A 42,509-nucleotide genomic window follows, 5' to 3' on the forward strand; every position below is an offset into this window, starting at 1 on the left:
TGCTTCGTTGAACCGCTCGCCTGATCCTCGATAACGGATTGGACCGACGGGCCCGCAAAGTAGAGGAACGCATATTCGTAGCGCAACCAGTCGGGCACGGTCCTGATGACCGTAACGTGGCTGTCGGCAACCGCCCACCCGTAAGGGTTTTGGTTCGAATCGTAGACGGCCATGCGGCCAAGGGTGCCCAGCCCCGTCGAGTTCCAGAGCAGGTCGCCGTCAACGAGCAGCCTCTCCTCGGCATACGATGCAACGCTGTTCGGGTCGACGAACTTCGCCCTCTCCAGCGAGAACCCTGACCATTGATTGCATTTCTGAGCGACAACGGGATATTTTTTTTCGAGTGAGTACTTTGGCGATTTGCCGCGCTGTATGTAGGTGGTAATGCCCTCCAGCCTTGCCCACTCCCAGCCTTCAGGGATATCGAACGGGATCTCGTCGTCGATGCAGACGGGCTCGCCCTTGCTGCGCTTCTCATAGCGGGACCCATCGGAACCGAGGTAGATCATTGACTCGCCGCCCTTGGGAGCCTTGATCTTCTTCTCCTTGATGAGTTGCGCCCGCTCTGTGCGGATTCGCTCCAGAAGCACGGAAGCAGGCTCATCTGAAGGATCCTGCGGCACGAGCTTGCCCTGCACCGCCATCTGCAGGATCGAGTTCTTAAGGTCTTTAGCCTTCATCGACGTCCTCAATTCCCAGAATATCGCAGATCTGTGCCAACTTGCGGTCAATCTCCGCATCAAGTGCAGCGCGACGCTGGCGGTAGTCGCGAATCAACTCGTCAGGAGGCAAAATCTCCTCTTCCTCATGCGGATAACCGCAAAGGTCGAAGTTATGGTCGGAGTTCAGTTCCTCCACGGAATAGAACTTAGCCTTGGGGCTGCCGTCCTCCTCGATCTCCTTGCGATCATTCCACCATTCGCGAACCTCATTGAAGTGTTCGGATTTGATGGGCTTGGTCTTCGAGAAGTGCTTGTACCCCTCAGGCATGCCCATGCGGTAGAACCAAACGCCTTCCGATTTGCCCGTGTTGTCAAAGAACAGGATGTTGGTGGTGATGGGTGTATAGGGGGCGAAGACGCTCTGCGGCATACGGACGACTGTATGAAGGTTCATGTCTTTCAGCAGTCGGCGTTTGATCTCGACCTTCGCGGCATCCTGGCCGAAAAGGAATCCGTCGGGGATGATGACCGCAACACGGCCGTTTTTCTTGAGGCGGTAGAGAATCAACGCTAGGAAAAGGTCGGCCGTCTCAGAGCTGCGCAGCGCGGTCGGGAAGTTGTTCTGTATCGAGGCCTTCTCGGAGCCGCCGTAGGGCGGGTTCATGAGCACCACGTCGAACTGGCCGCCCTCTTTGTGGCGGTAGTCGCGCACGTCGTGTTCAAGCGAGTTGTCGTGGAATACCTGCGGGTTATCAATATCGTGAAGCAGCATGTTGGTGATGCAGAGCAGGTACGGCAGCTGCTTCTTCTCGATGCCGTAGATCGACTTCGAATAGAGCTCCTGGTCGGAAGGTGTGTTCACCTGCTTCGCCAGCAGCTTCAGGGCGCTCGTGAGGAACCCGCCCGTGCCACATGCGAAATCGGCGACGGATTCTCCCAGCTTCGGTGCGAGCATCTCTGCCATGAAGTCGGTTACGGCGCGCGGCGTGTAGAACTCGCCCGCGTTGCCGGCTGACTGCAGGTCCTTGAGGATGATCTCGTAGATCTCGCCGAAGGCGTGGCGCTCCTTGTACTCAGTGAAATCAACCGACTCGTCGATGGCGTTGACCACTTGGCGGAGCAGGATGCCGTCCTTCATGTAGTTGTTGGCGTCGGTGAAGGCCGCCTGCACGACAACTTGGCGCAAAGGGGCGTTCTGGTCGAGCTCAAGGCCGGCGAGGGTTTTGAACAGGTCGTTGTTGACGAAGTCGAGCAGCTCGTCTCCAGTGAGAGCGCTTCCGTCTTTGGCGTCCGGCGCCCAGCTGTGCCAGCGAAGCCGGTCGGGGATTATGGATTCGTACGAATCGTCGTGGAACTCCCACTCCTCTTCCTTCGCATCGTAGATCTTCAAGAAGAACAGCCATGTCATCTGCTCGATACGCTGAGCATCGCCGTTGATGCCCGCGTCGTTGCGCATGATGTTCTGAAGGGTTTTCACCAAGGATCCCAGTGCCATGCTTCAAGCCTTTCTATGCCGAATAGAGCGCATTCTCAAGAGTTTGCACCGCGTAGATGAATTGCTTCTTGCCGCCGAATGCCTTGCATATCTTCATGGGGCTTCCGAACTGGCGGAACTCTTCGAGGTCGAGGACTCTCGTGTCGTCCAGGTCGACGAGGTTCGATGTAGCGTACTTGTCCAGCAGGGTTTCGAGCACATCGCGCGCCACGCCGGTGTACTCGTACAGGTAGCCCTTCTTCTTCACATTGTTTGCGCGCTCGCTTCGCGTGAGGGGCTTCTGGTCGTAGGCGATGTGGCAGATGAGGTCGAAATCGCTCATCTGGTCTTGCCCCGATTCCTTCCTGATCTCGTCGAGGAACACACCGCGCTCTTTGAGCTCGTCGATGATGACCTGCTTGCGGTCCTCAGCGTTCCACACAACGAGGAAATGGTCGAGAGTGTCGTATTCGCCCCGGATGTTCTTGCGGGTGTAGTCCTTCAGGCTTTCGGTCACCAGATCGCCCGAGACAGAATAGTACTCGACCCGCTCGGAAACAACCTCGACGGGAACGCCGTGAACGTAGTACTTGATATGGCCGCTCTGGTCATCGGCGCCATCCGGCCAATCGTCCGTATCAGGCGTGGGGGTGATGTCGGGCGGGCTGTCGGGCTCATCCTCGTCGGGAACCATGGGGCCATCAGGGGCCGGCTCGAAGATCTGAACCGGTTCGCCGTCGAACGCGGGGTCGGCAAACATTCGGGAGGCGTCGCGGAAGTCCAGGATGGTGAAGTACAGCTTTCCATACGGTTCGCATATGCGCGTGCCTCGGCCGACGATCTGTTTGAACTCGGTCATGCCCTGCTCGCCGTACACGTTGTCGAGCACGACGAGCTTGCAGGTCTTGCAGTTCACACCCGTGGTGAGGAGCTTCGACGTCGTGACGATAGTAGGGTACTTCTCGTCGGGGTCGATGAACTCGTCGAGCTTCGACTTGCCCTCCTTCGAATCGCCGGTGATGCGCATGATGTAGGTCGGGTGCTCTTTTACAATGTCGCTGTTCTCGTTGACCAGCGCCTGCCTCATGCGCTCGGCGTGGTCGATATCAACGCAGAAGACTATGGTCTTGGAATACCTATCGGTCTCCTTGAGGAACTGGGTTATCTTCTTGGCGACAACGTCGGTTCGCTCCTTTATCACCAGGTCGCGGTCGAAGTCCTGCTTCTCGTACACGCGATCGTCGATGAGCTCGCCGTTGTCGTCGACGGTTCCGGCTTCCGGACGCCAGCCGTAGACGTCGACGCTCGGCTTCACGCGCACGACCTGGTATGGGGCGAGAAATCCATCCTCGATTCCCTGTTTCAGCGAATAGGTGTACACCGGCTCTCCAAAGTAGTCGATGTTCGATACGTCTTTTGTTTCCTTCGGCGTGGCTGTCATGCCGATTTGGACGGCGGAGCTGAAGTATTCGAGAATCTTGCGCCATGCCGAATCGTCGGCAGCACTGCCGCGATGGCACTCGTCGACGATGATGAGGTCGAAGAACTCGGGGCTGAACTCCCTGAAGATCTCTTCGCCGTCGGTGCCGACGAGTTGCTGATAGAGGGCGAAGTAGATCTCGTAGGCCGGGTCGAGCTTGCGATGCTCAACCTTCGTGATCACCTTGCGCAGCGGCTTGAAGTCGCCGTCGATGGTTTGGTCGACGAGGATGTTCCTGTCGGCAAGGTAGAGCACCTTTCGAGCCAAGCCCGCCTCGCGCAGGCGATGGACTATCTGAAAGGCGGTGTACGTCTTACCCGTGCCGGTGGCCATGACGAGAAGGAGCCTGTCCTGGCCCTTGGCGATCGCTTCGACCGTTCGGTTGACCGCGTTGCGCTGATAGTAGCGGGGCGAGTTGCCGCCGCGCTCGTAATAAAAGGGCGACGAAACGATGCCCTCGGCCTTCTCCGTCGAAAGCCCCTTCGATTCACGATAGCGCTTCCAGAGCTCGTCCGGGGTCGGGAACTGGTCCATCCCAAGGCGACGAACCTTACCTGTGGTGAAGTCGTGCTCTGCGAATCCCTTGCCGTTGGAGCTGTAGGCAAAGGGGACGTCGAGCGCGATGGCGTAGTCCATCGCCTGCTGCAGGCCGGCCTCCACCGTGTGGTTCGAATCCTTCGCCTCGACTATGGCGATGGGCATCTCGCGCCTGTACATAAGCAGATAGTCGGCCTTCTTCGGTTTCTTCCTGATATGGAGGTTCTTTCGAACGATGATTTCGCCGTCGGTGAAATAGTATTCGGTGAAAATCTGATTATCGGCGTCCCAACTCTTTTTCAGCACGGGATCGATGAGCTTCAAACGCACGTCCGACTCGTTCACCGCATTTCCCTCCTGACCGCCTCTTCCGCAAGGATCGATGCGATGAAGGCGCTTGCCGACACGCAATCCTGCTTGGCCATGGCCATTACCGCCTGCTTGAGGTCGGGGGTGACGGCGAAGATGATCCGCTCGGTCTTCTTGCCGTTGAGGAGCGTCTGCTTGAGCTCGGTCTCGTCCATCGTCATTCCTTTGAACGTCCAGCCTGAGGTGCCGCATGGTCTGGCATCATTGTTATATAAGTTTACCATATGCTGCCGTCTACCTGACGTTATGGCGAACCGTAGTTGGTTTTGCGCCTTCGCAAAGACGGAGTAAACGGTTCGATTCGCCAACCATCAGGGCTCCCATCTGCCGAAACCCGTGGCAGGCTTGCCTGTCAGCGCCGCCGCCGTAGGCGGAACCCTTATCCTGCATCAGCACTCGAAGAGGGCCGAAACCCGCGGCAAGTCCGGCTGGCCCGGAAGTCGAAAAGGGATTCCCAAGGAGAATCCTTGGGCGTAGAAGAGCTCGAGAAGGCGGCGCCGCTTTCTCGGATTCCTGGCGCGAATCCGGCCGGAATCCATTATTGCTCCTGCGGTCGTCCATGCTGCAATCCGAGCATGCCTATTCATCCCGCGTCGATGCCTCCAATCAATCTTCGGACGATACACGAATGATAGCCCTTGCAGTCCCCTTTGCATGTCCCACAACGGGGACTCTGCGGATAAAAGGAAGATTTGCGCTAGAGACGTTTTACTACCAACAACGTCGCTACTTTGCACAGAATCGGATGTTCAACGCGTACCATGATGCCGTCCATTGCCCTTGCCTCATCGGCAAGCCTCCGGCAGCGCATCTGACAGAAACACAAATCACTACCGTACGTGGAAGCCGTCTCGCAACACTCCATCTATATGAGCTTCGCCATTGCGTGCGAGTAAACGATACGGCGTACCCCCCACCAGTACGTTCAGCTCATCATACCAACCTAAACTAAAGTGTCATCGAGCAAGCCGCAACACACCCACCAGATAGCAAAACATCGCGAATTCCCATGCACTGCTTCATGGTATCAGCTTCCATATCAGACTTCATCGTAAGGGGACACCATTCGCCAAACACCTCCGTTTCGTTCTTTTCTGAGACCGACGCTCTTGCCATCGCCCCAAGCTTAAGGGCGGTATCCACAGCAAGAATCGACTTCAAAGAATGGACTTTCGTGCCGTAATTCATCTGGCAACCATGACAGATCTTATTTCTCAGCGGATTATCTACGGCAAGTTCGTCAAAAGACTCGGCGTTCGTCAAAGTAATGTTCACCAAATAGTCTATAGCTGAATCGATTCGCATGAAGCCTTTATCTGCAATAGAAGCCATAGCAATAGCATGGTCTTTAACGTTGCGCGACACTTTTTCCCGATTGAGACCTGCACGCTTGGCGACGCAGAAATACACCTCATTATCCAAATACGCAAAGGCGTTAAAGCTATCGACACTCGAAGACAGCAATCCTTCGAGCTGAGTGATGCTGATCAGCGTTGAGGCTATATAGTCCCCGTCAAGATGACGACTCAAAGCCAGATCCAACAGTTTGCGCGCTTCCAAACTGATGAAACTATATTCTTCCCATTTGCCCCCAATAGACTCAACTCTTTCCCTATCGAACACAGATAAGGACCATTCAGTCAATGCAACCCGCAACTCATCGTCAGACATACCCATATCATATAAGTTTGCCACTTCTTCCTCTTCTGCACCGGAAAGAACGAGAGCCAAGGGCCAATCCGTTACCTTGTAGCACTTACAAGCCTTCTCAAAAACAACAATTGGATAAACTGAATTTGCAAGCCTTTCCTGCATCTCTTGCCAGCCAGGAATCAAATTCTGCATACGCTGACTAATAGTCTTCAAAGACTCCAGCGCAGGAAAAGAAGACTGAAAGATTCCTTGGAGCTTGTCCGCTACCTGTGCAAGGCTAGACATGGCGGGCGCAAAGCTCTTATATGACTCGCCCAAGTCCGTAGAGTTTTCCGAATCGCAGTGATACGTCCATTTTATACTGCTTTCGGCCTCGGACTTATCGGCCGCATCGTCAATATCGACAACATCCCTCTCTTCTGCCATCAACACCTCCTATGATACCGAGATAATTGTGTCTTCTTTGACTCGCTTGATAGCCATCACCAGCTGCATCTGCTGCTTCACCAAACAACTCGACAAACGAGAACCGCCTGCCGAACGATACCTCGTCAAGCTCGCCAAGCTCCATGATGCCATTCGACCCAATGTGATCCGCAACGCGCTGCGCGAAGCAGGCTGATCAGCGGTTAATACGCCGTCGCTCGCGAATGGTTCCCTTGCCACGCCGAGTCGAACGATCCTCGACCAGCTCCCAACGGCTCTTCAACCGCCCACGCCCCCGCCAATCCCCCCTAATTCTCCAAGTACGCCCTATCGAGCAGCGGCTTGACGCTATCCAACTCTTCCATGATACGAATGCTGCACTCCAGATCGCCCGTACCCCAGCGGCCCTTTTCGCGAGCGTCAATAACGATGTCGCCCAGCTTAACAGTATCTGGATCCAAATGTATATGCAGAATCACGCGCGTCCTGTTCACCTCGACGCAAACGATTGCAGACATTCTTGATAGCCAAGTACAGCTTGAGCTCGTTTTCGGATACGTTGTCGCCTTGCTCCACCATGTAACGACGCACCTCATCGACGATCTCGCGCAATTCGTCCGTCGTTCCGGCATACTGCTGAGCAAAGGTCTTGTCGCCCGATCTCGACTTCGCGAAGCCTCCACAGGTCGCAAAAGAAACCGGCGCAACAGTAGACGGCGAATTCAGATACTCGAACACACTACGTCACCGCCATTTGCGTAACGAATCAAACGAATATTGCGATTCATCTGCTTTATCGCGTGCAAATCGTACCTGCCGAATGCGTTTGCGATGCAGTATACGACGGGCGAACTCCAATCTATAGCGTCGGCAGCCCGCCTGCCAAGTTTTTCAATTACAAGCAGCTTGAAGTCCGCGCGGTGATCGATAAGCCAACGAGGTAGAATAACCCTTGGTTGATTACGTTCTCATTGACGTCGCGTTTGCAGTACCTCGCTTAGCAGGGCGGCTGCACGACTCCTGTTCGCCTCGCTGCCAGCCGGTTGCATCCCCCCCCCATTCGAACGTACACTCAATCTCAATTAACCTGCGACAACGACAGAAACGAGGCCTTTCATGAGCTTCTGGTCTTCAGCAAGCGGAGCTTCCATATGGCGAGGCTACGACTACTTCAAGGAAGGAAAAGTCGAGGCGTATGAGCAGCTGGCCGAAAACATCTTCGAGAGCCGCATACAAGGATCGGCGGAAGACCCCTACCATACCGTCATCGACATCGAGCATCCCAAGCGCTCTCATTGCGATTGCCCTTTCGCAAAAGACAGGCGAGTTGTCTGCAAGCACATGGTCGCATTGTGCTTCACCGCGTTTCCCAGCGAAGCCGACGCCTTCCTGCGCGAAGTCGAGGAATCGAAAAAGGAAGAAGAGCGCCGGCAGCAAGAGCATTACAAAGAGATCGAACGCTACGTCAAAAGCCTGAAAAAAGACGAGCTGCAAAAGCAGCTCTACAACGCGCTCCTTGAGCTTGAAGAGAGGAACAACCGGTATTGATAGCGCAACATATGCGCAAACACGCCCTCGAAAGCAGGCTCAAGACCCAGGCGTCTTGATTAGACACGTCAGAACCTTCGCCCCAATGACGATAGAGGCAAAAAGCAGTGCAAGAAAAACCCCGAGGCATCCCTGCTTTTCCATCCCTCCCTTCCAGCCAATCGTCTCCTGCAAAACTCAAGATAGCGCAATCGATGCGCACACCACGCACCGAGCATCGGCCAGCAAGCACTCCTGCGCTCGCCGACTCCCTCCCAACCTTAAAAACACCTGAAATCTCGTTTGACATGGTATAAAAGGCCGCAGCAACATAATGCCATTGGACGAACCCACCTCCCGGGCGAAACCCCGCAGCACCACGACACAACCAAGAACGCAGAGACAGACACCACATCCCCAACCGAAGCGAGGAGACGGCGATGAAAACCCGCCTGAAAATCATACTGCCCGCATCGATCATATTGATCGCCCTGGTCGGCGTTGCCATAGCGGCGTTCGCGCTTCCAAGATCGCTCGCGCCCGAACAGGAAGAGCGCATCTCCTACGACAAAGACCAACAGGTTGCGCTCATCGACTCGCAGCTTGCCGGGATAGACCTCGAAAAAGTCCGTGCGAAAAAAGACCTGATCATGGAGAAGTCCATCGAGGACCTGCACGCGGCGATCTCCAGGGACGACTTGACCTACGAAGAACTGACGGCGTTCTACCTGGATCGCATCAAAACATACGATGCCGGTGAAAAGGGCATCAACGCAGTAGCGGCGATCAATCCGAAGGCGATAGAGGAAGCCCGCGCCCTCGACGCGAGCTCCGCAACTCCGGCGGGCATGAGGGGAATCCCCGTCCTCGTCAAAGACAACGTCAACACGAACACCATGCCCACCAGCGGCGGCACCTACGCGCTCAAGGACTTCACGCCAAAAGACGACGCTGACGCAGTAACGGCCCTGACGAACGGCGGTGCCATCATATTGGGCAAATCGAACCTGTCCGAACTCGCAAACTTCATGGACACGAAGATGCCGAGCGGCTACAGCTCCAAGGCCGGCCAAACCCACAATCCCTTCGATCCCCTCAACCTTTCGCCGGAAGGATCCAGCTCCGGAAGCGGCGCGGCCGTTGCCGCCAACTTCTCCGCAGCAGCAATCGGGACGGAAACCACAGGCTCCATCATCGCGCCGGCGGCGATCCATTCGATAGTCGGCTTCAAGCCCACGAAAGATGCCATTTCCACCGCAGGCGTGATGCCCCTGTCCTCCACCATGGACACCGTGGGAACCATGGCGAAAAGCGTCAAGGACGCAGCCGTTCTCTACAACGCATCCGTATCGGATGCATCGAAGGCCGTGAGCGAACAGCTCGATGCCGGCTTCCTCAGGGGAAAGCGCATCGGCATTGTCGGCGACGATCCGCAGCAAGCCCTCGCCCGCAAAATCGAGGCCTGCGGCGCGCAAGCGGTGCCAGTCGAGCTTTCGGAAGACGGAATAGACAACGAGTACATCATCAACCAGGACTTCAAAAACGATCTCGACCGCTATCTGCAAACCTACCAAGCGCCGGTGAAAAGCCTTTCCGATCTGATCGCCTTCAACCAGAAAGACCCGAGCAGGCGGGCGAAATATGGCCAGGACCTCCTTGAAGACGCGAACGAAGTGACCGAATTCGACAAAGCGAAGGTCGAGGCGATGGTCAAAACCGCGCAAAGCAGGATCGATGACCTGCTTCGCGACGAGAAGCTCGACGCCCTCGTGTTCTACGACAACGAAGGCGTACTCGTGCCAGCCACGGCGGGATACCCCGAGCTGACGGTGCCCGCCGGCGTCTCGGACGAAGGCGCCCCAAGAGGGGCCACCTTCGTCGCAGGGCGAAAGGAGGATGAGAAGCTGCTCAACATCGCCTACAGCTTCGAGAAGAAAACCGCCGCACGGGCTATCCCCGAGAACTACCTGAATTAGAACCGCCCTTGATTGACGAGCACCGGAGCCGCTGCCAACGGCCCCTCTTGGAGAATAGACAGCGGTCCGCCTCCGCCTTCAACCTTGGTAGTAGCCCAAGGGAAATAGAATCTTGATGAAACGCTCGACGCCTCCCATCGACTGATCTTGCAAAGTGGGAATCTCAGGAAAAGCTAAGCACACTCACAATCAACCGCATCGACAGGATGCCGCATTCAACACCATTGTACGGGATTTCCCGTCTCCAACGACGCAGCCAGCAAAGACCCGATTCGTTCTGCCGTGAGATAGCGACCTTCATACATAAAAGGTGCCTCCCTGGGTTCGATCCAGAACTCGCGTACGGTCTTCGGCTCTCCGCTTGGCCCGATCGAGTCGAAGATGCGAAGACGCTCCCCGGTTTCGCAAACGGTTATTTCCATTTCCTGGGACCCATTACATTCTGCGGGACCGATGGGCTCTTGCCTGAAACGACGACTTGTCACCCTGCGATCCTCCGTCGCAAAATAGACTCGATCGCCATCCATGCCAACTTCCAAATAAGGAGCCATCATAAAGGGCCCCGTGAACCTATCGGCGCAAGACCATATAGGCTCCTCAAACCCCTCGCAAACCAAAGAGTTGAAAACAAGATGCTTCGCAAATTCAACAAGTTCGTCAATCTCCTCTATTGCTTCAGCTGCCAACTCCGCCGGAAAACTGCCACCATCGCCGCCCGGCAAAAGATGGCTCAAGATCGGGTACGCGACCTCTCCACCAAGGCTTGCGACGATAGATCGAAATTGGCCAATTCCCGACCAATTAGATACGCACTCGCTAAGATACTCTCTGCCTTCATGCTCGCACGGTTTATCCAACCAGTCAGAAAAGCGGCGATCGAGAGCACCATAGCACCTCATGTACTCCTCGAAACCAAGCTGCACTAAGAAACAATCAAGCATCCGAGATGAGAGTAGTCCTTCCGCATCCCGGTAGACATCGTCCATCGTAAAAGGCTCAAGAGGGTTCGAAAGTTTTCCATCCCTAAGACAATTGCACGCAACAAATGCATCGAGACCCATTTCTACCATCTCCCAGCCAACCACTGCAGCGTCACGCCCACGCCCGAGTCCAACTTCAAACGACGATTATGTCGATACTGCAATCATATCAATACAGACGATGCCGCGTACTCCACGGAACGGACGTGAGACATCGAGTAAACGCGTAAACGTCCGAAACACGAGCCTCTCGAAAATCTCGCTAAAAAGGCACACGAACGAATCCCCGCGATCGCCCTGCCGCCATTCGCTGAGACTCAACGATGCCGCCATAACCAAGCTCCAGGGTTCTTGCACGGGGTCCACGGACCCTCACCGCATAAAGCACGCAGACGACGTATCATTCTTTACAACATCCAGAACCAAACCCGTATAATATTCGAATGTAGTTTCAACTCGATTTAGGCGGCATCGATGACCTATCTCTATGGCTTGACCCATTCAAACAAAGATTTCGAAAGCGGAGATGCCTTCGGGAAAAACACGTTTACAACGGCTTTCCCCATCGCGTTGGCAAACTACCTTGCGTGCGAGAAGAATCTGCCGATGAACTACATCGTAGCCGACCTCGGCGAGGGCGATGCACCGACAACAAAACACAAGCTAACACCGCTCAAGGATATAATAGGATGCGATCCGTACGATGCGGAATACCACTTCGAAGACAGCTTCGAGCAATACAGCCAATACGCCGTAAACGAAGCAAATCGCTCTGATATAGTAGTTAAAAACCGCATAACAGGTGACGAAGTGTCCGCCTTCGAGGTGAAACTCGTTGCGGTGCCGACCTCCGGCACCGCAAGAATGCCTCGAGACGAACAATGCTGCGAGCTGGTTGTTCGCCCACCGTCTATCGAGCAGCTCTGTTTTTCGTTTGCCGCATCGTTTGGCCCCTTGCGCAGACAAGAAGTCGGTGAAGTTATTGTTGCTGAATTAGGCAGCCCCATCGATTACGAATGGTCGAACGAAGACTTCATGAAGAGGCACCGGAGCAATGTTCTTGCAGCGTCAAACGAGCTGATCAGGCGCTGCATACCCAAGCAAAAGCCTCTCGTTCTCATCGGAGAATGGAGAACGCAGGGACAAGAGCCGGTGCTTGATAACGAATGCTACGATGTCTTCTTTTTTTCCAACGCCGCGTTCCTTCAGCTCTTCACTTCTGCAATGAAGCGAGAAATCGCGACAAGCACTTCGTCCATAGGTCGACCAGCACGAGCCTTGATATGGTTCATCAAGTCGATGTTCGATTATTCTGCGCAAGGACGCGTCACTTTCGAGCGTACGCATTCGCTTGTGACGTTCGGCGGTCAAACGGACAAGGCGGGATCATTCACTTCTGGCGGTATTCGGCCTTTCATCAAGTCAAAGCATTTCATCCATCCGCGCATTTCCGTCAATGAAACTAATGAAATACTGCTACCCGAAGGCGCAGCGCTTCTCAAGCCCGAACGCAGACTGGACGCCGTCCTTATTCATCGCTCGATGGAAGAGCTGCTTGGTATGCTGCAATTTGGCGAGCCACATAATTAGCGAGCAGGACGGGAACAGCATTGCCGATAATCTGCTCCGCGTCAGTTTTGCTTTTCGGCCACGTCCAGTTTTCAAAAGTTTGAACGCGAGCGCGCTCCTCCGTTGTAAGCGGACGAGCCTTGGAAGCGTCGGCCTTATCGCCATGGTGTCCAGGATAGCCGGGCGCAATCGGGCGATTTACCCCACGCACCGTCGGACAAGGTTCGTCGATACTGAAAATCGCACGACGAGCATAAGAGCGAGGATGCCTGTAAATATATTCCGTGCCTAACGCATCCCCGAAGTAATCACGCATGGTCGTCCTATGGTCAGACAATCCAGCATCCAAGAGTTCGCCTATTTCATCCTGCTTGTTAGCGTTTTTCCACCCAATCGTGATAAGCCGCTTCCTCGATTGAGGAACACCGACACGAGAAGCGTCTATGACGCGCTTGCTGATACCGTAACCTGCTTTTTCCAGAACTTTTATCGCTTTTTCATAAGCACGAGATTTGTCTGCACGAGGAACGTTTTCCATTAAAAAGAAAGTCGGTTCAAGCTCTTTCACTATTGCGGCGTATTTCTCAGTCAGATCGGCACGATCACCCTCAGTACGCTTGCCCGCAGACGAAAAATCCTGGCAGGGAGGTCCGCCGATCACGCCGTCAATGCCTTTGTACTCGGCAAGCCTCTCAAGCGAAGCGCTCAAATCGCCGAGATCCAGCATTTCTCCCTGATCAGGATTGTTAGCACTGTACGTGTCAAGCGCTGCTTGCCAGTTGTCAAATCCCACAAGATTCTCGAATCCGGCAGCACGAAAACCAGCAGTCAGACCACCGCAACCGCAGAATAGATCAATAGTCTGCACTGCCAAGTCTCCCCTCATGTAAGCAACGAATAGTATAAAGAATATATTATACTCATGTGATGCCCTATGCTTTCGCTTTATTCATAAACAGCCGAGGGAACACACAAAAGCTTGATACGGCGGTTGATGTGGTTGATTCAGCTTGACCGCAGGCGCAGTCTCGGCACTGCAATCAGACTGAGCGACCGTCCTTGGATTTCGCTCATGAATGCTCAATTTCGGGTATCGACACGTTTTCATCCGACAGACTCAGCATCCCCATCGTCTACAGCCCGCCCTCTTCCCAGCCTCTCCAACTCCCTCGCCACTTCGCCGCTGATGAAGCGCAGCACCTGTTCGTCGGGTCGCGGATAGGCGAAGGGGGCTATACCGCCATACCAGACTGTGGCGCTATCGGCGATTACGAGATTGGGGCAGGCTTCGCGGAACGATACTCGGACTCCAGCTTGCTTGAGCAGCGCGGCGACATCCGCGATCGCCTGCGCCTTCTTCGGCTTTGCACCTTCGGGGTCGGGCAAAGTCGCCTGCGCATCCACCCCGCGCGCCACTGCCGCCTCCAAGCAAGGCGCCAACGACTCTGCGCGGCGCTTGTGGACTTCCGAGCTAGCCACCACCAGCGTTTTCGCCGCCTTCGCCACATCCGATTCGAAACGCTCCAGATACGCCTCCGGGGTCACGAACTCGCCGCGCACGTCGCCCTCATCGACTGCCGGACGCAGTTCGTAGCCTTGCGCAGCGTACTCCTTCAGGCGTTTACGATACATGCCGTCGAGCATCCGCACATTCATGTCGACGTAGTCGTACACGACCACCTCGTCCTTCCCCTCGCGACGTCGGTGGAGGCGCCCCACGTACTGCGCTACGAGCCCGCTCCATGACACCGGCCCGGCCAGAAACAGCGCGTCCAGACGATCGTCGTCGAACCCTTCGCCCGCATAGCTTCCCGTCGCCACGATAGCGAACGGCTTCCCGGAAGCGAACTGTCCGAGCATGCGCAGCTTCTCGCGCTTGATTCTCTGCGGATCCGATCCCACTAGCAGCATCGTCTCATAGCCCTGCGCGGCGAGCAACTTCTCCAATGTCGTCGCATGCTCAACGCGCCGCGTCAAGACGAGCGCCGTCCCTCCCCCGTCAAGCACGCGTGCAACGTCCCGCACGATCAGGCTGTTGCGCGACTCGTCGGCGCAAAGCCCGTTCATCAGCTGGTTGAAGTTCTTCTGGTCGACATCGTCGAGGCGGGTCTTCGTGAAACGCGGCACCATAACGCGCGCAAGCGGCTCCTCCTCGCCAACCACTCCCTTTCCCACTCGGTAGCGAATCGTCCCGCATTGCATGAACACGATGGCCTGCAGTCCGTCGGAGCGCTTAGGCGTTCCCGTAAGCCCATGCACGTAACGGGCCTTCACCGCTCGCATGACCTTCTCGAAGCTGAAGGCCGACACGTGGTGGCATTCGTCGCAGATCACCATTCCATACGTCTGCACGAGGCTAGCCACGCGTTTCTCACCCGGAAGGTCGCCCTTCTCGAACAGGGCCGGAACAAGCGCGATGTCGACAACGCCGCTCGGCAGGCGTTTCCCTCCGCCAACTTGACCGATAATGGAACGCTTCTTCCTGCTTTTGCGGCCGGTCGGCGTCAGCAATTCCGGCAGATCCTCGTCAATGCCGAGAAATTGCTCGAGACGATCCCTCCATTGTTCGAGCAGTGTCACCTTCTCTACAAGAATGAGCGTGCTCACCTTGCGGCATGCGATCAGGTTGGCGGCGACCACCGTCTTGCCGAACGCCGGCGGAGCAACCAGCACGCCGATGTCACATGCCGCGAGTGCCTCGACTGCGGGCACTTGCTTGGGCCGCAGCGCACCCTTAAATTCGACCTTGATCGGCTTTCCCTCGCAACGCGCCTCTTCGAACATCGGTTGCGCACCGCACGTTGCGAGCAGCTCCGCCACCGAGTTCTCGCATCCTCGCGGCAGCCCGATCCAGTCGCCAGCATCCTCGTCGAAGTGCAGTACCCGCTCCTTGCCGTACACCGACTGGCGCATGGCCTGCGCGCGGTAGAAGTCAGGGTTTCCGAATGCGGCCACACGCCTGATCCGGTCGATCGCCGCAGCCGACAAGCCCTCTTTCGACACGAACAGCAAGTTCGAACGCACGATGCGCACCAGCGCGGGCATGTCCCCTGGTCCCAGCTTCGCGCGAGCCTTCGAAGCCCATGGCAGAACTGCGCCTCCTCCACCGCCCTTGCACGCCGGTGTCTCCGCATCGAGCAGCTCGCTCGCAGACGAGGCGTCTGCGTCTTCCAGATCGCCGAGGATGCGCTTACCGAACCGCCGTAGTAATCGAACGAGGTCGGCCTGCGTCATACGCTCGACCGACGAGAGGAACCTCCACTGGTCCGCATAGGGCCGGAACGACGCATCGACGAAAAGCGAGTTGCCATCACGCCGCGCATCTCCCTGGAACGGCAGGGCAATCGCGTTGCCGAAGCCGCCGGTCGGCGTGGAGTCCTGGCTAGGAAACAGGCGGTCGTACGATTCAAACCGCACGTTCGGATCGATCCGCATCGCGCATGTCAGCAGGGCGCATCCGAGCTTGCGGGAGTCCGACGCAGCTACTGGCTCGCTGAAGAACATCCACGCATGCGCGCCGCTGCCTGACCGCGAGCGCTCGATGGCGACCGGCACGCCCTCCCGTTCGCATACCCTTCGAAACGCGCCGACCGACTGCCACCAGTCGTCCTTGTCGAAGTCGACCGCGAGCACGTGCGTCTTGTCGTCGTCGATGAGGGGATAGCCAGCAACGATTCCGACGCCCTCCCGCCCTGTGCCGCGGAAATGCGCCCTGAGAACCCCACCGTCAAGCGGCAAGAACTCGCGATGCGGACAATCTGCGCACTTGACTCGGGGCTTTCCGCACACACCGCGATCCCACTCGTGAGCGCACGCAGGCGTATAACCGACACGCCCCGTTTTCTTGTTAAAGTAGCTCTTCGCATACACATCGCCGCGCATGACGAACAACAGGTTGAACAGCGCAAGCTTCTCGGCGCTCGAGCTCGCCGAGGTCACGATGCCATCGTCCGCCGATTGACGCGCCTCGAACCGCGCGTACCCGGCCTCCCACGCCTCGCAAGTCGCGTATCTCCTTTCACCGTCGGGCGCCTCGCATAGTACAACCTCGCTGCCGTCCGTCGCCGAAGACAATTTCTCGACGAAACGGTACTCCACGTTGCTGATCAACGCGCGTACAATCTGCGACGAATCATCACCCATACGGGCTCCCATCTCGAAGAACGACTTTTGTAGCATACTATGAGATGCATCCGATCTGCAATTGCTCCATAGTCGCTTCGGACTTCGGCTGACTAGCTCGTCTTAGGCAGCACGCAATCAAGCCCCTTTCGCGCAAGCAAAGTCCATTCTCTCCCAAGATGTGCACGATTAGCTTCGCAGCATTCTCAATCTGCTTGCTTATGGACTCTAAGCGAATTAGTCTTTTCAAAGGTACGCCAAACCTAATGGCGAAGCAAAATGTCAGAGGAGGACAATCGTGGCTGTTCCCACTCAATCGGAAATGTTCGGGGTCGTCTTGAGAGTCATGGGCGACGATATTGATCGAGGGTGGCGAGACGTGCAGAACGATGTAGCGCGCGAAGTCGGGTTGACCCAAGAAGAAATGGAACAATCGACGCCGAGCGGCGTTCCCACTTACAAAAGCAGGACCGACTGGAGTGTATCCCATTTGTACCGCGCAGGCTTGGTCAACCGTATTTCAAGAGGCATTTATCGGATAAGCGCTGAAGGCCTGGCGTTCCTTGCAGAAAAACCCAGCGACCTCGAGGTATATAGAAAAACCTGCGGACTCATCAAACAAAGGAATCCCCGGAACACTACCAAAAACAGAGTAGAGTCCAAGATCGACGAGCGCCAGGACGAAGAGGAAATCAAATCCCCTCAAGAGATGATAGAAGACAGTATTGAAGAAATAAACTCTTCGCTCGCAGATGAGCTTCTTGACACGATCCTGGATAAAGACCCGAGGTTTTTCGAAGACCTCATTGTCGACCTGCTTGTGAAGATGGGTTACGGACAAGGGAGAGCAACTCAGTACGTCAGCGATAGCGGGATCGACGGAATCATCACAACCGACGCGCTCGGTTTTGATCCCATTTATACACAAGCAAAGCGATACGCCAAGGACCACAGAGTCGGCAGACCCGAATTGCAGGCATTCGCCGGCGCGCTTGGCAATGTGGCACGAGGCGTATTTATCACCACGTCAAGCTTTAACTCAAGCGCAGTGGACTTCGCAAGCAGGTACCCCCACGCAACGATTGTACTCATCGATGGACAGAAACTATCTGAGCTAATGATCAAGTACGATTTAGGCGTTACCATCGAAAGAAGCTTTCAGGTTAAACGCTTGGACATAGATTATTTCGAGCAGGCCTAACCTCGATTCAGAGCATCACAAACGATCTCGAACCTGCTTAGTTTCACAGCACAAAGGATGACCATTGAAAATAATCGGACCTGATGCCACTAACTTCCAAACCGAAGATCAAGACGATGCGAACGCGCCTTCGCAGGACACGAGCAGCTCCGACAAGCCCGCAGTTGAGCAGGCCGAAACCTTCAGCAAGGCCGTCGACATCGCCGAGAAGGCGCTGCGTTTCGCGACCTTGCCTGCTGGCATCAAACGCGCGGCGACCCGCGTCATGCCCACGGTGAAGAAAGCAGCGAAGGTGGCTCCAATAGTCACACCAGCGGCCAATCCTTACATCCTCAAAGCTGTCGCGAAGGCCAAAGAGGTCGCGCCCGAGGTCGCCCAAGCAGCGAAAGCCGTCGCTTCGGGAGCGCAAACCGGAGCAAAGACAGCCACCGGCCACATACGCACGACGGCTCCCAAGCTCGGCCATGCTGCCGCCGGCAAGGTATAGCACATCGCAGGCGAGCTCAAGCGCAAAAACGACGGCAGCGGTAACCCGTCCCCTCCTTCATGATAAAATCCTCGGACAAGCATCGAATGACGAACCATCCTTGAACGGAGCATCATGATCAAAGAACTGGTAAAGGACGAGGCCATCCTCTCGCAGGTATGCACCCCTGCCACGACCGACGACGCGCAGGTGGCGGACGACCTTGTGGAAACGCTGACGTCGATGGACGGCGCCGCTTGCTTGGCGGCGAACCAGATCGGCGCTACGACCTGCATCATCGCGTACCTGGACGACGACGATCAGCCGCACGTCATGTACAACCCGCGCCTGCTGCAGGCGCTCGGCGCGTTCAAGGCCGTCGAAGGCTGCCTCTCGCTTGAAGCCGACTCCAAAGTCACGCGCTTCGACCGCATCAAGGTGGGCTACAGCGAACTGGTCGACGGCGAGCTCAAGCCGCGCAAGAAGGATTTCAACGGCTGGACGGCGCAGATCATCCAGCACGGCATCGACCACTGCAAGGGCAAGCTGGTCTAGCCTCATGGGCAAGAAGCCGAATGCCGCTGCTCGCCCCTTGCCGCCCGCGCCCAAGCTCAACCGCGCCCTGCGCGGCGGCTTGGGTCCGAACAAGGCATCGGGCCACAAAGGCGGTATCAGCCGACAGGGCTCGAAGCGGGGATAACGGTCCGCGTTATGCACGCAGTATAGAAGCGACGATCTCGCGCTGCTCGATCGCCGCTTTCCCGCGCCCGCGCGCAAGATGCCGCTCGACATGGAATAAGGAGCTCCCCATGAGGACGTTCATCGCGCTCGACCTGCCGCCCGACTTCGCTGACGACGCGGCCGCGCTCGCCCGCCGGCTGAGCGCGTCGATGGAGGGGCGCTTCCTGAAGCGCGACACCTACCACCTCACGCTCGCCTTCCTCGGCGACGTCGACGAAGCGCAGCTCGCTGCCGCGACCGACGCGCTGGAAGCCGCCTGCGCCGGCGCGTCCCCCGTCCCGCTGCGCAGCGACGGCCTGGGGAAGTTCGGCCGCGCAACCGACGCGACGTTGTGGCTGGGCATCGCCGCCGCACCCGAGCTCGAGCAACTGGCGGCGCGTCTGCGCGACGAGCTGCGTGCCCGCGACGTGCCCTTCGATGCCAAGCCCTTCAAAGCGCACCTCACCCTCGCGCGCCGCGCTCGCATCCCGCACGTCGGCCTGCCGCACCTGGCGTTTCCCCAAGACGACGAGGCGTACGACGTCACCCTTTACAAGAGCACGCTCGACCGCGCGGGCGCCGCTTACAAGCCGCTGCACACAGTGCGCCTCGGAACCATCGCAGCCGAGCGTTCCTAGCCCTCTTCCGCCAGCCGGTCGTGGTTCACCGTGCGGTAGAACAGGTCGCGGATCTCGTCGGGGTCGCTCGTCTGTCCGAGCGCCCACATGGTCTTCGCCACAAGCGCCTCGGTGGTCATGTCGCCGCCCTTGAGGATGCCGCGATGTCCCGCATAAGCGCGCCCGACCTCGTACACGCCCAGGTCGCAGCCCTCTTCGGGCACCTGCGTGGTCACGACCAGCGTGCGCCCCGAATCCACCCATCCGAAGATGGCGCGGCGATAGTCGCCGTAGTCGGGGATGCCCCCGATGCCGAACGTCTCCAGGATGACAGCGTCGTAATCGCGCTTGAGCAGGTCGAAGATGCTCGGATTCATCTCGGGCGTCAGCTTGAGCACGAACACGCGCTCGTTGAGGCTATCGTACACGCGCGGCGCTCCCCCGACGCCCGCGCACGTCGCAGGCGACCCCGCCCTCACGATGCGCTCGCCGCGCACCAGCGCGATCTCAGGAAAGTTCACGCTGGTGAACGCGTCAAAGCTCATCGTACGCTGCTTGCGCGCCCGCGTGCCGGCTATCACCGCGCCGCCGAACACCACCGACACGTCGCACGAGCGATCGTCGGCCGCGAACAGCAGGCTCTGGTACAGGTTGAGCTTCGCGTCGGTGAAGGGGCTGGCCATGGGCTGCTGCGAACCGGTCAGCACGATGGGCTTCGGGCTGCCCTGCACCAGGTAGGACAGCGCGGCGGCCGTGTAGGCCATCGTGTCGGTGCCGTGCAGCACCACGAACCCGTCGTAGGCGTCGTAAGCGTCCACGATCTCGTCGCGGATGCGCATCCAGTCGGCCGGGCGCATGTTCGTACTGTCGATGTTCATCGGCTGCACCACGTCGAAATCGCACACATCCGCGATCTCGGGCACGTAGCGCGCCAGCTCTTCGCCGCCCAGCGCCGGCGCCAAGCCGCGCCCATCCTCGACCGATGCGATGGTGCCGCCCGTCGCCACCAGCAGTATCTTCTTCATACCGTCGCTTTCCTCCATTCGACCGCTCTCGCCACAGTGTAGCACTCGAAACGCGCGCCTTGCCCTCTATTGCCCGCACCTTACGGTATGATGGAACACCGCAACGAAGACGAAGGCAAGAAGGGACGAATATGGAGGAGAAAACCACCGAGACCGTCAAGAAGGGCAACGTCAAGGCGCTGCTTCCGATCGGGGTGTTTTTGGTGCTGTATCTGGGACTGGGCATCTTGTTCGAGTACGGCATGGGCATTCCCATGGGCTTCTACAACATCCCCGTCGTGGTGATTTTCCTCGTCGCGCTTCTGGTGGCGTGCTTCCAAAACCGAAAGCTGCCCTTCGATGACAAGCTTACCATCATGGGCCGCGGCATGGGAGACAAGACCATCGTCACCATGGTGCTCATCTTCATGGTGGCCGGCATCTTCGTGGGCACCGTAGGCCGCGACAGCGCCGAAAGCGTGGCCTACCTGCTGCTTTCCGTCGTTCCCGTGCAGTTCGCCGTAGCGGTGCTGTTCGTGGTGAGCTGCTTCGTGTCGCTGTCGATGGGCACGTCGGTGGGTACCATCACGCTGATCACGCCCATCGCCGTGGCGGTGTCGTCCGCGTCCGGCTTCAGCCTGCCGCTGTGCGTGGCCAGCGTCATGGGCGGCGCCATGTTCGGCGACAACCTCTCGTTCATCTCCGACACCACCATCGCAGCCTGCCAAGGCCAAGGCTGCCAGATGAAGGACAAGTTCCGCGAGAACTTCAAGATCGCCCTACCCGCGGCCATCGTATCGCTCGTCATCATCCTCGCTCTGTCGTTCGGCGCCGACCTCGGCGGCAGCGTCGTTCACGAGTACGACCTGATCCAGCTCATCCCCTACCTCATCGTGCTCGTTGGCGGCATCATCGGCGTGAACGTGTTCGTTGTGCTGTTGCTGGGCATTCTGTCGGGCTCTATCATCATGGTGGCCACGGGTGCCACTGCCGCCACCGACCTGCTGGCCAACATGGGCTCGGGTGCCGCAGGCATGTTCGAGACCACGATGGTGGCGCTGCTGGTGTCGGCCATCTGCGCGCTCATCCGCGAGTACGGCGGGTTCGTGGCGCTGTTGAACGGCATCAAAAGCCTGTTCAAAAGCAAGAAAGGCGGTCAGCTGGGCATGGGCTTGCTGGTGGGTGCCATGGACATCGCCACCGCGAACAACACCGTGGCCATCGTCATCTCGAACCCCATCGCCGCCGATATGGCGAAGACGTACGGCATCTCGAAGCGCAAGACGGCATCGCTTTTGGACACGTTCTCGTGCGTTTTCCAAGGCATCCTGCCCTACGGCGCCCAGATGCTCGTGGCCATCTCGGCCGCCACGGAGCTTGGCTTCGCGGTGTCGGCGTTCCAGATCATCCCGTTTCTGTTCTACCCGTTCCTGCTGCTGATCAGCTCGCTCGTGTTCATCTTCATCGTTCCGGACAAGAAGAGCTAGCCGAAGAGGGAAAACGCTTCGCCACGAGGCGCGAACTCGTGCAGAAAACGCGGATCGTGGCCGCTCAGCGTTCCTTCGGACCGGCGGTAGCCGTATACTGATATTTTTGTTGGCACGGATTAGCGGCAGGCACAACGAAAGGCAAGCAATGGGCGGATTCTTTGGGGCGGCGGCGCATCACGACGTGGTGCTGGACGTGTTCTTCGGCGTGGACTACCACTCCCACCTGGGAACGAAATGCGCAGGCATGATCTTCCACGATGCGGAGGAAGGATGCTTCCAACGCGAGATCCACTCGATCGAGAACACGCCGTTCCGCACGCGCTTCGAAGACGACCTGCAGGGCTTCCACGGTTGCAGCGGCATCGGCTGCATCAGCGACACCGACCCGCAGCCGCTGCTGGTGCGCTCGCACCTGGGCACGTTCGGCATCACCACGGTGGGCGCCATCAACAACGCCGAGGAGCTGGTGGAGAAGAACTTCGCCAGCGGCGGCCGGCAGTTCATGGCCATGAGCTCGGGCAAGGTGAACACCACGGAGCTCGTCGCCGCGCTCATCAACCAGAAAGACGACTTCGTTTCGGGCATCAAGCACGCACAGGAATCCATCGACGGGTCGCTCACGCTGCTCATCATCACCCAGGACGGCCAGATCATCGCCGCGCGCGACAAGGTTGGCCGCCTGCCCGTGCTCATCGGCAAGAGCGACGACGGCTTCTGCATCTCGTTCGAATCGTTCGCCTACCACAAGCTGGGCTACCGCGACGAGTACGAGCTGGGCCCCGGCGAGATCGTGCTGGTGAACCCCGACGAGTACCGCACCATCTCCCCCGCCGGCGACAAGATGAAGATCTGCGCGTTTTTGTGGGTGTACTACGGCTATCCGAACTCGAATTACGAAGGCGTGAACGTCGAGGTCATGCGCTATCGCAACGGCGCCATCATGGCGCGCGACGAGGCCGCGGCGGGCGGCGCGCCCGAGCTCGACTACGTGGCCGGCGTGCCCGACTCGGGCGTGCCGCACGCAATCGGTTACGCCACCGAATGCAAAACCCCCTTCGCCCGCCCGTTCATCAAGTACACGCCCACGTGGGCGCGCTCGTTCATGCCGAGCAACCAGGAAGTGCGCAACCGCGTGGCGAAGATGAAGCAAATACACATCCCCGAGCTCATCAACGAGAAGAAGCTGCTGTTCGTGGACGATTCCATCGTGCGCGGCACGCAGCTGAACGAGACGGTGGACTTCCTGTACAAGTGCGGCGCAGAAGAAGTGCATATGCGCTCGGCCTGCCCGCCCATCATGTTCAGCTGCAAGTACCTGAGCTTCTCCAGCAGCCGTTCCGACATGGAGCTGCTCGCACGCCGCATGGTGGACCAGCTGGAAGGCGAGGAGGGCGTGCAGCACCTCGACGAGTACGCCGACGGCTCCACCGAGCGCGGCAAGTGCATGTTGAAATCCATCTGCGAGCAGATGGGCTTCGATTCGCTAGGCTACCAGTCGCTCGACGGCATGCTGGAAGCCATCGGCATCGATCCCGAGAAGGTGTGCACGTACTGCTGGACCGGCAAGGAATAACCCCGAGGGGCGTCTACCTTCCGCAGCACTTCTTGTACTTCTTGCCGCTGCCGCAAGGGCAAGGGTCGTTGCGGCCGACCTTCATGACGTCGCCCCTCTCGTTGTAGAACACCTTCTTGCCGGCCATACGCTCCAGCAGCTCCTGCGGCGACCAGCCGTTGTTCTCCCACGAGGGCAGCGAGTTGTACACGTTCGTGATCAGCTTGGGCAGCCGTTCCTCGTCCTCGCAGCACGCGTCAAGGCCCAGCTCGCGCACGTAGGCAAACAAATCTTGGATTCCTGCGCCCTCCATCGCACCCATGACCAGAGCCTCGACTACGCGGTCCGCGAAGAAGAAGTCGTCCTCACCGTCGGGGACGCGGGCATCCAGGAAGTTCCGCAGCTGCACCACGGTGGACAGCTCGAACAGCGCGCCGATCGCGTCGCGCTGCAGCATGGAGGGCTCGAACGGGCGCGGCGGGTTTTTCGCGTGCTCCTCCAACAGGAAACGCCGGTAGCCGTCAAGTTCCTCCCATTCGGAGCCGAGGCCCTCCCCCATCCGGTGGAGGGCTTTCTCGATCAAGCCCTCGTCTACGACCTCGTCCGCGAGACTCGTCAGATCGTCCAGGAAGTCGGGGGCGTGCAGACGGGCGTACTCGGAAGCCGCGTAATCGTTGCCGATGGCATAGTGAACCAGGTGATCCACCCCGTCGCACTCCCACAGCTCGAACCCGCACTCGAAGAAGGAAGCCTCAACTTCGATCAGCTCGACGAACCGCCGGCGCGTCACAGGATCGGAACAGGCCTCCCGGTAGCGAAGGTAGGCATCGTCGAGCGAGACGACACCGTAGAAGGTGGTGCACGCCTCAGCGCACGTCACCACCTCTTCGTTCCGGACCCGCACCCGTTCGATCTCCTCGAAGTCGACGTCTGCGAGCATGCACTTGGTCTGCTCCGGGGCGAAGGCCGTGAAGCGCCCTCCCTGCCAAAACAGGAACGTGTATGGCATGAGGGGCGTCAGGTACAGGCGTCTGCTCACATCTTCGGCGCCGAACGACACGGCTCCCTCGCACGCCAGCTCCTTGGCCGTCCTGAAAGCGCCCGGGGAGCACGCGGCCAGCATATCGCGCAGCAGGTCGGACGACGAGGGGACGCTCTCCGCGACGGCGCGGGCCAGCTCGGCCTTGCGCAGCTTGGAGAGTCCCTTGAGGCCGAGCAGCCGACCGACGCCTTCGAGCTCCGTCTTCGTGTACAGCCCCAGGCACGCCTCGAGCGTGCCGGCCGGCTCGCGGTCCAGGGCACGCTCCCGCAGGATGGCCTCCTTCTGCTCGAAGCGCCCCTCATCCCACGCGTCGAAGCGCTCGTCGAAGGCCGCAGCGCGTTCGGCCTCCGTAAGCCCCGCGAGCGCGCCGCGATGGAAGCCCGGGGGAAGCTGCTCCCCGAAGGCGGCGATACGCGCGTCGCGCTCGGCGTCGGCCAAGAGACGCTCGACGGCGCGGTTGCGACCGGCCTCGTTGAGGGCGCGCGAGCGCGCGACGAAGTCCGCAGCGGTGCGCACGAGGCCCTTGGCGCGGCGTTCCTTGAAATCCGCCTGGGCGGAAGCAGCGACCTCGGGGCCGAACTCAATGCCGAGCACGTTCAACATGCCGTCGTAGACGATCAGATCGTCGAACGGCAGCAACGTGGTGCGCACCACGTCGGGCCACTCGCTCAGCAACTCGCTCGGCTCCAACTGTATCCCGGCAACCGCGAACACGTCCTCGTCGCCCATGAGCAAGGCGCGCCCATCCTCGTGCCCCGCGAACACGAACGAACCCGTCAACGCATCCTTCCACGCAAGAGCGGTGTCAAGGAAGCGCTTCGGCAGGTCGAAGGGGTTCTCGCGGACGAAGTCGTCAATGATCCCGACGCTATCCCACAGCGTCTCGGCCACGAGGGCAGCCTTGGATTGGGATTCGAGATCGACGATGGGGAGGGGAAGCTCGCGAACCACCTCGAAGCGCTCGTTGGCGTACCCAAGCAGCGCGTTGATGAGCGTATAGAACCGGTCGGCCTGCTCGTACGTGAGAATCATGGAAGAACTCCTCGGTCGCGGATCGTCCTGATCAACCTATCGGAACAATCGCATTGTACCATCCATGCGATAGAACCGGGCTGCGCGACTGTTTCGACCTGCACCGTTTCACAGTACGCGACTGATTTCCGTCGGAGGTTCGCTTGTCCCGATAGTGGTACTCACTCCCCGCGCGTTTCCGGTATCCTTCGCAGCATACGAACGAAGCGCCGACGAAGGAGAGTCCCATGAGCAATGCAGCCCTCGCATCCCAGCCCCAACCCCGGCAGACGCGCGGAGCCCACGCGCGCCCGAATCGCGCCGTCGAGATCCGGGTCATCCCCGGCGGCCTGCTGCGCGAGGAGCCGCACCCGGCCCACGCGAAGGCCAGCCCGCTCGACGGCATGCGCGGCATCGGCTTCGATCTCGCCGGAAAGGAACGCGCCGTCGCGGCAACGTTCGGGATCCTGTTCGCCCTCGCCGCTCTGGCCGCGGCGATCTATTCCTGAGCGGCCTCGGCAAACGCTGCGATCCGCTCTTCCTCGCTATGGGAAAGCGATCGGAGCATCTCGGCGAGCCCATCCGAATCGCCGTCGGCGAGCATCGCAAGATATTCAGCGCGGCGCTCGAACGGAACGACGACGGGAGCCAACCCCGCCTGCAAAAGACCACGGTTGACGAGTATCCTACCCGTGCGTCCATTGCCGTCCTCGAAGGGATGGACGCGCTCGAACCGGATATGGAAACGCGCCTCGCGCAGATACGGGTCTACGTCGTCGGCATGGTTGTACTCGTGAACCAATTGCATCATGAGCTGGTTCACCTGGTTCGGCTTCGGCGGAATGTGCTCTGCGCCGCGAATGAGCACCGAGATCGTTCGATAGCCGCCGATTTCGTTGATGTTCTTGTTGATAGCCTGCGCAATCCTCTTGACGAGCCGCTCGCTCAAGGTCACTTGCATTTCCTCAAGCGCCAGGCTCAGCGCGTATTTGTGGTTGATTGCCTCGTACAGTTCTCTCGCAGTAGCCGTTACCTGCAAAGAATTATCGTTCCAGAGGATTGCGTACGTTTCGGCGTACGAAAGCGTGCTGCCTTCGATGGCGTTCGAATGGTAGGTGCTTCTCGTCATGAAATCCTCGAAGTACGCCCTGTTGCCGCGCATGAATGCGACTGCATCCACGATATGCGCCTCCTCTCCGTCGATTTCACGTACACTATACCAAGAGAGTGCAGGAGCGCGAGCCTCGTCATGCCAAACGGCAAAGGCTCGTCACGTGGAAAGGCCTTCGCGATGATTCGTCCCATCATGAGAAACGAGCTGGTTCTGCAACAGCCTTCAACGGCGGCTACCGAAGCCGATCTGCCCATCGCGCAGGATCTTCTGGACACGCTTGCGGCGCACCGCCATTCGTGCGTCGGCATGGCGGCGAACATGATCGGCGAAGTCAAACGCATCATCGCCTTCGACAACGAAGGTGCATACCTGGCCATGCTGAACCCCGAGATCGTCTCGCGCGCAGGCGCCTACGAAACGGAAGAAGGCTGCCTGTCGCTTGCGGGCACGCGACCCGCGACGCGCTACCGCACCATCAAGGTGAGCTACCAGGATCTCGCCATGAAGCCGCGCGTCAAAACATTCACCGGCTTCACCGCCCAGATCATCCAGCACGAAATCGACCACTGCAACGGCGTTTTGATCTAGCATGAAGAAGGCCTCGCCGCGGGCGCAGCGAGGCCTTCGACGCATCGGGTCGAGAACGCCCTACAACATCTCGGCGCGCAAGTCCTCTCCGCTCTTGGCGGAGAGATAGGCCGGAGCGATGTCGAACATCGTCTTGCAGCCGACGACACCCTCACGACTCAGACGATGCGCGGCACGGGCACAGGCAACTAGCACGCTGCCGGTGAACTCGGGGTTGGAGTCCAGCTTGAGCGAGTACTCCACCACGTGGGTGTGCTCGCCGTTTTCGCCGGTCACGCCCGAGCGGAACACGGAGCCGCCATGCGGGATGCCGGCATGATCGCGGTCGAGCTCCTCCTGCGAGATGAACGTCACCGTGGTGTCATAGTCGGCGAAGTAGTTCGGCATCTCGACGATGGCCTTCTCGATAGCCGCCAGGTCGGCACCTTCCTCGGCCACGACGAAGCACTCGCGCGTGTGCTTCTGACGCGTGGTCAGCTGCGGCTTCTCGCCGTTGCGCACGGCTTCGAGCGCCGAGGCGACGGGCACGGTGTACTGGCGCGCATCGGCCACGCCCTCGATGCGACGAATGGCGTCGCTGTGACCCTGCGAGACGCCGCGGCCCCAGAACGTGTAGTCCTCGCCCTCGGGCAGCACGCTGGAAGCGTACAGACGAGCGATGGAGAACATGCCTGGATCCCAGCCCGCCGAGATGACGGCCACATTGCCGCTCTCCTGCGCAGCGGCATCCACCTTGGCGAAATGGGCGGGGATGTTCGCATGGGTATCGAACGAGTCGACTACGTTGAACAGGTTCGCGCATGCGGGCGTCTGCTCCGGCAGGTCGTTCGCGCTGCCGCCGCATAGGACGAGCACGTCGATATTGTCCCGATGCGATGCCATTTCGTCAGCAGCGAACACCGGCACGCCTTCCGTCAGTGGTTTCACCGTCGCCGGGTCGCGGCGCGTGAACAGCGCCACCAGCTCCATGTCGTCGTTCTGCCTGCAGGCCAGCTCCACGCCGCGCCCGAGGTTGCCGTATCCGAATATGCCGACGCGCGTTTTCGTCATGCGTGCTCCTCACCGTGATGTCTCGAAAAGTACTCGTTAATGATGCACAGGCGCAACCCGAATCGTCAACGCACGCAAGTCAACTACAACAAAGCCCCACGTCGTTGAAACGAATTGGAAATGAAACGGGAGGGACGCGACGGGCGCCCCTCCCCCAACAGCCTACGCCTTCTCCACCTTCACGGCGCACACCTTGTATTCGGGGGCCTTCGACACGCGGTCGAGAGCGGCTATGGTGAGCCAGTTACTGTTGCCGTCTTGGAAATGGAACGGCATCCACGTATGTCCCGGCGACGTCTTCTCGGACACATGCGCGACGGACTCGATGGAGCCGCGGCGCGACGAGACGCGCACGATGTCCCCGTCGGCGATGCCGAGAGCCTCGGCATCGCACGTGTTCAGCTCGATGAACGAGCGGTTCGCTATCTCGTTCACGCCGTCGGTGCGAGCGGTCATGGCGCAGGCGTTGTACTGGTACAGGATGCGGCCCGTCATCATGACCAGCGGATACTCCGCATCGGGCAGCTCGGCGGACGGCTGGTAGTCGGGTGTGGAGAACGCGCCCAGCCCCTGGGCGAACTCGCCCATGTGCAGGATGGGCGTGCCGGGATGCTCGGCGCTTGGGCACGGCCACTGCAAGCCGCGGCCGGCCGTCTCGTCGCCGTCGAGGCGCGCATGGCTCATGCCGCCGTACGTGGGCGTGACCGAGGCGATCTCATCCATGACCTCGGCCGCGCTCAGACGCGGCTGCGCATAGCCCATGCGGTTCATGACCTCGGTGAAGATGTCGGTGTCGAGCCACGCGCCCTCAGGCCCGCCCACGGCTTTGCGCACGCGCTGGACGCGCCGCTCGGTGTTCGTGAACGTGCCCTCCTTCTCGGCGTAGCTGCGCCCGGGCAGGATGACGTCGGCGTACTTGGCCGTCTCGGTCATGAACAGGTCGTCCACCACGAAGAACTCGAGCGCCTCGAGCGAGCGGATCACGTGGTGGGTGTCGGGGTCGGTGCGCACGGGATCCTCGCCGAACAGGAACAGGCCCTTGATGCCGCCCTCGATCATGGCCGGGAAGCATTCAGTCGCCTTAATGCCGCGCGCACGCGGGAGCGCAACCCCCCACGCCTTTTCGAAGCGGCGCACCACCTCGGGGTCGGCCACCTTCTGGTAGCCGGGCAGATCGTCGGGACCGGCGCCCATGTCGCAAGCGCCCTGCACGTTGTTCTGGCCGCGCAGCGGGTTCACGCCGCCGCCCGGCTTGCCCAGGTTGCCGGAGATCATCGCGATGTTCGACAGCGCCATGACGCCGTCGGTTCCCGTGGAATGCTCCGTCACGCCGAGGCAGTACATGATGGCAGCCGCATCGGCCGCCGCGTACATCTTCGCCGCGGCCACGAGATCGCGCCGATCGATGCCGCAGATATCCTCCACCAGCTCGGGCGTATAGTCGCGCACCGTCGCGGCCAAGATCTCGAAGCCCTCGGTGCGCTCGCGCACGAAGTCCTCGTCGTACAGCTCGTGCTGGATCAGGTAGTTCACGATGCCGTTTGCGAACGCGACGTTCGTTCCCGGCCTCAGCTTCAAATGGATGTCGGCATGCGCGGCCAGCCCGATATCGCGCGGGTCGACCACGATGAGCCGGCAGCCGCGTTCGACCGCCGCGCGGATCTGCATGCCGATGACGGGGTGCGCCTCCTCGGGGTTCGACCCCACGAGCATGATGACCTCCGCCTTGCGCGTGACGTCTTCGATGGAGTTCGTCATCGCGCCGGAACCAAGCATGGTCGCCAGACCGGCGACCGTGGGGGCGTGTCAAACACGCGCGCAACAGTCCACGTTGTTCGTTTGGAGCACGATGCGCGCCATCTTCTGGAACAGGTAGATGTCCTCATTCGTGGAACGCGAGCACGCAAACGCCGCCAGCGACTCGCCGCCGTGGGCATCGCGCAGCTCGGTGAAGCGCCTCGCCACGAGGTCGAGCGCTTCGTCCCAGGTAGCAGGCTCGAACTCGCCCGTCTCGCGATTCTTTACGAGCGGCGTGCGGATGCGGTCGGGCGCGTCGACGAAATCGAAGCTTGCCGAGCGTCCCTTCACGCACAGAAGCCCTTGGTTCGACGGACCGGGCGCCGCTTCGGCATCCACGATGGCGCCGTCCTTCACCACGAGGTCCAGTTGACAGCCCACGCCGCAATGCGGGCATGTGGTGCGCACGCGCCCGGTCTCCCACGAGCGATACGCCGCTCGGCGCTTCTCGGTGAGCGCGCCGGTGGGGCACGCCTGCGCGCAGGTGCCGCACGACTCGCAGTCGGTGGCGCGCCAGCTCGCGCCGAACGGCGCCTCGATCAGCGTGCGCACGCCGCGCTTCGCCGCATGCAGCGAATGGTTGCGCGCGGCGTCGTTGCAGGCGCCCACGCAGCGCTGACAGCGGATGCACAGGTTCGGATCGTAGGAGAGGAACGGGTTCTCGTCGCGCACCGGCTCGCGCTTCTGCGCGACCTCGTAGGGCGACTCCAACACGCCGTATTCGCGGCAAACGGCCTGCAGCTCGCAGGCGCCGTTCTTGTCGCACGAGAAGCAGTAGTTCGTGGAGTCAAGGCCGTGATCGGCAATGATGAGCTCCAGCGCGATGCGTCGGTACGCCTCGACGCGCGGCGAGGAGGTGGTCACCTTCATGCCGTCTTGCACGGACGTAGCGCACGAGGGAACCGGTTGGTCGAACCCTTCCACGTCCACGACGCACACGCGGCACGAGGCGATGGCGCTGCGCTCTTTCAGGAAGCACAGCGTGGGGATGCGGATGCCGGCAACGCGCGCGGCATCGAGGATGGTGGACCCTTCGGCAACGTCGAGGGCGATCCCGTCTATCGTGATGCTAGGCATACTGGTGCCTGCCTCCTTCCATAACGCCGCAGCCGAAACGATCGCAGCGCAGGCAGCGCCCGCACTCCTGCACGACCTCTTCGCGGCTCATTCCGTTCTCGACGCCATCGAAATCGAGCCGCCGCTCGCGCGCGGGACGCTCGGTTATCTCCACGCGCCCCTTGGGCGTGCGGTCGTTCTGCAACGGTTCGGGCACGTCGATGTCGCACGGCAGCTTGTGATGGTATCCCAAGAACTCGTCGATATTGCGCGCGGCAACCTTCCCCGCCCCGATGGCGCGGATCACCGTGGAGGGGCCGGTCTGGCAGTCGCCGCCCACGAACACATGGTCGTACCCTTCGGCCGCAAGATGATCGTCGGCATTGAAGCAACCCCAGGTGGTGCTCATGCCGAACTCCTCGAACGGGCCCGACACCACATCTTGCCCCACGGCGATGAGGATGATGTCGGCTTCTATGCGGCGCGTCGGCTTGTCGGCCGCCATCGGCGCCGGACGGCCGCCGCGCACGGGACCGATCATCTGCGGCTGCGTGATGAGCGCCGTGCAATGTCCGCGCTCGTCCACCTCGATGCTGGCGGGCGCCTCCAGCACGATCATCTCCACGCCCTCGGCGATGGCGCTCTCCACCTCAGCCGGCAGCGCCGTCATGTCGTCCTTGCGGCGCCGGTACACCACCGAGACCTCGTCGGCCCCGGCGCGCACCGACGTGCGCGCGCAGTCCATGGCGACGTTGCCGCCGCCCACCACCACCACGCGCTTGCCCGTGAAGTCGGGATAGTCGCCATCGCCGATGGCCCCCAGCAAATCCACTGCCGAGACGACGCCTTCGGCATCCACGCCGTCGATGCGCAGCGACTTGCCCGTCTGCGCGCCGATGGAGACGTACACCGCATGGTACGTGTCGGCTATCTCGGCCATTTCATGCGCGCCCACCGCTTCGCCGCAGCGGGCCGTGATGGTGCCGGCGTTCAGAATGCCGCGGATGTCCTCGTCCAAGCGCTCGCGCGGAAAGCGGTACGCGGGGATGCCGTAGCGCAGCATGCCGCCCAGCTGGGCGCGTTCCTCGAACACCGTCACGCGGTGCCCCATGAGCGCGAGGAAGTACGCGCAGGTGAGCCCGCTGGGCCCGCCGCCGATGACGGCGACGGTGCGCGCGGTGTCCACGCTGCGCGGCGGGGGCGCCACCTGGTCGGCTGGCATCTGGTCGACCGCGAACTTCTTGATCCCGCGGATGTTGATGGGCGCATCGATGAGCGTGCGGCGGCACCGCGTCTCGCAAGGATGCTCGCACACGAACGCGCAAGCCGTGGGAAACGGGTTATCCTTGCGCACCATGTTGACGGCACCGGCGTAGTCGCCCGCCGCCGTGAGCGCGATGTAGGCGGGCACGTCCACGTGCGCGGGACACAGCGTCTCGCAGGGAACCGTCTGGCCGACGCCGGCCTGGCAAACGCGGACGTGCACGTGGCTGGCATACTCGTCGGCGAACGTATCGAGACCCTCCAGCACGCTGCGGGCGGCCTCGTAGCCGATGGCGCAATCCGACGTGTCGCGGATCATCTCGGCCAGCGCGCGCAGGCCCTCCAGTACGCCCTCGTCGGCGTCGCAGTCCACCACGCGTTTGAGCATCGCCGCCAGCTGCGGGATGCCGTCGCGACACGGAACGCACTTTCCGCAGGTCTGCGCGCCGCTTGCCTGCAGCATGGTCAGCTGCACGGCCAGCGGGCACATGCCCGGCGGCGTCGCCTCGACACGGCGCGCGAAGGTGTCCAGGTGCGCGGCAATCCGCGCATCGTCGCGCGACCGCGGCGCAATCGATAGCTTGGCCACTGGCTCTCCATCCATTATCGGCTCGAAACCGACGAGCGTCTCCAACGTGTTTCCCGTGCGTCATTCTAACGCAAACGACGCGCCTTGCGGCGGCCGCGCGCGCAAGGCGCGGAGAAGGCACACGGGCAGCGAGCGGCGCAGACGGGTCATGCGGACCGAACGATCGGCAGCTGTCCCACAGAAAGGACAGGCTTGAACCGCCGAACGTGTACCATACGCAACAAGAGAGCAAAGGAGAGTCCCATGCATGCAAGACAAGCCGACCAAACGTCCCTTTTCGCCCCCGTCGACGCGGCCGCGGCGTTCGCGAACCTGTACCAGCGATGGTTCGACGACCCGCGCGGCCTCGCACGAGCCAACCGAAGGCAGGCGCGCTGCGCCGTCGGATCGTACGTGGCAGACGTGCTCGCCCTGTTCGACGAACGCGCCCGCGCCTACCTGCCCGGCGCGCCTACCGTCCTGCGGTTCGAAGGCTGCGACCTCGCCGTGTTCGTGATGCGGGGGCCGCACATCGCGCTGCACGTCGGCAGCTTGGAAACCGACGCGCCCGTAGCGGGACTGCGCTGGAAGAGCCTGCGCCCCTGCTCGTACGCCATCGGACGGCAGGTGAGCGATCTTGTGTTCTGCACCGACGAGAACGGGTTGCTCGTGGAACTGGAGATCGTCCTCGACGACGGAGGCCGACTGGTCGTCGGCGGCGGCCGACCCGCCTGCGAGCACGACGAAGAGGCGATGCCGCAGGCGGTGTGAGGCGCGCGGACAGCCGAGGCGCTGGAACGGCGGCGTCCTACTCGTACGCGGCGACGATGTCCTCAAGGTAGGCGCGGTACTCCTGCGCCAGCGCGGTCGGCTTCTCGATGCGAACGCGGCCGCCGAACTGAGCCAGCCACCCGAACAGCACGGGGCTCTTCATCACCGTCGCGTACACGCGCGCCCGCCTCTCCCCCGTCGGCACCGACTCCACGTCCTTGCCGAACCGGTCGATGACCGCGCCCATGACCTCCTCGTCCACCAGCAGCGTGGCCGCCACCGGCTCGCCGCTGTACATGCCGAACGCGCGGCTTTCCAGCTCGCGCGCGTCGAACGTGGCGATGCGCTCGTTTTTGAGCGCGGGCTCGTCCAGCACCTCGATGCGGTCCATGCGGTCCACGCGGTAGTTCGCGAAATCGTCGTGCTTCTCGTTGAACACGACCAGGTAGTAGTAGCCTTCCGCGTACACGAGCTGCACGGGCGTCTCGATGTAGCGCTCGCCGTTATGCTGCAGCGCCTTGCGTTTCGCCGCATCGTACTTGAAGTAGACGAACGAGATCCGGCGCTTGAGCGCGATGGCCTCCTGGATGCGGTCGACGCTGCCGAACACCGACTCGTTCTGCATCTTGATGCGGCCTTCCACGTGCACGCGCTTGTCCAGCAGCGCGCGCTGCCGCCGCGAGGCCAGCTGCTTCACGCCCTCCACCAGCGCGTCGCTTTTACGCTGCGTGAGGAAGCGGGAGCTCTGCACCGCGTCCACCAGCAGCTGCAGCTCGGCGAACGCGAACGCGCGGTGCTCCACGGCGTACTCCACCGGCGCGCGCTGGTAGGTGCGCACGTCCACGCCGAACTCGCGCAGCGCCTCGATGTCGCGGTAGATGGACTTGCGCTCGGCCGAGATGCCCAGCGCTTCCAGCTTCCCGATGATCTGCGCCATCGTGAGGCCGCGTTCGGCATCGGTCTCCTCCTCGAGCATCCGCATGAGGTACAGCAGCTTGAGCTTCTGACGATTGATGGCCATGGCCCCTCCTTGGCGACGACGGTGCAGCTTGCCTGCCACGCTCTCAGTATAGCCGCCCTATCCTTTTTTCGGTACAGACAATCGATGAACGACCTTGACGGGTTCGCCGGGATGCAGTAGGTTCTCACTCGAACATGTCGACGGAAGGAAGCGTATGCAGCGCGTTATCAACGATCGGAAAGTGGCCATCGTAGGGTGCGGATTCGTGGGTTCGGCAACCGCGTTCGCGTTGATGCAGAGCGAGCTGTTCACCGAGATGGTGCTCATCGACGTCGACCGCGACCGCGCCGAGGGCGAAGCGCTCGACATCGCGCACGGCATGCCCTTCGCCGGCCCCATGAACATCTACGCGGGCGACTACGACGACGCGGCCGATGCGGCCATCATCATCGTCACGGCCGGCGCGAACCAGCAACCCGGCGAAACGCGCCTGGACCTCGTGCATAAGAACGTGAGCATCTTCAAGTCCATCATCCCCGAAATCGCCCATCGCGACTACCAGGGCATCTTGCTGGTGGTGTCGAACCCGGTGGACATCCTCACGCACGTGGCGCTGAAGCTGTCGGGCATGCCCGAGAACCGCGTCATCGGATCGGGCACGGTGCTGGACACCGCGCGCTTCAAGTACATCCTGGGCGAGCACCTCGGCGTGGACCCGCGCAACGTGCACGCGCGCATCATCGGCGAGCACGGCGACAGCGAGATCGCGGCATGGAGCACGGCGAACATCTCGGGCATCCCGGTGAACGACTTCTGCGAGCTGCGCGGCCATTTCGAACACGACGAGTCGATGCAGCGCATCGCCGAGGACGTGAAGAACAGCGCCTACGAGATCATCGCGAAGAAGAAGGCCACCTACTACGGCATCGCCATGTCGGTGAAACGCATCTGCGAGGCCATCGTGCGCGACGAGAAGCCCATCCTGCCCGTGTCGAACTTCCAGAACGGCGTGCACGGCCTGCACGACGTGGTGCTGTCGATGCCGGCTGTGGTCGGCAAGAACGGCATCGAGTACCAGGTGCCGGCCCCGCTGTCCGACGACGAACTGGCGCGCCTGCACGAGTCGGCGAGCACGCTCCGGGAAGTGATCGACGGGTTGGATTTGGAGTAGACGGCGCTCAATCGCGCCACTTCGTGCGGAGCTCCCAGAAGGCCACGGCGCTGGCCGCCGCCACGTTGAGGGAGTCCACGTCGTGGTCCATGGGGATCTTCACCGTGTAGTCGCAGTTCGCGATCGTCGAGGGCGCGAGGCCGTCGCCTTCGGTGCCTAGCACCAGCGCCAGCTTGTCGCAGCCGCGCAGGCGCTCGTCGTGCAGGAAGATCGCCTCGTCCGACAGCGCGAGCGCGGCCGTCGAGAAGCCCAGCGAGCGCAGAAGCGGCACGCCCTCGGCCGCCCAGGCGCGCTCGCTTCCGATGCGCGTCCACGGCACCTGGAACACCGTCCCCATCGACACGCGCGCGGCGCGACGGTACAGCGGGTCGTGGCACGACGGCGTAACCAGCACCGCGTCGATGCCCAGCGCCGCCGCCGAGCGGAACACGGCGCCGATGTTCGTGTAGTTCGTCACGTCCTCCAACACAGCCACTCGGCGCGCGCTCGCCAGCAGATCCTCCACGCGAGGCAAGGGCGGGCGCTCGAACGCGGCCAGCGCGCCGCGCGTCACCTCGTAGCCGGTCAGGGCGCGGAACTGCTCGCGCGTGGCCACGAGCACGGGAAAGTCGGGATCGCCGTCCAACAGCGAATCGACGAGTGGCATCGTCTGATCGAGCCACTTCTCCTCCATGAACAGCGAGCGCATCCGCACCCCGGCGGCCAGCGCGCGCTCGATCACCTTGCGCGACTCACCGATGAACAGGCCGTGCGTGCTGTCGGGGCAATCGCGCAACTGCGCGTCGGTCATGCCCGAGTACGCGGCGAGCCGCGGGTCGTCGAGGTCTTCGAGGTGGATGATCGGCATGTCGTTTTCCTTTCAGTCGCCGACCATCGTACCACCGCTCGCCACGATGCTCTATACTCGACTGATCCGATCAAGCACGTCGCGCGAAGGGGATCCTCATGGCCGCTACCGTCAAAACGCTTCTCGAACACCACGGCGAGCTCTACTGGGGCACGCGCAAGGCCAATCCCGGCTACTGCTACGGGCTGGCGCTCGACGTGGGCGCAGACGGGCTGGCAGCCGAGCTCGTATACGTGATGAGCGATCTTGACGAGAACGACGAACCGCTCGTGACTCCCGAGACGCTCGTGTCGTGCTTCACCGTGAACGACCTCGAGGACAACGGCATCATCCTCAGCAACTACCTGGACGACGAGGATGCGCCCGAGGCCGTGGGCTGGTACTGCATCGAGAAGTCGTTCTTCGGGCGCGACAACGTGGAGGCGCTGCTGGATAACAACGCTCGCCTCGACGGCCATCTCGACATCGTGCTGCAGATCCTGCTGATCTCGCCGGAAGAGGTGGCGCAGGGCATGCCTTCGCTCGACGAGCTGTCGTTCTTCGACCTCCTGGAGGAGCTCGAAGGCGTCGCGGAGCGCATCGACAACGGCGACGTGCAGCCGCCGCTGCCCTTTTCGTTCCGCCTCGTGGGCGACGCGCTGTTCGGCTGGGAGCACGCCGACGAAGAGGATTTCCGCTAAGGGTCGACGCACCGCGGGCGTGCACGTCTTTAAAGTGCTATGTGCGGCAAAATCCAGGTTTTGGCACACCGCGCGTTCGGTTCGAGCCTTCGGAAGGGCATCGCGCTTGCGCGCGTCGACAAAACCCCAGGTGGGGTTTTGAGTTGTCGAGCCGCACGCCAGTCCGTCGTGCCAAAACCTGGATTTTGCCGCACATCGGCTTCTGAATTAGTGCGCATGGCAACACCGAAAGCTCAAACCCCCTGCCCTGAGAGAAACCTCTCCCACTTGTCGAATTCGGATAAAGCCTGCATGCGGCCTCGCTCGTAGTTGCGGGCGAGCTTCTCCGCGTCGCGCTCGGTGTTCTTCACGCCCTGATCGTTCGCGTAGAACACGTAGGCGCGGCCCTCGGCCTCGAGTCGGTCGAGCCGGTCGAGTTCGGCGTCGTAGCGCCGGTTCCAGGTGTCCAGCGCCTCCCGCATGCGCGGACGCCGCCAGAAGAACGCGTCGTAGAAGCGGTTGGGCTTGAGCGGTCTGCGGAAGCCGCGCGGACGCGTGCAGACGACGAAGAACCTGCTCAGCCCATCGTCCATCGCGCGCGGCACCATGATGCCGCCGCCTCGTCCGATGCCGCCGTCGTACAGCGCACGCCCGTCGACGACCGTCGGCGGCAGCACGATGGGATAGCTCGTCGAGGCGCGGACGCGCTCCATGAGCGTCTGCTCGGTAGGAAAATCGCCGCGCGTGAAACAGACCGTCTCGCCCGTGTCGCGGTCGATGGCCTGCAAGGTGGCGCGCGCTGGGTTCGCTTGGAAGGCGTCGAAGTCGAAGGGCAGCGCGCAGCTTGAGAGGACGCGCGCATCGCCGTGCAGCGCCGCGCCGACGCCGTCGGCGTCCACGAACAGCATCACCCACCAGCGAAACAAGAGGTCGTCGAGACATGCGGTGAACGAGGCTTCGTTGCGGCGCGCGTCACGCGAGACGTAGTCGATCGCATTCGTCGCCCCCGCCGACAATCCGTACACGTCGTCGAAGAACAGCCCTTGCTCCAGCATGACGCTGATCGCGCCCGCCGAATACGAGTTGCGCATCCCGCCGCCCTCGAACACGAGAGCCACGTCGTGCACCGTGCCGGCCATCATCTCCCGCCGCCTCCTTCGATCTCGGCGATCTCCTTGCGGAGGGCGGGCAGGTCGGCGTGCGGCGCGACGAGGCGCCGATAGAGGCGCTCGACTTCGGCGCGCAGCGCGATTTCCCTGGCCTCGCTCAAAGCGTAGAACGAGACGCGCAGGTACAGTTGCAGCTCCTTGGCGCTTTCGAGTTGCAAGGCATCGCACCCGCAGCAACGTTCCAAGTCGTCGGCCAGGTCGCGCAGCAGCCCCGACGTCACGCGGAGCATGCGGTCGTAGCTCGCCTTGCGGTTGCGGTACGCCGTGTACTGCGGCAGGAACAGCGCGGTGCACACCGCCAGCACCTCGGCGCACGCGGTGAACCACTCGGGCAGCGTTCCCAGCTCCATCGCACGACCTCCTTTCGGTTTCGCATCCTTACCGGCACTATAGGAGGAGGCGTCGGTCGCGAGCGGCTGGCGCGGCGCTCGTGGGAGCTCCGTTGACCGGCCGTGACGAAAAGCTAGCGCAAAAGCTCGCGGCCGGTCCGCGCGATACGAGCGGCAAGGTCGTCGCGGGGCGTGCGACGCAGGTCGGCGAGGGCTTCGAGCATGGCGGCGAGCCGAGCGGCTTCGGCGGGCGCATCGTAGCGCTCGCCCGGCTGGGACGGGGCGTCGGTTTCCAGCAGCAGGCGCTCGGCCGGGACGGCCTGGGCGTAGGCACGGCCGCGCTTCGACGCCAGCATGCGCGGATTGATCGAGAAGAAGCAGCCGGCGCGGACGGCGCGCTGCAGCTCATCGGACGTGCCCGAGAACCAATGGAAGATGCAGGCGTTTCCCGCGAGCGCGCCCGCGCGCTCAAGCACGTCGAGCGCCTCGCCCGCAGCCTTCACGGCATGGATCGACAGCACCTTGCCGCCGCTCGCGCACGCCCGCGCGACGCGCTCGAACGCCGCAACCTGCATGTCGCGCGTCGCGGCGCGATCGCGGCCGAAGTCGAGGCCGACTTCCCCGATGAAGCGCTCGTCCTTCGCCAACCGCTCGAACAGCGCCACGTCCTGCGAGCCCAAGCGGCCGTCGGCGATCCACCACGGGTGCAGGCCCAGCCCCACGCGCACGTTGCCGAACGGCTCCAGCAGCTCGCACGCCCACTCGTAGCCCTCCGGCGTCACCGTCGTAGAGAACGCGCCCATGTCGAGCTCCGCCAGCTCCTGGGCAGCAACCCGCACGTCGGGATCGAAGTCCAGGTGGCAGTGCAGATCGAACAGCGCGCTGGCTGACGCCGCACGGGATCCTTCGACTCCGCGCTGCGCGCTGCGCTCAGGATGACAGGACATCATGCGTGCTCCTCCCCCGCATGCGCGCCAACGCCTGCGAGCGCGCACAGCACCTCGCCGGCGATCATCTGGCCCATGATGGGCGGCACGAACGAGGCGGTGCCCAGGTTCGACCGCTCGCGGCGCTCCGCACCCTCGCGCACGGGCACCGGCACGGGCTGCTCGCACGAGTACAGCACTCGCAGGCGGCGGATGCCGCGTTTGCGCGCCTCCTTGCGCATGATTCGGCACAGCGGGCAGCTCACCGTGTCGAACACGTCGGCGAACCGGAAAGCTTCGGGCCGCAGCTTGTTGGCCGCTCCCATGCTGCTGACGAGGCGCACGCCGTGCGCATCGGCGTACTGCGCGACGGCCAGCTTCGCCGAGATCGTGTCGATGGCGTCCACCACGTAGTCCACCCTGTCGGCGTAGGCGTCCAGGAATTCGGGCACGTCCTCGGCCAGCACGAACCGGTCGAGCGCCTCCACCTGCGCCTCGGGGTTGATGTCGGCGATCATCGCGCGCGCCACGTCCACCTTCTTACGGCCGATGGTGCTGCGAAACGCGATGGCCTGGCGGTTGATGTTGCTGGCCTGCACCACGTCGTGGTCCACCACGATGAGCCGCCCCACGCCGCCGCGCGCCAGCGCCTCGACGCAGTTCGAGCCCACGCCGCCCACGCCCAGCACCATGACGGTGGAATCCGCGAGGCGCGCCAGGCCGTCGCGTCCCATGATCAGTTCCAGTTTCGAGGTGGCGGTGTCGCCGGTTGCCATCATGCGCGTCCTTTCTGTCGGCGATCATGGTAGCACGGCCGCCGGATCGGCCGCGCGAGAAGCCCGCCGCATTGTCGCCCGAAGCGGTCGGTTTCCGAGTCCGGACCGTCCGTTTCGAACGACGGCGGTCGCGGCGGCATGGCGCCTGCGATGCGCGTCGACGCATCATCATCGCTCCGAAAACACGCCTCACGCGCTGTGGCGTGTTTTTAGGGCGAAGATGCGCGGCAGCACGGAACGCCTATCGCGCCCGCCCGATTCCCAGACGCGCGAGGTCGGCCGCGAAGCGCTCGGCCGGCAGGCCGATACCCTCGAAGCCGGCCGCCTTGCACGCCATACGCTCGTTGGCGAGGCGGCACAGCTCGTGCGGGAACGGCTCGCCCTCGTCGGACGGAAGGGGAAGCGCCAGCGGCAGCAGCTTATCCACCAGCACGTTCATGAACGCCACGGGGCGCCGGCCGTGCGTGCGCGTCACGACCGGAATCCCGCCGAAGAACAGGTACGCGTCGATCGAACCCTCGGCGAAGCCGCATGCCGCCAGCGACGCGCGCAGCGCCGACACCGCCGAGCGCTCCCAGTCGCGCCACTCCCCGGGCTGCATGCACGCGAACGCGGCGAAGCGGTTGCTCGCGTTCGCCAGCAGCAGCATATCGCAACCTCCCAGGGCTATGCGGTGCGCCTCCCAGCAGAACAGCAGGTCGTCCACCTCGCCGTACGGCGGGCGCGGCAGGCCCACATGGCGCTGCATGGGTATGGTGATGCCGAATTCCACGCGCTACCCCGCATCCTGCGAGAACCGAGCGTGCGGGCGCAGTGCGTCCTTAGCGAAGCGGACGCGCAAGCAGCCTCCCTCATCGAGCGCGGCATCGAAGCTGTAGGCGGTTGAAGTCATGCCGCTCAGTATACCCCGCGTCGCGACGTCAGGACGCGACGGAAGCCGCAGGCGGATTCGCCGCCAGCTGCGCCGCTCCGGCAGAGCCGGCCGTCCCCGAACCCGCGGTCGAGCCGGCCGCACCGCTGGAGCCCGTCGGCGCGCCCGTGCTGCCGGAGCCGCTGCCGGAACTGCCGCTCGATCCGTCGCCCGAATCCGACAGGTTGCCGCTCCCGCCGCCCGAACCGCTGCCGCCGTCCGACGAGCCGTTCGATCCGGAAGAGCCGCTCGAGTCCGTCGACCCCGAGCCGGATCCCGAGTTCGACGATCCCCGGTCGCCCGACGACGACCCGGAATTCGACCCGGAATCGGTTCCCGAGCCGGAGCCCGACCCCGACGATCCCTTGCCGTCCGACTGGCTCTCGCCTTGATCCTTCGCGCCGTCCTTGGACGCGTCGCTTTCCTCGGGCGAGGAAGATCCCGTCGAATCGTCCTTGCCGTTGGAAGCCGCCGGGGCGTCGTCGGCCGGCTGGCTGCGCGACGGCAGGATAGGCTCGGTTTTCGCGCCCACGCCCTGGCCGGCCGACACGAAGTCGATGACGAAGGCGGATACCGCCACCGCAAGCAGCGCCGACACGATGGATACGATCACCACGCCGCGCTTGAACTTCTTCTTGCGCTGGCGCTCGGCGCGCGCCCGCTGCACCACCGTGCC

Annotated in this window: 36 protein-coding genes and 1 pseudogene; 14 read left to right on the top strand and 23 right to left on the bottom strand. The window is 61.6% G+C overall.

Translation table 11 applies throughout. The features are described from left to right. The 6 genes from HMPREF1023_RS15660 to HMPREF1023_RS15410 all read right to left on the bottom strand — a co-directional run. A partial coding sequence (locus HMPREF1023_RS15660) for a hypothetical protein (protein ID WP_198006009.1) occupies nt 1-680 on the bottom strand: 680 nt, incomplete at its 3' end. Beyond that, nucleotides 670-2,157, bottom strand: a complete 1,488-nt coding sequence (locus HMPREF1023_RS04305; protein WP_009304932.1) for a class I SAM-dependent DNA methyltransferase — start codon at nt 2,155-2,157, stop codon at nt 670-672. The genes HMPREF1023_RS04305 and HMPREF1023_RS15660, both read right to left, overlap by 11 nt. A gap of 13 nt (nt 2,158-2,170) precedes the next feature. Then, the gene (hsdR, locus tag HMPREF1023_RS04310) at nt 2,171-4,498 is read right to left on the bottom strand and encodes an EcoAI/FtnUII family type I restriction enzme subunit R (RefSeq protein ID WP_009304934.1); all 2,328 of its coding nucleotides are present in this window, start codon (nt 4,496-4,498) and stop codon (nt 2,171-2,173) included. After that, on the bottom strand, nt 4,495-4,677 hold the full coding sequence (locus HMPREF1023_RS04315) for a hypothetical protein (RefSeq protein ID WP_009304935.1): 183 nt from the start codon (nt 4,675-4,677) through the stop codon (nt 4,495-4,497). The genes hsdR and HMPREF1023_RS04315 overlap by 4 nt, the downstream gene beginning before the upstream one ends. 793 nt (nt 4,678-5,470) lie before the next feature. Continuing rightward, a complete protein-coding gene (locus HMPREF1023_RS04320; protein ID WP_009304937.1) occupies nt 5,471-6,601 on the bottom strand; it encodes a hypothetical protein in 1,131 nt (376 codons plus the stop codon). 441 nt (nt 6,602-7,042) lie between these two features. Next, nucleotides 7,043-7,339 (bottom strand): hypothetical protein, encoded by a 297-nt coding sequence (locus tag HMPREF1023_RS15410; protein ID WP_009608739.1) that lies wholly within the window; start codon nt 7,337-7,339, stop codon nt 7,043-7,045. Nucleotides 7,340-7,717: 378 nt separating this feature from the next. Here HMPREF1023_RS15410 and HMPREF1023_RS04330 point away from each other — a divergent pair, with 378 nt between their 5' ends. Both HMPREF1023_RS04330 and HMPREF1023_RS04335 read left to right on the top strand, forming a co-directional pair. Next, entirely contained in the window at nt 7,718-8,149 is a 432-nt protein-coding gene (locus tag HMPREF1023_RS04330; protein ID WP_009304941.1) for an SWIM zinc finger domain-containing protein, read from the top strand. Between the two features lie 419 nt (nt 8,150-8,568). After that, nucleotides 8,569-10,104: an amidase family protein gene (locus HMPREF1023_RS04335; protein ID WP_009304943.1), complete on the top strand. Its 1,536-nt coding sequence runs from the start codon at nt 8,569-8,571 to the stop codon at nt 10,102-10,104. A 215-nt stretch (nt 10,105-10,319) separates the two neighbouring features. Here HMPREF1023_RS04335 and HMPREF1023_RS15020 read toward each other — a convergent pair whose 3' ends face one another. Beyond that, nucleotides 10,320-11,165 (bottom strand): hypothetical protein, encoded by an 846-nt coding sequence (locus tag HMPREF1023_RS15020; protein WP_050784805.1) that lies wholly within the window; start codon nt 11,163-11,165, stop codon nt 10,320-10,322. Nucleotides 11,166-11,558: 393 nt separating this feature from the next. Between HMPREF1023_RS15020 and HMPREF1023_RS04350 the strand changes: the two genes are divergently transcribed. Beyond that, on the top strand, nt 11,559-12,674 hold the full coding sequence (locus tag HMPREF1023_RS04350; RefSeq protein ID WP_009304945.1) for a HindVP family restriction endonuclease: 1,116 nt from the start codon (nt 11,559-11,561) through the stop codon (nt 12,672-12,674). Here HMPREF1023_RS04350 and HMPREF1023_RS15155 read toward each other — a convergent pair. Next, nucleotides 12,613-13,521, bottom strand: a complete 909-nt coding sequence (locus tag HMPREF1023_RS15155; RefSeq protein WP_226844138.1) for a DNA cytosine methyltransferase — start codon at nt 13,519-13,521, stop codon at nt 12,613-12,615. The two genes, HMPREF1023_RS04350 and HMPREF1023_RS15155, sit on opposite strands and share 62 nt — an antisense overlap. Before the next feature lie 236 nt (nt 13,522-13,757). Next, on the bottom strand, nt 13,758-16,391 hold the full coding sequence (locus tag HMPREF1023_RS04355; RefSeq protein ID WP_229062535.1) for a DEAD/DEAH box helicase family protein: 2,634 nt from the start codon (nt 16,389-16,391) through the stop codon (nt 13,758-13,760). A gap of 682 nt (nt 16,392-17,073) precedes the next feature. On the opposite strand from HMPREF1023_RS04355, the gene HMPREF1023_RS04360 reads away from it, so the two are divergent. The 4 genes from HMPREF1023_RS04360 to thpR all read left to right on the top strand — a co-directional run bounded on the left by HMPREF1023_RS04360 (nt 17,074) and on the right by thpR (nt 19,800). Then, nucleotides 17,074-17,976: a restriction endonuclease gene (locus HMPREF1023_RS04360; protein ID WP_009304952.1), complete on the top strand. Its 903-nt coding sequence runs from the start codon at nt 17,074-17,076 to the stop codon at nt 17,974-17,976. A gap of 64 nt (nt 17,977-18,040) precedes the next feature. Continuing rightward, complete coding sequence (locus HMPREF1023_RS04365) at nt 18,041-18,463, top strand: hypothetical protein (RefSeq protein ID WP_009304954.1); 423 nt, start codon at nt 18,041-18,043, stop codon at nt 18,461-18,463. Nucleotides 18,464-18,577: 114 nt separating this feature from the next. Beyond that, the gene (locus tag HMPREF1023_RS04370; protein WP_009304956.1) at nt 18,578-18,997 is read left to right on the top strand and encodes a peptide deformylase; all 420 of its coding nucleotides are present in this window, start codon (nt 18,578-18,580) and stop codon (nt 18,995-18,997) included. Nucleotides 18,998-19,251: 254 nt separating this feature from the next. Next, nucleotides 19,252-19,800, top strand: coding sequence for an RNA 2',3'-cyclic phosphodiesterase (gene thpR, locus HMPREF1023_RS04375; RefSeq protein WP_009304958.1), 549 nt, complete (start codon nt 19,252-19,254; stop codon nt 19,798-19,800). Here thpR and HMPREF1023_RS04380 read toward each other — a convergent pair. Further along, entirely contained in the window at nt 19,797-20,804 is a 1,008-nt protein-coding gene (locus tag HMPREF1023_RS04380; protein WP_009304960.1) for an asparaginase, read from the bottom strand. The two genes, thpR and HMPREF1023_RS04380, sit on opposite strands and share 4 nt — an antisense overlap. A gap of 131 nt (nt 20,805-20,935) precedes the next feature. Here HMPREF1023_RS04380 and HMPREF1023_RS04385 point away from each other — a divergent pair, with 131 nt between their 5' ends. Together HMPREF1023_RS04385 and HMPREF1023_RS04390 are read left to right on the top strand one after the other, a co-directional pair. Continuing rightward, nucleotides 20,936-22,270, top strand: a complete 1,335-nt coding sequence (locus tag HMPREF1023_RS04385; protein ID WP_009304963.1) for a Na+/H+ antiporter NhaC family protein — start codon at nt 20,936-20,938, stop codon at nt 22,268-22,270. A gap of 148 nt (nt 22,271-22,418) precedes the next feature. Then, on the top strand, nt 22,419-23,846 hold the full coding sequence (locus tag HMPREF1023_RS04390; RefSeq protein WP_009304965.1) for an amidophosphoribosyltransferase: 1,428 nt from the start codon (nt 22,419-22,421) through the stop codon (nt 23,844-23,846). Between the two features lie 13 nt (nt 23,847-23,859). Here the strand turns inward: HMPREF1023_RS04390 and HMPREF1023_RS04395 are convergent, their stop codons facing one another. Then, nucleotides 23,860-25,899 carry an SEC-C metal-binding domain-containing protein gene (locus HMPREF1023_RS04395; protein WP_009304967.1) on the bottom strand — a complete coding sequence of 680 codons (2,040 nt, stop codon included), beginning with the start codon at nt 25,897-25,899 and terminating at the stop codon, nt 23,860-23,862. A gap of 227 nt (nt 25,900-26,126) precedes the next feature. Between HMPREF1023_RS04395 and HMPREF1023_RS04400 the strand changes: the two genes are divergently transcribed. Then, nucleotides 26,127-26,387: a hypothetical protein gene (locus tag HMPREF1023_RS04400; protein WP_009304969.1), complete on the top strand. Its 261-nt coding sequence runs from the start codon at nt 26,127-26,129 to the stop codon at nt 26,385-26,387. Here the strand turns inward: HMPREF1023_RS04400 and HMPREF1023_RS04405 are convergent. Next, nucleotides 26,378-26,917 (bottom strand): Fic family protein, encoded by a 540-nt coding sequence (locus HMPREF1023_RS04405; RefSeq protein WP_227100919.1) that lies wholly within the window; start codon nt 26,915-26,917, stop codon nt 26,378-26,380. The two genes, HMPREF1023_RS04400 and HMPREF1023_RS04405, sit on opposite strands and share 10 nt — an antisense overlap. A gap of 252 nt (nt 26,918-27,169) precedes the next feature. Between HMPREF1023_RS04405 and HMPREF1023_RS04410 the strand changes: the two genes are divergently transcribed. Beyond that, nucleotides 27,170-27,580, top strand: a complete 411-nt coding sequence (locus tag HMPREF1023_RS04410; protein ID WP_009304972.1) for a peptide deformylase — start codon at nt 27,170-27,172, stop codon at nt 27,578-27,580. Between the two features lie 60 nt (nt 27,581-27,640). Here HMPREF1023_RS04410 and HMPREF1023_RS04415 read toward each other — a convergent pair whose 3' ends face one another. The 3 genes from HMPREF1023_RS04415 to HMPREF1023_RS04425 all read right to left on the bottom strand — a co-directional run bounded on the left by HMPREF1023_RS04415 (nt 27,641) and on the right by HMPREF1023_RS04425 (nt 33,350). Then, nucleotides 27,641-28,630: a diaminopimelate dehydrogenase gene (locus tag HMPREF1023_RS04415; RefSeq protein ID WP_009304973.1), complete on the bottom strand. Its 990-nt coding sequence runs from the start codon at nt 28,628-28,630 to the stop codon at nt 27,641-27,643. 162 nt (nt 28,631-28,792) lie between these two features. Next, entirely contained in the window at nt 28,793-31,504 is a 2,712-nt protein-coding gene (gene fdhF, locus HMPREF1023_RS04420) for a formate dehydrogenase subunit alpha (protein WP_083802126.1), read from the bottom strand. Next, nucleotides 31,497-33,350, bottom strand: a complete 1,854-nt coding sequence (locus HMPREF1023_RS04425) for an NAD(P)-binding protein (protein WP_009304976.1) — start codon at nt 33,348-33,350, stop codon at nt 31,497-31,499. The genes fdhF and HMPREF1023_RS04425 overlap by 8 nt, the downstream gene beginning before the upstream one ends. 228 nt (nt 33,351-33,578) lie before the next feature. Here HMPREF1023_RS04425 and HMPREF1023_RS04430 point away from each other — a divergent pair, with 228 nt between their 5' ends. Beyond that, nucleotides 33,579-34,085, top strand: coding sequence for a hypothetical protein (locus tag HMPREF1023_RS04430; RefSeq protein WP_009304977.1), 507 nt, complete (start codon nt 33,579-33,581; stop codon nt 34,083-34,085). 37 nt (nt 34,086-34,122) lie between these two features. Here HMPREF1023_RS04430 and HMPREF1023_RS04435 read toward each other — a convergent pair whose 3' ends face one another. Next, nucleotides 34,123-35,106 (bottom strand): YafY family protein, encoded by a 984-nt coding sequence (locus HMPREF1023_RS04435; RefSeq protein WP_009304978.1) that lies wholly within the window; start codon nt 35,104-35,106, stop codon nt 34,123-34,125. 154 nt (nt 35,107-35,260) lie between these two features. On the opposite strand from HMPREF1023_RS04435, the gene HMPREF1023_RS04440 reads away from it, so the two are divergent. After that, on the top strand, nt 35,261-36,217 hold the full coding sequence (locus tag HMPREF1023_RS04440) for an L-lactate dehydrogenase (RefSeq protein WP_009304979.1): 957 nt from the start codon (nt 35,261-35,263) through the stop codon (nt 36,215-36,217). A gap of 7 nt (nt 36,218-36,224) precedes the next feature. On the opposite strand, the gene HMPREF1023_RS04445 is transcribed toward HMPREF1023_RS04440, so the two are convergent. Then, a complete protein-coding gene (locus tag HMPREF1023_RS04445; protein WP_009304980.1) occupies nt 36,225-37,064 on the bottom strand; it encodes an RNA methyltransferase in 840 nt (279 codons plus the stop codon). A gap of 98 nt (nt 37,065-37,162) precedes the next feature. On the opposite strand from HMPREF1023_RS04445, the gene HMPREF1023_RS04450 reads away from it, so the two are divergent. Continuing rightward, complete coding sequence (locus HMPREF1023_RS04450; protein WP_009304981.1) at nt 37,163-37,744, top strand: hypothetical protein; 582 nt, start codon at nt 37,163-37,165, stop codon at nt 37,742-37,744. A gap of 233 nt (nt 37,745-37,977) precedes the next feature. Here the strand turns inward: HMPREF1023_RS04450 and HMPREF1023_RS04455 are convergent, their stop codons facing one another. The 6 genes and pseudogenes from HMPREF1023_RS04455 to HMPREF1023_RS04480 all read right to left on the bottom strand — a co-directional run. After that, the gene (locus HMPREF1023_RS04455; RefSeq protein ID WP_009608713.1) at nt 37,978-38,865 is read right to left on the bottom strand and encodes a patatin family protein; all 888 of its coding nucleotides are present in this window, start codon (nt 38,863-38,865) and stop codon (nt 37,978-37,980) included. Next, entirely contained in the window at nt 38,862-39,242 is a 381-nt protein-coding gene (locus HMPREF1023_RS04460) for a hypothetical protein (protein ID WP_009304983.1), read from the bottom strand. Before HMPREF1023_RS04460 ends, HMPREF1023_RS04455 begins: the two co-directional genes overlap by 4 nt. A gap of 113 nt (nt 39,243-39,355) precedes the next feature. Further along, nucleotides 39,356-40,171 carry a TatD family hydrolase gene (locus tag HMPREF1023_RS04465; protein WP_009608761.1) on the bottom strand — a complete coding sequence of 272 codons (816 nt, stop codon included), beginning with the start codon at nt 40,169-40,171 and terminating at the stop codon, nt 39,356-39,358. After that, nucleotides 40,168-40,926 carry a ThiF family adenylyltransferase gene (locus tag HMPREF1023_RS04470; RefSeq protein WP_009304985.1) on the bottom strand — a complete coding sequence of 253 codons (759 nt, stop codon included), beginning with the start codon at nt 40,924-40,926 and terminating at the stop codon, nt 40,168-40,170. Before HMPREF1023_RS04470 ends, HMPREF1023_RS04465 begins: the two co-directional genes overlap by 4 nt. A 238-nt stretch (nt 40,927-41,164) precedes the next feature. Then, the gene (locus HMPREF1023_RS04475; protein WP_009304986.1) at nt 41,165-41,695 is read right to left on the bottom strand and encodes a hypothetical protein; all 531 of its coding nucleotides are present in this window, start codon (nt 41,693-41,695) and stop codon (nt 41,165-41,167) included. Nucleotides 41,696-41,843: 148 nt separating this feature from the next. Further along, nucleotides 41,844-42,509 (bottom strand): annotated as a pseudogene (locus HMPREF1023_RS04480) (hypothetical protein); the annotation flags it as partial.

It is taken from the genome of Eggerthella sp. 1_3_56FAA, assembly GCF_000185625.1.
GTDB lineage: Bacteria > Actinomycetota > Coriobacteriia > Coriobacteriales > Eggerthellaceae > Eggerthella > Eggerthella lenta.

What these genes read in the sequence shown, in the direction of transcription:
- HMPREF1023_RS04465 (WP_009608761.1), bottom strand. Translation starts at nt 40,171, where the DNA reads ATGATGTCCTGTCATCCTGAGCGCAGCGCGCAGCGCGGAGTCGAAGGA.
- HMPREF1023_RS04395 (WP_009304967.1), bottom strand. Translation starts at nt 25,899, where the DNA reads ATGATTCTCACGTACGAGCAGGCCGACCGGTTCTATACGCTCATCAAC.
- HMPREF1023_RS15020 (WP_050784805.1), bottom strand. Translation starts at nt 11,165, where the DNA reads ATGGGTCTCGATGCATTTGTTGCGTGCAATTGTCTTAGGGATGGAAAA.
- HMPREF1023_RS04350 (WP_009304945.1), top strand. Translation starts at nt 11,559, where the DNA reads ATGACCTATCTCTATGGCTTGACCCATTCAAACAAAGATTTCGAAAGC.
- HMPREF1023_RS04430 (WP_009304977.1), top strand. Translation starts at nt 33,579, where the DNA reads ATGCATGCAAGACAAGCCGACCAAACGTCCCTTTTCGCCCCCGTCGAC.
- thpR (WP_009304958.1), top strand. Translation starts at nt 19,252, where the DNA reads ATGAGGACGTTCATCGCGCTCGACCTGCCGCCCGACTTCGCTGACGAC.
- HMPREF1023_RS04330 (WP_009304941.1), top strand. Translation starts at nt 7,718, where the DNA reads ATGAGCTTCTGGTCTTCAGCAAGCGGAGCTTCCATATGGCGAGGCTAC.
- HMPREF1023_RS04445 (WP_009304980.1), bottom strand. Translation starts at nt 37,064, where the DNA reads ATGCCGATCATCCACCTCGAAGACCTCGACGACCCGCGGCTCGCCGCG.
- HMPREF1023_RS04470 (WP_009304985.1), bottom strand. Translation starts at nt 40,926, where the DNA reads ATGATGGCAACCGGCGACACCGCCACCTCGAAACTGGAACTGATCATG.
- HMPREF1023_RS04380 (WP_009304960.1), bottom strand. Translation starts at nt 20,804, where the DNA reads ATGAAGAAGATACTGCTGGTGGCGACGGGCGGCACCATCGCATCGGTC.
- HMPREF1023_RS04400 (WP_009304969.1), top strand. Translation starts at nt 26,127, where the DNA reads ATGAGCAATGCAGCCCTCGCATCCCAGCCCCAACCCCGGCAGACGCGC.
- HMPREF1023_RS04425 (WP_009304976.1), bottom strand. Translation starts at nt 33,350, where the DNA reads ATGGATGGAGAGCCAGTGGCCAAGCTATCGATTGCGCCGCGGTCGCGC.
- HMPREF1023_RS04390 (WP_009304965.1), top strand. Translation starts at nt 22,419, where the DNA reads ATGGGCGGATTCTTTGGGGCGGCGGCGCATCACGACGTGGTGCTGGAC.
- HMPREF1023_RS04315 (WP_009304935.1), bottom strand. Translation starts at nt 4,677, where the DNA reads ATGGACGAGACCGAGCTCAAGCAGACGCTCCTCAACGGCAAGAAGACC.
- HMPREF1023_RS04410 (WP_009304972.1), top strand. Translation starts at nt 27,170, where the DNA reads ATGATTCGTCCCATCATGAGAAACGAGCTGGTTCTGCAACAGCCTTCA.
- HMPREF1023_RS04335 (WP_009304943.1), top strand. Translation starts at nt 8,569, where the DNA reads ATGAAAACCCGCCTGAAAATCATACTGCCCGCATCGATCATATTGATC.
- HMPREF1023_RS04450 (WP_009304981.1), top strand. Translation starts at nt 37,163, where the DNA reads ATGGCCGCTACCGTCAAAACGCTTCTCGAACACCACGGCGAGCTCTAC.
- HMPREF1023_RS04370 (WP_009304956.1), top strand. Translation starts at nt 18,578, where the DNA reads ATGATCAAAGAACTGGTAAAGGACGAGGCCATCCTCTCGCAGGTATGC.
- HMPREF1023_RS04460 (WP_009304983.1), bottom strand. Translation starts at nt 39,242, where the DNA reads ATGGAGCTGGGAACGCTGCCCGAGTGGTTCACCGCGTGCGCCGAGGTG.
- HMPREF1023_RS04415 (WP_009304973.1), bottom strand. Translation starts at nt 28,630, where the DNA reads ATGACGAAAACGCGCGTCGGCATATTCGGATACGGCAACCTCGGGCGC.
- HMPREF1023_RS04385 (WP_009304963.1), top strand. Translation starts at nt 20,936, where the DNA reads ATGGAGGAGAAAACCACCGAGACCGTCAAGAAGGGCAACGTCAAGGCG.
- HMPREF1023_RS04455 (WP_009608713.1), bottom strand. Translation starts at nt 38,865, where the DNA reads ATGATGGCCGGCACGGTGCACGACGTGGCTCTCGTGTTCGAGGGCGGC.
- HMPREF1023_RS04440 (WP_009304979.1), top strand. Translation starts at nt 35,261, where the DNA reads ATGCAGCGCGTTATCAACGATCGGAAAGTGGCCATCGTAGGGTGCGGA.
- HMPREF1023_RS04435 (WP_009304978.1), bottom strand. Translation starts at nt 35,106, where the DNA reads ATGGCCATCAATCGTCAGAAGCTCAAGCTGCTGTACCTCATGCGGATG.
- HMPREF1023_RS04305 (WP_009304932.1), bottom strand. Translation starts at nt 2,157, where the DNA reads ATGGCACTGGGATCCTTGGTGAAAACCCTTCAGAACATCATGCGCAAC.
- HMPREF1023_RS04320 (WP_009304937.1), bottom strand. Translation starts at nt 6,601, where the DNA reads ATGGCAGAAGAGAGGGATGTTGTCGATATTGACGATGCGGCCGATAAG.